Source organism: Burkholderia sp. Ac-20345, assembly GCF_017104825.1.
Lineage (GTDB): Bacteria > Pseudomonadota > Gammaproteobacteria > Burkholderiales > Burkholderiaceae > Burkholderia > Burkholderia lata_B.
Map to the genome: position 1 here is coordinate 1 of NZ_JAAGPO010000045.1, position 57,671 is coordinate 57,671.

Here is a 57,671-nt window from a genome sequence, read left to right on the forward strand (position 1 = left end):
TCGTTCCGCGCGGCGCTCGACGAGATCGGCGCGCGCGTCGACGTGGTCGACCAGGGCGCGCTCGCGGGCGTGCGCAAGCAGGGCGGCGTGTCGGTCGGCGCGTTGAAACAGCTCGTGCGGCTGGTGCGCGATGTCGCGCGCCGTGCTCGCCGTGCCGAAGTGATCTACGCGAACACGCAGCGCGCGATGGTGGTCGCCGCGCTCGCCGGGCGGCTCGCGCGCAAGCCGGTGGTGTGGCACCTGCGCGACATCGTCAGCACCGACCATTTCGGCAGCAAGCAGCTGCTGGCGATCAAATACTGCGCGCGGCTTGGCGTCACGCGCGTGATCGCGAATTCAGACGCGTCCGCGCAGGCGTTCCGTAAGCTGACGGGCTTCACGCCGCAGCACGTCGATGTCGTGTTCAACGGCATTTCGGCCGAGCCGTTCGATGCGCTGGAAGGCGTCAGCCAGGGCGCGCTGCGCGCGCGGCTGGGGTTGCCCGAGCACGCATGGCTCGTCGGTTCGTTCAGCCGCCTCGCGCACTGGAAGGGGCAGCACGTGCTGCTGGAGGCCGCTGCGCGGCATCCCGACATGCACGTGGTGCTGGTCGGTGCGCCGCTGTTCGGCGAGGACGAATATGCCGCGCAGTTGCACGAGTACGTCGCGCGGCACGGAATGGAAGGGCGCGCGCATTTCCTCGGGTTCCAGCGTGACGTGGCGGCATGCATGACGGCGGTCGATGTCGTCGCGCACACGTCGATCACGCCCGAGCCGTTCGGGCGCGTAATCGTCGAGGGCATGCTCGCGCGCCGGCCGGTCGTCGCGGCCCGCGCGGGCGGTGTCGTCGAGATCATCGAGGATGGCGACAACGGGCTGCTTTGCACGCCGGGCGATGCGACTGAGCTGGCCGACGCGCTGGATACGCTGAAGCGCGACGGCGCGCTGCGCGAGCGGCTCGTCGCGAGCGGGCGCGCGACGGCGGTGCGCCGGTTCGGCACCGAAACCTACGTCGAGCGGGTCGAGAAGATCCTCGCGGATACGGCGAAGGCCGCGAAGGCGAAGAAGCAGTAGCAGTCGCCGGCGCGCGCCGGCGGGAAACGAGCCCTCATGCGGCGGTGTGCTGCGTGGGGGCTTTGTTTTTCAGCGCGGGGCCGAGTCGGGTGACTGGCGAGCGGGTTGCTGTGCGCCACGTAGGGTGCGTGCTTGATCGGTCGTCGGTTGGAGGTGCGTGGCGGGCGACGCGAGCCTGCGGCGCGAGAAGGTTACGTGAGAGGTAGGCGTGAGAAGGCGAGGCGAGAAGGAGACGCCAGAAGGAGGCGCCAGAAGGAGACGCCAGAAGCTGACGCCAGAAGCTGACGCCAGAAGGAGACGCCAGAAGGAGACGCCAGAAGGAGACGCCAGAAGGAGACGCCAGAAGGAGACGCCAGAAGGAGACGCCAGAAGGAGACGCCAGAAGGAGACGCCAGAAGCTGACGCCAGAAGCTGACGCCAGAAGGCCGCGCCCAGGCAGCCTCGGTAGTGAAAGCCGGTCGAGGGCGGCCCATGCGGGCCGTAGCGCGGCCCGACGCCGGACGGCTACCCATCCACGTCAACCCTGCGTGCCGGCGCGCTCAAGCCATGAAAAAGCCCCCGCGCAGCGGGACGCCGCGCGGGGGCTCTGGACAGCGGGCCGGCCGGTTCAGACGGCCCGTTCGGGCGCCGGCGTGACGACCCGAGCGGGGCGCGCCGGCTTGAAGCTGGCCGACCAGGTCATCGCCGGCCGTTCGAACATCCGGTAGAACAGGTACGCAACCGGGATCGCGGCGGCCATGAACGCGAACGACGGCCAGATCGACAGCTGCAGCTCGGATTGGAACAGCACCGAGCCGAGGCAGACGAACAGCGGCAGGTGGATCAGGTACAGCGAGTAGCTGAAGTCACCGAACCAGCTCAGCACACGCAGCGGCGGCGTCGGGCGCGGCGGGCGGGCGAGCGCGCGGTACAGGAAGCATGCGAAGCCGGCCGACCAAAGCTGGAACGCGCCGTACTGGCCGAAGTGGAACGCGCCGCAACCGGCAGCCAGCAGCACGGCGGCCGCGCCGTACCACGCGCGCGACGGCACGGTGGCCGCGCCGCCGCCGCGCGCCTGCTGCGCACGCACGTCGGCGATCCACGCGCCGATCGTCCAGGACAGCCAGTACGACGTGAAGAACTGCAGGTCGTGCCGTTCGAGCAGCCACGCCGACGCGACGTTGACGAGCGCGACCGCGGCCACGACCGCCGGCATGCCGATGCGGCGGCGGATCGCGAACAGCAGCGGGTAGATCGCGTAGAACTGCACTTCGAGCGACAGCGTCCACAGCGCGCCGTTCGATCCGTACGTGTAGCCGGCGACGCCCTGCAGCGAGAACAGGTTCACGAGGAACGCGACGAGGCCGACGTCGCGGATCTTGTGGCTGACGGGCTCGATCTGCAGGCTGACCGAGTCGAGCGCGAGCGTGAACAGCAGTGCGGCGAGCAGCACCGGGTAGATGCGCGCGAACCGGCGCACCCAGAAGTTCGGCGCATCGAGCCGGTACGCGGGATCGGCCGCGAGCTTGAGCGCCGCGTTGCGGTGGATGCAGTAGCCGCTGATCACGAAGAAGATCGGCACGCCGGCGGAGCCCCACGCGAACGGGAAGGTCAGGTAGCCGGCGATCGCGCCTGGGGTGAGCGCATGGCCGTAAGCGTGATGGAAGCTCTGCATGCCGACCCAGACGACCTGGCGGCAGTGGAAATAGGCGACGAGCAGCGCCGCGAAGCCGCGCATCGCGTCGATCACGTGTTCCTTGTGATCGGCGACGGGCGGCGCGGTCAGAGACGATCCGCTGAAAGCTTGCATGCGATTCGATTCCTTGCGACGGATGGACGGGAAGTTTCATCCAATCGTAATGCGCAAGAATTCGATCAATGAATAAAAAAATCTCGCCGGGAAATACCGTTATTCCACATCATGGTTTTATCGCGTTCCGAAAGCGGCTCCGCGAGGCGGGTCAATTATTTACCGATTTTTTTCTGATAGTTTGAAGCTCCAGTTGATTGATGCAAGGAGCGGCAAGATGGACATGCATTGGATCGCGAGCGCTGCAGTACTGCTGGTCATGGCCGTGCTGTCGGCGTACCGCGAGGCGCTGAAGAACGAACCGATTCGCCCGGGTCTCGAACGGGGCGGCGTGCCCTATATCGAGGAATTCGAATCGTAAGAATTTGTATCTGGAAAATCGGTAATTTGTTTCTGCTTCGGCACTCGGTCCGGCAATATCGACCGGGTTGAAAGGATTATATTTTTTCCGGAATCATTGGGCAATCAGTCCATATCGAAAATGAGCGGAGTCGAATTGGCAGTACCGTCGATTCTCGATATGCCGTTCGGAACACAATCGCGCCGGGTCGCTGGTCGACGCGGCGCAGTCAACGCAATCAGGATGCGAACATGTTGAAAGTCACCAAGGCCGTGTTCCCCGTTGCCGGTCTCGGCACGCGGTTCCTCCCGGCAACGAAGGCGAGCCCGAAGGAAATGTTGCCCGTCGTCGACAAGCCGCTGATTCAGTACGCGGTCGAGGAAGCGATCAACGCCGGTATCACCGAGATGATCTTCGTCACCGGGCGCAGCAAGCGCGCGATCGAGGATCACTTCGACAAGTCCTACGAGATCGAGGCCGAGCTCGAGGCGCGCGGCAAGGAAAAGCTGCTGGAGCTCGTGCGCGGCATCAAGCCGAGCCATGTGAACTGCTTCTACGTGCGCCAGCCGGAAGCGCTCGGCCTCGGCCACGCGGTGCTGTGCGCGGAGAAGCTGGTGCACGGCGAGCCGTTCGCGGTGATCCTCGCCGACGACCTGCTGCACGGCGAACAGCCGGTGCTGAAGCAGCTCGTCGACGTGTTCGACCACTATCACAGCTCGGTGATCGGGGTCGAGACGATCCCGCGCGAGGACAGCCGTTCGTACGGCGTCGTCGAGGGCCGTGAATGGGAAGAGGACATCATCAAGCTGTCGGGCATCATCGAGAAGCCGGCGCCGGAAGACGCGCCATCGAATCTCGGCGTGGTCGGCCGCTACGTGTTCATGCCGACGATCTTCGATCACCTGCGCAAGCTCAAGCCGGGCGCCGGCGGCGAGCTGCAGCTGACCGATGCGGTCCAGTCGCTGCTCGCGAACGAGCAGGTGCTCGCGTATCGCTACTACGGTACGCGCTTCGACTGCGGCAGCAAGATCGGCTATCTCAAGGCCACCGTCGAACTCGCGCTCCAGCATCCGGAAGTGAGCCGCGAATTCGAGGCCTACCTGCGTACCTGCTTGCCCGCGCTGGCTGCTGTCGCCTAAGCAGCCGCGCGCTCCGTTGTTTCAGGTGGTGGTTGTTCCGTTGGCCCCGGCCGCTCGCGCGCCGGGGCTTTTTTGCGTGTACAGGTGCGCGGGTGCGCGATCGTGGTGCGCGCCGTCCGCGAGTTTGCCGTGGTGGATTCATTGCTTCGAGAGCGGTGCCGCGTGCGGAGCGGGGCGCACTGACGAGAACGGGCGTCACGCCTGAAACCGGTGCCGCGGCGGGCGACCGGGTGAGCGGATCGGCGGTTTGATTGCATGATGCGCATCGCCGGTCGTGACCGCACCGGTTCTTCCGGCGCCGGTCGATGACGCGACGTCTCGCTGGCCCGGCGTCAGTTCCGGGGTGTGAACCGAATCGCGGTTTTCCCGTTCGATCGTTGCCGCGTCCGTGCGGCGTTCAACGCGCCGACGTGCTCGGCCGCGCGACGAAATGCCGGGCCAGCATCGCGGTGACCGGTTTCTTGAAATCGAGCAGCCGCTTTTCGAGATAGCGCCAGGACAGGTGCGCGAGCAGCACGGCGAATGCGAACTGCAGCATCTCGGATAGCGTGTCGCGGACGATTTCCGGTATGGCCACGTGTGCGACGTGCGCGGGCAGCACGCCGAAACGCGCCGGAATCAGGTTGTGGAACAGGTAGAAGCCGTAGCTGATCGTGCCGAGATAGACGAGCGGCGCCCAGTCGAGCAGCGCCACGACCGGATGCTCGGGTTCGCTGATAATCCACAGCAGCAGCGCGCCGAGCGATGCGGACAGGCCGAGATCCGCGAGCCCCGCGAGCGTGTCGGGCAATGCCGTGCACGCGGGCAGCACGAGGAAGAACACGACGCCTGTCGCGCCGAGCCAGCCCGGCGGAACGCGGCGCACGGCGGCCGTGCCGCGATCGGCGAGCGCCATTGCGCCGACGCCGCCAAGCGCGATCAGCGCGAAATTCCACGGGGAGAACGCGTAGATCAGTACCGGCGATGCGTCGGACAGGTAGAGCGCGAGATGCGCGAGCGCACACAGCACGACGGCCGCGATGCCGAGCGCGACGTGTCGCGCGGCGGGCACCGCGAGCAGTGCGAGCGGTGCAATCAGATAGAACTGCTGTTCAACCGCGAGGCTCCAGAAGTGCGACGTGGAGCCCGGCCAGCCGTCCTTGACGACGCCGATCCAGTAATTCGACAGGAACACCGCATGCCACGCGAGCCCGAGATTGACGCCGCGCTGGTAGAACAGCGCGTGCGCGATCGCGAGCGCGGCGAGCAGCAGGTAATAGACGGGAAAGATCCGCAGCGCGCGTTTCGCGAGGAACAGCGCGAGCGCATGGCGGCGCGTCATGGTGCCGCACTCGACCGCCTGGCGGTTGCGATGCAGCTCGCCGACGATCAGGAATCCGCTGATGAGGAAAAACGTCCACACGCCCAGCTTGCCGACGTCGACGGCAAGGACGTGGCCCTTGTGGGACAGGAAAACGAGGATGACGGCGAGGGCTCGCAGGCCGTCGAGTCCTTTGACGTATCTGGCTTCGCGCATGGAGGCATCCGGGCATTGAGCGAGCCCAGTATAGGTGCGCAAATATCGAACGTAATTCGCAATCGGGTGCCTACGTGAAGGCGTTTTTTGATGCTGGAGCGTCGATGAAATCGGTCGCATGCAAAAAAACCTGCGGGAAACCCCGCGAAAACGCATAAAAGTACTGCACGAAGCGTCAAGGCGCTTGTAGAATCCGGCGTTGAAGCGCGCGCGTTGCACGCTTCGTGTATCCAACGACCACACCTGGTAGGAGAAACATGGCGACTTCCGCAAAAAAGGTGGCCAAGAAGGCTGCCGCACCGGTCACCAAGAAAGTGGCTGCTAAAAAGGCTGCGCCCGCGAAGAAAGTAGTGGCCAAGAAGGTTGTCGCGAAGGCGGCACCGGCTGCTCCGACGCCGCTGAAGGACAAGTTCACGAAGGCATCGCTCGCAACGCACATCGCTGAGCGCGCAGCTGTCGAAGTGAAGGCTGTCAAGGCAGTGCTCGTCGCACTCGAGAACGTCGTGCTGGGCTCGGTCCACAAGAAGGGCGCGGGCGAGTTCACGCTGCCGGGTCTGCTGAAGATCACGGCACAAGTCGTGCCGGCGAAGAAGAAGCGCTTCGGCAAGGATCCGTTCACGGGCGAAGAGCGTTGGTTCCCGGCGAAGCCGGCCAGCGTGCGCGTGAAGGCACGTGCGCTGAAGAAGCTGAAGGACGCGGCAGCGTAATGCTGCGCAGCGGTTGCCGAATGCATGTCGGCAGCCGCTGCGATGTCCGACGATCCCCGTACGCGAAAGCGTGCGGGGATTTTTATTGCGCTGCGCAAATCGCGCGGCAGCGAAGCAGCGAAATCGTGGAAGGTCCGGTTCGACGCGTGACGTACGCCGGATGACGTGCCGCACGTGCGCGATGACGAACGGTATCGTCACCCTTACTTGCGCTCGCTGCACTTGTTGCGTGCGCATCGCGAGACACACGCATCGTGACTGAATTCATTCCCGACGAAATCGCAGCCCAGGTCGCCGCCGCGTGCGACACGATCGAACGGCATCTCGGTGCGACGCTGAAGGCGATCCACCTGTTCGGATCGGCGCTCGATGGCGGACTGAAACCGCGCAGCGACATCGACCTGCTGGTGACGGTGTCGGCCCGGCCCGACGAGCCGGCGCGGCACGCGCTGATGCTCGACCTGCTCGCGGTGTCGGCACCGCCCGGCCGCGCCGACGGCATGCGCGCACTGGAAGTGACCGTCGTCGCGCACGATGAAGTCGTGCCGTGGCGTCATCCGGCACGGCGCGAATTGCAGTTTGGCGAATGGCTGCGTCGCGACCTCGAAGCCGGCATCGTCGAACCGGCGCTCGTCAATCACGATCTGGCGATCCTGTTGACGAAGGTGCGGCAGCACAGTGTCGTGCTGGCCGGTCTGCCGGCGGTCGTGCTGCTCGAGCCGGTGCCCGCGCAGGATTTTGTCGCCGCACTGCTCGCGACCGTCGCGCAGTGGAATGCCGAACCGGACTGGCGCGGCGACGAGTGCAATGTGGTGCTTGCGCTCGCGCGCATCTGGTACAGCGCCGCGACCGGCAGGATCGCGCCCAAGGACGTCGCCGCGACATGGGTGCTGGAGCGTCTGCCGGAAACTTACCGGCCGGTTGTAGCCGCGGCGCGCGCCGCCTATCTCGGCGGCGGGGAAGATGCGACGATCCTGTCGGGCGAACCCCTCGCCGCATTTATCGGCTACGCGCGGCGGACTATCGAATCGATGCTGTCGACGTAGCGGCAGATGCCGCGAACGTGACCGGCGTGCGGGCGATACCGATGCGGATCATGGGCATGTGCGCGGTAGCCGCACGCGCATGCGGTCGAGCCGGATGCCTGTCGGCGACCCGGCGCGTCATCGCGCACGCGCTGTGCGGCGTGCTGCGTCAGCCGGCCGTACCGGCATAGGCGGCCTTCAGCGCGGCGTCGTCGAGCTTGATCATCTGCATCATCGCGGCGGCCACGCGCGTGGCCTTGACCGTGTCCCGGTCGGACACCATCGGGATCAGCGTTTCCGGAACGATCTGCCACGAGACGCCGTAGCGGTCCCTCAGCCAGCCGCAGGCGTCGGCCGTGCCGCCGTTGTCGAGCAAGGCGTTCCAGTAGCGGTCGAGTTCCGCCTGGTCGGCGCAGCTGACCAGCAGCGAGATCGCGTGGTTGAACGTATCGGTGCGCGGGTGGCTCATCGCGAAGAACGGCTGCCCGAACAGCTCGAACTCGACCATCCGCGTGCCGTCGGTGCCGGGCACCGCGGTGACGCGCACGACGCGCGAATCCGGAAAGATGCGTGCATAGAAGGCTGCGGCTTCTTCGGCTTCCGCCGCGTACCAGAGGAAAGGCGTGATCTTCTGAATCGTCATGGCGTATCTCCTGTCTGTATTGGCCGGGGCGCAAATCGCGTGCCGACATCGATACGACGAATGAAGACCGCCGAAATCGACACGCCGGAGCGAACGACCGTCGCACCGGATCCATGGCACCGACAGTGCGGATGGTAGCCATCCGGCGCGCACACAGCGAGAGACCCCTGCGTCAGGAAATCGCGTTTCCGGCGCATTGCAGCCGCCAGGCGCCGCTGCCGGCAGGCCGACGTGCATCGGGTGCCGGGACATCGGCCGTCGGCCGGTGCGGGCCGTACCGGCCCGCCGGCGACGGACGAAAAAAAAGCCAGCCACGGCCGAAACCGATGACTGGCTTTCCAGTTCGGCGGCAAGGCGTCAGAGACGCCATGCACGCCGGGTACGTCGTTTTTAGAACTTGTGGCGCAGGCCGAGAGCGACCAGCTCTTGCGACTTCGTGCCGGCGTAGCCGTACGAGCCGATCGACGCTTGTGCTGCCGACGTCGTGCCGTCCGTGTTGAGTTGCGTGCCGCTTGCGTGCTGATAAGCGCCGACCAGGTAGACGTCCGTGCGCTTCGACAGCGAGTAGTCCGCACCCAGCGAAACCTGATGGTACTTGGCGTCCGTGTTGCCGCTAGCCTTCGTGTACGAATAGCCGAGGCCGAGCAGCAGCGGCGGCGTGATCTGGTACGTCGCGAACGCGCGGCCCGTGTTGTACTTCTGGGTCGAGCTGAAGCCCGAGGCTGCGTCCGGCTTGTACTGTGCGTTGCTGTAGCCGAGGCCGAGCGTCACCGGGCCGATCACGTACTGACCTGCAACTTGTGCGATCGCGATCGACTTAGCCGTCACGTAAGCCGCGTTGATCGGGCCGTCGACGATGTTGTCCGACGTCGTCGAACCCCAGCCCGAGCGCAGGCCGGCGGTCGTCGGCGACGGGTTGTTCGCGTAGAAGTAGCCTGCAGCAACGCCGACCGGGCCGTTGTTGTATGCAGCTGCGACCGACCACGTTTGGCCAGCGCCCGTCTTGCCTGCCACGCCGCCGAGGGCGTACATGCCTTCAGCCTGGAAGCCTGCGAACACCGGCGACGTGTACTTGATCGCGTTGCTCACGCGCAGGCTGTTGTCGTTGTTGTCGACGTCGCCCGGCGTTGCGAACGTGCTGCCGAAGTAGTTGTCTGCCGTGACTGCCTGGACCAGGTCGACCAGCGGGTCGTACTGGCGGCCGAGCGTCAGCGTACCGTACTGGGCGCTTTCCAGGCCGACGAATGCCTGACGGCCGAACATGCGACCGCCCTGGTTAAATTTGCCGGTGCCCGGATCAAAACCGTTTTCCAACTGGAAGATCGCCTTCAGGCCACCGCCGAGGTCTTCAGCGCCTTTCAGGCCGAAGCGGCTGCCTTGCAGGTTGCCCGACAGCATTTGCCACGCGTTGTTACCTTGGCCGTCATTGCCGTGGACGTAGGCGATCGACGTGTCGATCACGCCGTACAGCGTCACGCTCGATTGAGCGTGAGCAGCGCCAGCGGCGCCCAGCAGGGCGAGCGAGAGGGTCGAGAGAGCGAGTTTCTTCATCGTTGAGTATCTCCACGCAAGTGATTCATCATTATTTGTTGCGGATTGGAGAATAGCTCAGTGCCATAGACGCAAGAAAGCTTAAAAAATAAAGTGTCTCGAAAAGGTAACAGCGAGAAAAAGTCTATATATATCAAGCACATCAACGACTGTTTCTGTTTTTGAAAAAGTTGACAATTGCTGCGATGCGATTGTTTCACTAGTTGATGCACATCGCAGCAGACCGCCTGTTTCGGCCAGTTAGTGTACGGAAACGGAGGCTTGCAAACGTTTGCGGTTGCGGCGACGAATGCGCTGGCAAGCAAAGAACATGACAACGCCACGCGAATGCGCGGCGGACACCATGGTTGCCAAGCGTTGGACGGGTGTGCGGGCGCGTGCCGCGATGTCGTGAAAAGGGTGGGTCAGTCGTCGCGCATGCGATCGGCAGGCCGATCGGCTTGAGCAGACGCGGCCGGTGCGGTACCGGCGAGCCGATGCGCGTTGCCGCGGGCCGCTGCGAATTCCGCGCCGAGCAGCAGCACGATCGCGGAGAAGTACAGCCACATCAGCAGGACCGCGAACGATCCGGCCGCGCCGAATGCGCTAGCGGTGCCCGCGTGCGCGAGGTACAGCGCGAACAGCTTCTTGCCGCCTGAGAACAGGATCGCGGACACGATGCCGCCGATCGCGGCGTCGCGCCACGCGACGCGCGCATCGGGCAGGAACTTCATCAACGATGCAAACGCAGCCGCGAGCACCGCGATGCCGACGAAGAACTGCACGAGGTTCGTGACGATCACGTACGGCGAATTGCCGAGCAGCCAGGTGCCGACGAACGTGATCGCGGTGTCGAGCACGAGCGACACGATCAGCAGGAACGCGACGCCGAGCACGAGCCCGAACGAGATCAGCCGCACGCGCACGAGCCCGAGCATGCTCGACCAGCGGCTTTCGGTGGCCGGCCAGATCACGCTGAGCGCGGCACTGAGCGACGCGAAGGTGGCCGACGCGCCGATCGCGAGCGCGGCGAACGAGATCAAGGTTGCGAGGCCGCCGCGCTCGCCCGCGCGGTGCGCGTTCTGCACGATCGTCTGGATGCTGGCCGCCGCGTCGTCGCCGATCAGCTGGTGCGCCTGTTCGAACACCTGGCCGCGCGCGGCGTCGTCGCCGTAGAACCAGCCGGCCACGGCAATCACCATCACGAGCATCGGTGCGAGCGAGAACGCGGAGAAAAATGCGATGCCCGCGGCCATTGCGGAGCAGCGGTCGGCCGAGAAACGCTTGAACGCGGTGAGGGCCCAGTTGGCCTGTTGTTGCGCGAGACGGGTGGCTTCGGAGGTGATCTGTCGTTTCATGACGGTTCGGTTGCGCGCGGAACGCGGATCATCGTTGGTAATCAGACAATTCAGTATTGATCCGAGGAATCGAACATAGTTGCGCGAACTGTCTATAATTCCTTTCAGTTTCCCCACCCCCACAATAACGCCGAGACCAGCCATGCTACAAATGTCCCGGCGCCAGTTCCTGAAGGTGACGGCTACGTCGCTTGCCGGATCGAGTCTAGCCCTGATGGGCTTCTCTCCATCCGAAGCGCTCGCCGAAGTCCGACAGTACAAGCTGGCGCGCACAGTCGAAACGCGCAACACCTGTCCTTACTGTTCAGTGGGTTGCGGCATCCTGATGTACAGCCTCGGAGACGGCGCGAAAAACGCCCAGCCGAGCATCATCCACATCGAAGGCGATCCCGACCATCCCGTCAATCGCGGCACGCTGTGCCCGAAGGGCGCGAGCCTGATCGACTTCATCCACAGCCCGAGCCGCCTGACGCACCCCGAGTATCGTGCGCCCGGCTCGGACAAGTGGGAACCGATCTCGTGGAATGACGCGCTCGACCGCATCGCGAAGCTGATGAAGGCCGATCGCGACGCGAACTTCGTCGAGACGGCGGAAGACGGTGCGAAGGTCAACCGCTGGCTGACCACCGGCATGCTGGCCGCGTCGGCGGGCAGCAACGAGGTCGGCTACCTGACGCACAAGACCATCCGCAGTCTCGGGATGCTCGCATTCGACAATCAGGCGCGTGTCTGACATGGCCCGACGGTGGCAGGTCTTGCCCCGACGTTTGGCCGTGGAGCGATGACGAACCATTGGGTCGACATCAAGAACGCGGACGTGATTCTCGTGATGGGCGGCAATGCAGCCGAGGCCCATCCGTGCGGTTTCAAGTGGGTAACGGAGGCGAAGGCGCACCGCAAGGCGCGGCTGATCGTCGTCGACCCGCGCTTTACGCGTACGGCCTCGGTGGCCGACTACTACGCGCCGATCCGCACCGGCACCGACATCGTCTTCCTGGGCGGCGTCATCAACTATCTGCTGACGAACGACAAGATCCAGCATGAGTACGTGAAGAACTACACGGACTTCTCGTTCATCGTGCGCGAGGATTTCGCGTTCAACGACGGCATCTATTCCGGCTACGACGCGGAGAAGCACGCGTACCCGGACAAATCGAGCTGGGACTACGAGCGCGGCGACGACGGCTTCGTGAAGGTCGACCCGACGCTGCAGCATCCGCGTTGCGTGTACAACCTGCTGAAGCAGCACTACGCGCGCTATACGCCGGACATGGTCCAGCAGACCTGCGGCACGCCGAAGGAGAAGTTCCTGAAGGTGTGCGAGATGCTCTCGACCACCGCCGTTCCCGGCCGCGCCGGCACGATCCTGTACGCACTCGGCTGGACGCACCACTCGATCGGCGCGCAGATGATCCGCACCGGCGCGATGGTGCAGCTGCTGCTCGGCAACATCGGCATCGCCGGCGGCGGGATGAACGCGCTGCGCGGCCACTCGAACATCCAGGGGTTGACCGACCTCGGGCTGATGTCGAACCTGCTGCCGGGCTACATGACGCTGCCGATGCAGTCCGAGCAGGATTTCGACGGCTACATCAAGAAGCGCGTGCAGCTGCCGCTGCGGCCGAACCAGTTGAGCTACTGGAAGAACTACAAGGCCTTCCACGTCAGCTTCATGAAGTCCTGGTGGGGCGATTCGGCGACCGCCGAGAACAACTGGGGCTACGACTACCTGCCGAAGCTGGACAAGCAGTACGACCTGCTGCAGGTGATCGAGCTGATGAATGCCGGCAAGATGAACGGCTACATCTGCCAGGGCTTCAACCCGCTTGCGGCGTCGCCTTCGAAGGTGAAGACGGCAGCCGGCCTCGCGAAGCTGAAGTGGCTCGTGATCATGGATCCGCTCGCGACCGAGACGTCCGAGTTCTGGAAGCATCATGGCGACTACAACGACGTCGATTCATCGAAGATCCAGACCGAGGTGTTCCGCCTGCCGACCACGTGCTTTGCGGAGGAAAACGGTTCGCTCGTGAGTTCGAGCCGCGTGCTGCAATGGCACTGGAAGGGTGCGGAGCCGCCGGGTGAGGCGCGTAGCGACCTCGAGATCATGTCGGGGCTGTTCCTGCGCATGCGCAAGATGTATCAGACCGACGGCGGCAAGTATCCGGATCCGATCGTCAACCTGACCTGGCCGTACGCGAACCCGGAAAGCCCGACGCCCGAAGAGCTCGCGATGGAGTTCAACGGGAAGGCGCTCGCCGATCTGCCCGATCCGAAGGATCCGGCCAAGACGCTCGTGAAGAAGGGCGAGCAGCTGGCCGCGTTCGCGCAGTTGAAGGACGACGGCACGACCGCGAGCGGCTGCTGGATCTTCTGCGGTGCGTGGACGCAGGCCGGCAACCAGATGGGGCGGCGCGACAACTCCGACCCGACCGGCATCGGCCAGACGCTGAACTGGGCGTGGGCGTGGCCGGCGAACCGGCGGATCCTGTACAACCGCGCGTCGTGCGACGTCGCCGGCAAGCCGTTCGACCCGACCCGCAAGCTGATCGGCTGGAACGGCAGCGCGTGGAAGGGGGCCGACATTCCCGACTTCAAGGCGGACGAATCGCCCGAAAACGGGATGGGGCCGTTCATCATGAACCCGGAAGGCGTCGCTCGCTTCTTCGCCCGGGCGGGGATGAACGAAGGTCCGTTCCCCGAGCACTACGAGCCGTTCGAGACGCCGCTCGACGCGAACCCGCTGCACCCGAACAACCCGCAGGCGCTGAACAACCCGGCTGCCCGCGTGTTCCCGGACGACCGCGCGTCGTTCGGCAAGGTGGCGGATTTCCCGCACGTGGCGACGACGTACCGGCTGACCGAGCATTTCCACTACTGGACCAAGCATGCGCGGCTGAACTCGATCATCCAGCCCGAGCAATTCGTCGAGATCGGCGAAGACCTCGCGAAGGAAGTCGGCGTCGCGCATGGCGAGCGCGTGAAGGTGTCGTCCAAGCGCGGCTACATCATCGCGGTCGCCCTCGTCACGAAGCGGATCAAGCCGCTGACGGTCGACGGCAAGAAGGTCCAGACGGTCGGCGTCCCGTTGCACTGGGGCTTCAAGGGTCTGACGAAGCCCGGCTATCTCGCCAATACCCTGACTCCGTCCGTGGGCGACGGCAACTCCTATACACCGGAATTCAAGTCGTTCCTGGTGAAGGTCGAAAAGGCGTAAGGGGAAAGAGATGGCATTGCAATCGCTGGATATCAAGCGCGTCTCGGCCACCACGACGCCACCGCCCACGGTGCGCGAACCGGTGACCGGGAGCGTCGCGAAGCTGATCGACGTATCGAAGTGCATCGGCTGCAAGGCATGCCAGACGGCATGCATGGAGTGGAACGACCTGCGTGACGAGGTCGGCACCAACGTCGGTGTGTACGACAACCCGGCCGACCTGACCGAGCATTCGTGGACGGTCATGCGGTTCTCCGAATACGAGAACCCGGCGGGCGACCTCGAGTGGCTGATCCGCAAGGACGGCTGCATGCATTGCGAGGATCCGGGCTGCCTGAAGGCGTGTCCGTCGCCGGGCGCGATCGTGCAGTACAACAACGGGATCGTCGATTTCCACGAGGAGAACTGCATCGGTTGCGGCTATTGCGTGACCGGCTGCCCGTTCAACGTTCCGCGGATCTCGAAGAAGGATCATCGCGCGTACAAGTGCACGCTCTGTTCCGACCGCGTCGCGGTCGGCCAGGAACCGGCCTGCGTGAAGACCTGCCCGACGGGCGCGATCGTGTTCGGCACCAAGGAGGACATGAAGCAGCACGCGGCCGAGCGGATCGAGGACCTGAAGGAGCGCGGCTTCGAGCATGCGGGGCTGTACGACCCGCAAGGCGTCGGCGGTACGCACGTGATGTACGTGCTGCACCACGCGGACAAGCCGTCGCTGTACCACGGGCTGCCCGACAACCCGTCGATCAGCCCGATGGTGAAGCTGTGGAAGGGCATCGCGAAGCCGCTCGCGGTTGCCGGCATCGCGCTGACGGCGCTCGCCGGGTTCTTCCACTACGTCCGGGTCGGTCCGAACGAGGTGAGCGACGAAGAGGAATCGGCCGCGCGCAACGAGGCGCGACGCATCAAGGAGGACGCGAAATGAATCACGACGACCCCAACCTGATCGTCCGCTACTCGGCGAACGAGCGCACGAACCACTGGATCACCGCGATCACGTTCGTGCTGCTCGCGCTGTCCGGGCTCGCGCTGTTTCATCCGTCGATGTTCTGGCTGACCGCGCTGTTCGGCGGCGGCCAGTGGACGCGGATCCTGCATCCGTTCGTCGGCCTCGTGATGTTCGTGTCGTTCGCGATCCTAGTGGTGCGCTTCTGGCACCACAACGCGCTCGACGCGGACGACCGGCAGTGGCTCAAGCAGATCGGCGACGTGCTGACCAACCAGGAAGACAAGCTGCCGCCTGTCGGGCGCTATAACGCCGGGCAGAAGCTGCTATTCTTTACGCTGGTGGCGTGCCTGCTGCTGCTCCTGCTGTCGGGAGTCGTGATCTGGCGGCGCTACTTCTCGTTCTACTTCCCGATCGGGGTGATCCGCGCGGCCGCTGTCGTGCATGCCGTGGCGGCATTCGTGCTGATCGCGAGCATCATCGTGCACATTTACGCGGCGTTGTGGGTGAAGGGCTCGATCGGCGCGATGGTGCGCGGCACCGTCACGCTGGGCTGGGCTCGCAAGCATCACCCGAAGTGGTTCCGTGAAAGCGTGAAATAACGCACCGGAGCGGGGCGGCTCGCCGATCGCGGCGGGTTGCTCCGGTCCTTCACCGGAACCGCCCGAAAGCGCCGATGCGTCGGCGCTTGTTTATTTGGAAGACATTTTTGTGACACAACGCATTCTCGAACCGACCGAGATCTCGGCACTCGATCATTCGGCCATCCCGCGCTTTCGCCTGCCGGAGCGCGCCACCGCGTTCTCGGCGCGCGCCGCGCGGCTGCGCAAGCTGGCCGACCTGAACCCGATCAGCGGCTACCTGCGGCTGATGGCCACCGTCGCCGATGCGCAGCACGCGACGCTGCAAACGCTGGAGCTACCGCTGCCGTCGAAGGAAGCGATCGCGCGTGCGCAGCAGCATTCGATGCCGCTCGTGCCGGCGCTCGACGGCGAGCGCGATCCGCGTTGGCGTGCCGTGCTGTACGAACTGCTCGACCGCGTCGAAGGCGCCGGGCTCGTCAACCCGCAGCTCGCGAAGCTGCTCGACCGGCTGCGCCTGATGTCGCCCGCCGAACTCGACGCGCAGGCCGACGCGATCCTCGCGCTGCGCTTCGCCGAAGTCGACCCGGCCACCGCGCCGTTCCTGATGGCCGCGCTGCAGGTCGTCTGGACCGATCTCGCCAGCCGCGTTTCACCGGTCGACGTCCCGTATCTCGACCAGCCGGGGCTGTGCCCTGTGTGCGGCACGCATCCGGTCGCGAGCGTCGTGCGGGTCGGCGGCCAGTACCAGGGCTACCGTTTCCTGCAATGCGGGCTGTGCACGACCGAGTGGCACATGGTGCGCACGAAGTGCTCGCACTGCGATTCGACGAAGGGCATCGCGTATCACGGGATCGAGGGCGGCAGCGAAGCCGTCAAGGCCGAATCGTGCGACGAGTGCAAGACCTATCGCAAGATCGGCTATCAGGACAAGGACTACGAGTTCGAGCCGCTGGCGGACGATCTCGCGAGCCTCACGCTCGACCTGCTGATGAACGAAGCCGGCTACCAGCGCAGTTCGCCGAACCCGCTGCTGTGGCCGGATGTCTCGCGGGAAGCGGAATGAAGGCCGGGGCCGGGGCCGCGCGCGAGCGCAGGCGCCGGCCCACTGCGAAGCATGAGACTGGAGCCACCACGACGTGACCGAACCCGGTGTAAATGAATTGAATGCCGTGCTGGCGCGCGTGCCGTCGGTCGAGCGCGTGTTGACGTCGGCACCGCTGCAACCGCTGCTCGCCGACTACGGTCGCACGCGCGTGCTGAACGCGGTGCGCGCCGAGCTCGACCGCTGGCGTACCGCCGCGCAGCACGATCCGACGTCGGCCGAACCGCTCGACGAGCCGCGCATCGCCGCGGCCGTCGCGCGCACGCTGGCCGCGCAGAGCACGGGCGCGGTGCGCGCCGTGTTCAACCTGACCGGCACCGTGCTGCACACGAACCTCGGGCGCGCGCTGTTGCCTGACGACGCGGTGCGCGCGGTGGTCGACGCACTCACGCGCCCGGTTAACCTCGAATTCGACCTCGCCACGGGCCGTCGCGGCGATCGCGACGACCTGATCGACGATCTGCTGTGCGAACTGACGGGCGCGGAAGCCGCGACCGTCGTCAACAACAACGCGGCGGCCGTGCTGCTGGCGCTGTCGGCGCTTGCGACGAAGCGGGAAGTCGTCGTGTCGCGCGGCGAACTGGTCGAGATCGGCGGCGCATTCCGCATTCCCGACATCATGAGTCGCGCGGGCGCCAAGCTGCGCGAGATCGGCACGACCAACCGCACCCATCTGCGCGATTACGCGGACGCAATCGGCCCGCGCACCGCGCTGCTGATGAAGGTGCACTGCAGCAACTACGCGATCAGCGGCTTCACGAAGGAGGCGACGCTCGCCGAACTCGCGCCGCTCGCGCGCGAGCACGGGCTGCCGGTTGCCGTCGATCTCGGCAGCGGCACGCTCGCCGACCTGTCGCAATGGGGCCTGCCGCACGAGACGACCGTGCAGGAAACCATTGCCGCCGGCGCAAACGTTGTCACGTTCAGCGGAGACAAGCTGCTCGGCGGGCCGCAGGCCGGCCTGATCGTCGGGGATCGCGCGCTGATCGCGAAGATCAAGAAACATCCGCTCAAGCGCGCGCTGCGCGTCGGCAAGCTGACGCTCGCGGCGCTCGAACCCGTGCTGCGTCTTTACCAGTCACCCGAGTTCCTGCGTGACCGGCTCACGACGCTGCGCCTGCTGACGCGCCCGCAGCGCGAGATCGCCGAGGCCGCCGAACGCGTGCGTCCGGCGCTGCAGGCCGCGCTCGGCAGCGGTTTCGACGTGACGGTCGAGCCGATGTTCAGCCAGATCGGCAGTGGCGCGCTGCCGGTCGACCAGTTGCCGAGTGCCGGGCTCGTCGTGCGCACGGCGGACGGCAAACGCGGCGGCCGCGCGCTTGCGCAACTCGAGAAACGGCTGCGCGAATGGCCGCGCCCGGTGATCGGCCGCGTGGCCGACAATGCACTGCGGCTCGACCTGCGCTGCCTCGAAGCCGCCGACGAGGCGGTGCTCGTCGCACAGTGCGTGCCGCCCGCAGGGACCGCTGCATGATCGTCGGTACCGCCGGACACATCGACCACGGCAAGACGACGCTGGCGCGCGCGCTGACGGGCGTCGATACCGATCGCCTGAAGGAAGAGAAGGCGCGCGGTATCTCGATCGAACTCGGTTACGCGTATACGCCGCTCGACAACGGCGACGTGCTCGGCCTGATCGACGTGCCGGGCCACGAGAAGCTGATTCATACGATGGCGGCCGGCGCGTGCGGGATCGACTTCGCGCTGCTCGTGATTGCCGCCGACGACGGTGTGATGCCGCAGACGCGCGAGCATCTCGCGATCCTGCAACTGCTCGGCGTCACGCATGGCGCCGTCGCGCTGACGAAGTGCGATCGCGTCGACGCCGCGCGCGTGGCGGAAGTGCGCGACGAGATCGTCACGTGGCTGAGCGATTCGACGCTGGCCGGCGTGCCGATCTTCGAAACGCGTGCGACGGCCGTGGACGATCCGGGCGTCGCCGCGTTGAAGCGTCACCTGGCCGACGCGGCGATCGCGTGGCGTGCCCGCCGCGACGACGGGCTGTTCCGGCTCGCGGTCGATCGCGTGTTTACGCTCGCGGGGCAGGGCACGGTCGTGACGGGCACCGCGTTCGCGGGCCGCGTAGCGACCGGCGACACGCTCGCGATCGTGCGTACGGGCGGCGCTGCGCGCGTGCGCAGCATCCATGCGCAGAACCGGCCGGTCGAGGCCGGCCGCGCGGGCGAGCGTTGCGCACTGAATCTGGCCGGGGTCGACAAGGCCGATGTCGAGCGGGGAGACACCGTCGCCGATGCGCGGCTCGTCGCGACGTCGCCGCGTCTCGACGTCGAGCTGACGCTGCTCGAGGATGCGGGGCTCACGCTGACGCACTGGGCGCCGCTGCACGTGCATCTCGGCACGCTGCATCGCGTTGCGCATGTCGCGCTGCTCGATGGCGATACGCTCGCGCCTGGCCAGCGGATGCGCGTGCAACTGATATTCGATGAGCCGGTGTTTGCGTTACCGGGCGACCGGTTCATCGTCCGCAATCCGCAGGCGACGCGCACGGTCGGCGGCGGCCGCGTGCTCGACCCGTTCGGGCCGGCGCGCAAGCGTCGGACGCCCGAGCGCCGCGCGTGGCTCGACGCGCTTGCCGAATGGCTCGACGAAGGGCGCCTCGATGCGCTGCTCGCGCAGGCGCCGCACGGCATCCCGCGCGCGATGCTCACGCATCTGACGGGTTTCGCGCCGAACGTGCTGGCGTTGCCGGATGACGCGCTGGCGATCGGGCAGCGCGACGTCGCGTCGAACGACGGTGCGGTGATTGCGCATGCGCACTGGCGTGCGTTGCAGATGCGGGCGATCGAGACGCTGCACACGTATCACGAGCGCATGCCCGACGAGCAGGGGCTCGACGCCGCGCGCTTGCGGCGGATGGCCGCGCCGCTCGCCGGCGATGCGCTGTGGCGCGCACTCGTCGATGCGCTGGTGGCCGGCGGCGAAGTTGCGCGAAGCGGGCCGTGGCTGCACCTGCCGTCGCATTCGGTGAGCCTCGAGCCGCGTGAGGAAGCGCTGGCGCGGCAACTGCTGCCGCTGATTCATGCAGGGCGCTTCGATCCGCCGTGGGTGCGCGACCTGGCCCGCGACGCGGGCGCGGCCGAGGACGCGGTGCGTACCTTGCTGCGCAAGCTCGCGCGGCGCGGCGACGTGCACCAGGTCGTGCGCGACCTGTTCTATCACGCGGACGTCGTGCGCGAGCTTGCGGAGCTGGTCGCGCATCTCGCGCCGTCGCGCGACGACGGGCTCGATGCCGCGGCTTTTCGCGACGCGACGGGGCTCGGCCGCAAGCGCGCGATCCAGATTCTCGAGTTCTTCGATCGGGTTGGGTATACTCGCTTCCACCGCGATCTTCACTTCCTGCGGCCTGACAGCGGTTGGGCGGGTATTCAGGCGTAGGCGCTCGTTGTTCTTTTGGTTCTTTTCCCACGGAAGGCATTCGTATCCGGTGGTACGGCCGGGCTTCAAACTCGGTTGGGGGTGTCAGACACTCCCGGGTAGGTTCGACTCCTGCTGCCTTCCGCCAGTCGCCATTCCAGATGGGGGAGTAAAATGGCCCGCATTGGTCGAGATTGGTGATTTCATGGATTCGTCCGTACCGCTTCTGCTGGAAGCCGTTGATGCCGACAAGGCCAGGCTGGATGCGGCGCGCCCGCTTCCGCCGCATACGCTGGCGTCATTGCGCGAAAAGCTGATGCTGGAGTGGACATATCATTCGAATGCGATCGAGGGCAACACGCTGACGTTGCGGGAAACGAAGGTCGTGCTGGAAGGCATTACGGTTGGCGGCAAGTCGCTGCGCGAGCATTTCGAAGCCACGAATCATCGCGACGCGATTCTCTATGTCGAAGAAATCGTCGGCAAGCAGGAGACGCTTTCCGAATGGCAGATCCGGAATATTCACGGGCTGGTACTGAAGGGTATCGACGACGGCGAGGCGGGCAGGTATCGCCGGGAGAACGTCGTGATCGCTGGCGCAAGCACGACGCCACCGGATTTCCTGCATGTGCCGGCTGAAATGGCCGCGCTCATCGATTGGGACACGCAGGCGGGGGCGATGCATCCCGTGGCACGTGCCGCCGAACTGCATACGCGGTTCGTCAAGATCCATCCGTTTGTCGACGGCAATGGAAGAACAGGGCGGTTGCTGCTGAATTTCGAACTGATGAAGTCCGGCTATCCGCCTGCCGTCATTCGCAAGGAAGATCGGCTGGCTTACTACGATACGCTGGACGAGGCGTGCACAACTGACGACTACAGCGGCATTGCGCGCCTGGTGGCCGAGTCCGTCCAGCGCTCGCTCGATGTCTACCTCGGCGTGCTTGGATTGCGCACGTAGGCGAGCAATCCAGAACGCCTACCGGGACGGCCCGATCACTGGGGCGTCCCGTCTCGGCCGGTTACTTCGACTCCTGCTGCCTTCCGCCAGTCGCCGTGAACGCGGCAACCCCGTCCACCGCATCACAACCAGATAAACCTGCACGAACCCGTTCGTCGAAGCGGCGCTTCGTGCGCGACCGCATGTCGTGGCGCCTGCGCGGGCGGTCGTCGACGCTCGTCTGCAGCCCGGCGCGGTGCATCCTGCCTGACGCGTGAGCGTCGAAAGATGCTGGAAGGCCAGGGCGTCGGCACGTCCGGCTACACCGGCGCCGTGCTGTCCGGCGCGCGGCCGCGTTCCGCGCGCGCGCGTGGCGCATGCAACGTGACGCTGCAGCCGACGTCGACGTCGTTGAAGCGCAGCGTCATCCCGTGCATCGTCGCGATCGCGGCAGCGAGACTGAGCCCGAGGCCGCTGCCGGCCGTATGGCGGCTCGTCTCCGCACGATAAAAGCGCCGCAGTACCGCCTGCCGCTCGTCCGGCGCGATGCCCGGGCCGTTGTCTGCGATCGTGATACCAACCCCCGCCGAATCGCGAAACGGCTGGATCGACACGTGGCCGCCATCCGGCGCGAACTTGATCGCGTTGTCGACGAGATTGGCCAATGCCTCGAACAGCAGGTTGCGGTCGCCCTGCAATTCGAACGAAACATCCGGCACGCGCCGATAGTCGAGCGTAATGTGCTTGTTCTCGGCGGTTGGTTCGTAGTACTCGACGACGTCGTCGGTGACGGTGGCGAGATCCACGATGGAAAAATTCTGCTGGCGCGCGTGCGATTCGATTTCGGAGATGCGCAACAGTGCATTGAACGTGTGCAGGATGCTGCCGGCCTCGGCGATCGTGTCGTCGATTGCGGCGCGATAATCGGCCTCGCTGCGCGCGCGCCGCTGCGCGCGTTCGAGCCCCGCGAGCAGGCGCGTGAGCGGCGTACGCAGGTCGTGCGCGATTGCGTCGCACACGCCCTTGACCTCGTGCATCAGCCGCTCGATCTCGTCCAGCATGCCGTTGACGACATGCACGAGCCGCCCCATGTCGTCGTGTTTCGTATGGACCGGCAGCCGCAGGCTCAGGTTGCCGGACACGATCTCCTCGATCGAGCGCGTGACGGCGTCGAGCCGCCGCACCGCGCCGACGCCGACGAACGCGGCGCCGACGAGCCCCGTCAGCAGCATCAGCAGCCCGGCCGTCGCGAGCACGTGCAGCAGTTCCTCGTCGAAGTGATCGAGCTCGCGCGTGTTCTGGCATTGGAGCGCGGTGCGGCCGTCCGGCAACTGCGCGGCGATGCAGCGGCCCGGAACGCGGCGCTCCCCGCTCACGGTCAGTCGCATCGAAAAAGGCTTGTCGAAAACCGGGATCGGCGGGCGCTCGCCCATGTAGCCGCCCGCGACGTGCCTGCCCTGCGCGTCGAACAGGCCGAACGGCCGCTGCTGGCGCGGATCGAACTGGCTCTGGTGCGTGAAGCGCGCGGCGAGGTCGGCGTTGGCGTCGCGCACGGTGGCGGCGTGTTCGCGCACCAGCCAGTCGTCGATGCGTTCCGTCTCGAAGCCGGTGATCTCGACGTACAGATACGCGAACAGCACGAGCGACACGATGCCGAACATCGCGAGGAACAGCGTCGCGAGCCGGAAGCTGGTGGTGCGATGGAGGTCAGTCAGTTGCACGGAGCGTATATCCCGAGCCGCGTACCGTCCGGATCAGCGACAGCGCGCCGGTCGGATCGAGCTTCTTGCGCAGGCGGCTGACATGCACGTCGATCACGTTGGTGCGCTCGTCGAGCCGATAGCCCCAGACGGCCTCGAACAGCATCGTGCGGCTCACGGTCTGGTCGGCATGCCGCATCAGGAATTCGAGCAGCAGGTATTCGCGCGGCAGCAGCGCGACCGGCCGCCCGGCGCAGGTGACTTCGCGCGTCAGCAGGTCGAGCGACAGCGGCCCGACCTGGTAGGCGTGCTCGGCGCTCGCGGGCGCATCGCGCCGGCGCATCAGCGCGTCGAGGCGGGCCGTGAGCTCGATGAAGTCGAACGGCTTCGTCAGGTAGTCGTCGCCGCCCGCGCGCAGGCCGCGCACGCGCTCGTCGACCGCGGACAGCGCGCTCAGGATCAGCACGGGCGTGGTCACGCCGGCGCTGCGGATCGCCGCGAGCATGCCGAGCCCCTCGAGGCCGCCGGGCAGCATCCGGTCCAGCACGATCGCGTCGTACTGCTTCGCGACCGCGAGCATGAGGCCGTCGCGGCCCGTTCGCGCGGATTCGACCGTCCAGCCGTAGTCGGTGAGCGCGGAGACGATTTCGTCGAGGGTCTGATGATCGTCTTCGACGACCAGGAGTGTGGGCATCAGGGATCCGCCAGGGAAGGTGCATCGGCTCGCCGGTCGCGCGCGAAGCGTAAACTAGGCGCTGGCAGTATGCGCCGGCTTGTCCGACATCCGGTTCGCGCCAACATGAAATAAATTTAACCTAAATCGTTCCAGCATGCGGATCCTGATCGTCGAAGACGACGCGCGCGGCGCGCAGTTCATCGCGCGCGGCCTGACCGAGAGTGGCCACGTCGTGGATACGGCGGGCGACGGCGCGCTCGGCCTCGCGCTTGCGCGTGAGGGCATCTACGACGTGATCGTCACCGATCGGAAGCTGCCGGGGCTCGACGGCATCGAGCTGGTGCAGCGCCTGCGCGAGCACGATCGCGCGACGCCGGTGCTGATGCTGTCCGCGATCGCGGGCCTGGGCGACCGCGTCGCCGGGATCCGCGCCGGCTGCGACGACTATCTCGCCAAGCCGTATGCGTTCGCGGAGTTGCTGGCGCGCGTCGAGGCGCTGGCGCGCCGAGCCGACCGCTCGCGGCTGCAAGACGAATTGCGCGTGGCCGACCTGTCGCTCGACCGCCGCACGCGCCGTGCGAGCCGAGGCGGCCGCGACCTGCAGCTGCAGCATCGCGAATACCTGCTGCTCGAGTGCCTGATGCGCCATGCGGGGCAGGTCGTCACGCGCAGCATGCTGCTCGAGGCGGCCTGGGACTACCAGTTCGAGCCGCGCGGCAATGTGATCGACATGCACATGCACCGGCTGCGCGGCAAGGTCGACCGCGATTTCGCGCAGCCGCTGATTCATACCGTCGTCGGCGCCGGCTACATGGTGCGCGCGGGCGACTGAGCCGGCACGCGGCGCACGCCGCCGCGCATGAAATATAGTTCATCTTCGAGCGAAAGGCCGGACAGGAACGCGTCGCTATCCTCGTCGCATCATAGTTGCGAGGGAGTCGCTCCATGCTTCGGTCGAACGGTTCGCCGCCTTGGCGCGCCGCAACCCGCATGTCGGTTCGTTGCCGGGCCGCCGCCACGTTGCTGGCGGCTTCGCTTGCGCTGGCAGGCTGTTCGTTCGTGCCCGCCTACCAGCGGCCGGCCCAGGCCGCGCCCGCCGCGTGGAACGACGCCGCGCAGGCGTCGCTCGCCGGTACCGTGCCGGTGGCGAGCGGCTGGTGGCGCGCGTATGGCGACACCGCGCTCGATGCGCTTGTCGAGCGCGGCCTGCAGCACAACTATTCGCTCGCGTCGGCGCTTGCCAGTGTCGACGAGGCACGCGCCAACGCGGAAAAGGCCGGCGCGCCGCTCTATCCGTCGCTATCGCTGAACGGTACGTTCGACCGTAGTCATCACCGCAGCGGCAGCAGCGGTTCGTCGGGCTCGGGAAGTTCGAGCCGCAGCCAGAGCCTGTTCGCCGAGGCGAGCTATGAGATCGATTTCTGGGGCCGCAACGCGGCCAACGCAAACGCGGCGGGCATGCTCGCGCAAGCCGCGGGCTTCGACCGCGACACGGTCGCGCTGACCCTGACCGCATCGATCGTCGATACCTATTTCCAGGTGCAGAGCCTGCGGCAGCGCGTGGCGCTCGCGCAGTCGATCTCGGCGAATGCCGCGCGCATCCTCGCGTTGCTGCAGGCCCAGCGGGCGGCGGGCGTCGCGACCGAGCTGCAGGTGCAACAGCAGCGCAACGTGCTCGCGAGCTTCGACGCGACGATCCCGGCGCTGCGCCAGCAGCTCGGGCAGAACCTCCATCTGCTCGCGACCCTCGTCGGTGCTGTGCCCGAGGGCTTCGACGTCGCGGCGGTGCCGCTCGCGGGTATCGCGGTGCCGCAACCGCGCCCGAACCTGCCGGCCAGTCTGCTCGACACGCGCCCGGACATTCGCGCGTCCGAAGCGCGCTTGCAGGCGGCCAACTACGACGTCGGGGCGGCGCGCGCCGCGTTCTTTCCGAACCTCGTGCTGACGGCTGACGGCGGGCTGAGCAGCAGTGCGCTGTCGCATTTCCTGTCGAGCCCGTTCGCGAGCGTGGCCGCCGCGCTGACCGCGCCGATCTTCGACGGTGGTGCGCTGCGTGGGCAACTGCACGCGACCGAGGCGGCGTCCGCGAAGAGCGTCGCCGACTACCGGCAGACGATCGTCACCGCGCTGCAGGACGTCGAGGACATGCTGAGCGCTGCGTCGCAGCAGCAGCAGGTCGAGACGGCCGACCAGGAGGCCGCCGATGCAGCGGGCAAGGCCGCGCAGCTCGCCGAGGCGCAGTACCGCAGCGGCACCGTCGATTTCCTCACCGTGCTCGATACGCAGCGTACGCGCTACCAGTCCGACGACGCGCTCGTGCAGACGCGCCTGGCGCGGCTGCAGGCCTCCGTCGGATTGTTCCGTGCGTTCGGCGGCGGCTTCGGCGTGACGGAACGCGCGCCGGCCGTGGCCAGCGCGATCGCTCCCGCCGCGTTGCCCGACACTTCATCCCATTCCCTCGTGCCATGAATCACGCTGCCGATCTTCCTCCGCAACAACCGCCGCGGCGCGGCCGCCGCCTTTCGCCCGGGTTCGCCGTCGGCGCCGCCGCCGCGCTCGCACTCATCGTCTGGTGGCAGTGGCCGAGACAAGCGGCACATGCCGCCGTGCCGGCCGTGCCCGTCGTCGCCGGCCATCCGGTGCTGGCCGATTTCCCGATCCGTGCCGTCGCGGTCGGCACCGTGCAGGCGCGCAACGCTGTTGACGTGAAGGTCCGCGTCGATGGCCAGTTGCAGCGTGTGCTGTTCGCAGAAGGACAGGACGTCAAGGCCGGCCAGGTGCTCGCGCAGCTCGACCAGGGGCCGCTCACTGCCCAGTTGCACCAGGCGGAGGCGACGCAAGGCAAGGATCAGGCAAGTCTCGAGAACGCAAAGCTCGATTTCGACCGCTATTCGAAGCTCGTCGGCATCGGCGCGGCGACGACGCAGAGCGTCGATACGGCGCGCGCGCAGGTCGAGGCGCTTGCGGCGACGGTCGCGGCCGATGCGGCGATCGTGCAGAACGATCGCCTGCAACTGGGCTTCACGACGCTGACGGCGCCGTTCGCCGGGCGCGTCGGCGCGCGCGAGGCCGATCTCGGCGCGATCGTGCATCCGGGCGACGCGACGGGCATCGTGACCGTTACGCAGATGGAGCCGATCGACGTGCAGTTCTCGGTGCCGCAGGACGTGCTGCCCGACGTGCTGGCCGGCCAGCAGAGCGCGCCGTTGCCCGTGACCGTCACGGCACGCACGGGCGGCGCGCCGCTCGCGCAGGGCACGTTGAGCTTCATCGACAGCCAGGTCGACCGCACCACCGGCCAGATCAAGCTGAAGGGCGCGTTTGCCAACACCGATCGCAAGCTGTGGCCGGGCGAGCTCGTCAATGCGCAGGTGCTGCTGCGCACCGACCGCCAGCGGCTCGCGGTGCCGAGCCGCGCGATCGTCAACACGCAGGCGGGCCCACAGCTCTTTGCGATCGATGCGTCGGGCAAGGCGCAACTGCGCGCGGTGCGCACGGGTGCCGCGGTCGACGGGATGATGGAGATCGTGAGCGGCGTCGCTGCCGGCGATCTCGTCGTGTTCGAAGGACAGAGCCGCCTCAATCCGGGGACGCCGGTTGCGGCGAAGCGCGTCGACGCGCGCGATGAAGCCGCGGCACCCGCGCCGGCTGCCACGCTGGACGCATCGTCATGAGCCTGCTCGAACTGTTCATCCGCCGGCGCATCGCGACGTCGTTCCTCGCGCTCGCGGTGCTGCTCGTCGGGCTCGTCGCGTACTTCATGCTGCCCGTCGCGCCGCTGCCGCAGGTCGATTTCCCGACCATCCAGGTCGTCGCGAAGCTGCCGGGCGCGAGCGCGGACACGATGGCGACTTCGGTCGCGACGCCGCTCGAGCGGCAGCTGTCGAACATCTCCGGTATCACGCAGATGACATCGTCGAGCTCGCTCGGCACGACCTCGATCGCGATCCAGTTCGATTTGTCGCGCGACATCAACAGCGCGGCGCAGGACGTGCAGACGGCGATCAACGCGGCCGGCGGCACGCTGCCGAAGAACCTGCCGAACCCGCCGACCTACGAGAAGGTCAACCCGGCGGACTTCACGATGTTGTCGCTGGCGCTGACCTCGCCGTCGCTGACGCTCACGCAGCTCGACAGCTATGCGGAGAACTTTCTCGCACAGCAGATCTCGCAGATGCCCGGCGTCGGCCTCGTCGATTTCCACGGGCAGCAGCGGCCGTCGGTGCGGATTCGCATCGACCCGGACAAGCTCGCGGCCCGCGGGCTCACGCTGGAGGACGTGCGCTCGATCGTCGGCGTGCAGACCGTCAACGCGCCGAAGGGCAACCTCAACGGCCCGGACCGCTCGGTCGTGCTCAATGCGACCGACCAGCTCACGTCGGCGGCGAGCTACCGCAATCTGGTCGTGGCCTGCAAGAACGGCGCACCGGTGCGGCTCGACGATCTCGGTACCGTGGTCGAGGCGGCGGAGGACACGCAGCAGGCCGCCTGGCTGCAGCACGAGCGCGCGATCATCATCGACGTGCACAAGCAGCCGGGCTACAACGTTGTCCAGACGATCCGCAACATCACGTCGCGCCTGCCGCAGCTCGAGGCGTCGTTGCCCGCGGCCGCGCACGTGCACGTGGTCGGCGACCGCACGCAGACGATCGACGCGTCGGTGCACGACGTGCAGTTCACGCTGATGCTGACGATCGCGCTCGTCGTGATGGTGATCTTTTCGTTCCTGCGCAACGTGTGGGCCACCGTGATTCCGAGCCTCACCATCCCGCTGTCGCTGGTCGCGACGTTCGGCGTGATGTATCTGCTCGACTACAGCCTCGACAACCTGTCGCTGATGGGGCTCACGATCGCGGTGGGCTTCGTTGTCGACGATGCGATCGTCGTGATCGAGAACGTGATGCGCCACATCGAGGAGGGCGTGCCGAAGATGCGTGCCGCGCTGCTTGGCGCGCGCGAGGTGCGCTTCACGATCGTGTCGATGACGATCTCGTTGATCGCCGTGTTCATCCCGATCCTGATGATGGGCGGCATCGTCGGCCGTTTGTTCCGCGAATTCGCGGTGACGGTGAGCGTCGCGATCGTAATGTCGGCGCTGGTGTCGCTGACCGTCACGCCGATGCTGTGCGGCTGGCTGATTCGCCCGCCGGGCTCGGACGGCGGCCGGCTGCGCACGCTCGAACGCTGGCTCGAAGTCGCGTTCGTCGCGGTCGAACGCCGTTACGAGCGCGGCCTCGACTGGGCGCTCGCGCATCGCAAGACGATGCTCGCGGTGACCGTCGCGACCGTCGCGCTGACGGCCGCGCTGTTCGTCCATATGCCGAAGGGCTTCTTCCCGCAGGAGGATTCGGGGCTGATCATGGGAGTCGCGCAGGCCGCGCCCGACATCTCGCCGCAGGCGATGGCGCAGAAGATGCAGCAGCTCGGCCGCATCGTCGAGGCCGATCCGGCCGTCGACAACACCTATTACTGGATCGGCCCGAATCCCACCGTGAGCCAGGGGCGCGTGATGATCAACCTGAAGCCGTTCGGCGTGCGCACGGCGAGTGCGACGCAGGTGCTCGCGCGGTTGCGGCCGAAGCTGGCGAAGGTGACGGGCATTACGCTGTCGATGCAGGTCAGGCAGGACATCCAGGTCGGCGGACGGATCAGCGCCGCGCAATACCAGTACACGCTGCAGGACGCGGACGTGCAGGAGCTGAACCTGTGGGCGCAGCGCCTGACGAAGCGTTTTGCCACGCTGCCGCAACTGACCGACGTGACGTCCGACCAGCAGGCGTCGGCGACGAGCGCGACGATCGTGATCGACCGCAACACCGCGTCGCGCTTCGGCATCACCGCGCAGGCGATCGACGACACGCTGTACGACGCGTTCGGCCAGCGCCAGATCGCGACGCTCTTCACGTCGCTGAACCAGTATCACGTCGTGGAGGAGGTCGATCCGGCCTTCCAGTTGACGACCGACGCGCTCGCGCACCTGTACGTGCGTTCTCCGCTGACAAACGAACTCGTGCCGATGAACGTGCTGGTGAGCATCGAGAACAACGTGTCGCCGATCTCGGTCAACCACCAGGGGCTGTTCCCGGCCGTGACGATCTCGTTCAATCTCGCACCGGGGCAATCGCTCGGCAACGCGGTCGCGGCCATTCGCGCGGCGGAGGCGGCTGCGTCCAAGCCCGATACGCTCTCGGGCACGTTCCAGGGCACGGCCCAGGCGTTCCAGGCTTCGCTCGCGAGTGAGCCGTACCTGATTCTCGCCGCGCTCGTCGTCGTGTACCTCGTGCTCGGGATGCTGTATGAGAACCCGATCCATCCGCTGACGATCATCTCGACGCTGCCGTCGGCGGGCGTCGGGGCGTTGCTTGCGTTGCAGCTCTTCGGGCAGGATCTGTCGATCATGGGCATGATCGGCATCATCCTGCTGATCGGCATCGTCAAGAAGAACGCGATCATGATGATCGACTTCGCGCTGGTGGCCGAGCGCGAGCAGGGCCTCGCGCCGGCCGCGGCGATCCGCCAGGCCTGCGTGCTGCGCTTCCGGCCGATCATGATGACGACGCTTGCCGCGCTGTTCGGCGCGCTGCCGCTCGCGATCGGGCATGGCGCGGGCGCCGAGTTGCGCGTGCCGCTGGGCATTGCGATCGTCGGCGGGCTGATCCTGTCGCAACTGCTGACGCTGTTCACGACGCCCGTCGTCTACCTGTATTTCGACCGGCTGGCGCGGCGTTTTGAACGCGGTGCGGAAGACGACGATTCGTTGCTCGAGCCGGTGACGGTGACGGAGACGGAGCGGTTGCCGTGACGGCAAAGTGTCGCCGCGGTTCCGATTGATCCTCGGATTTTTTCCCGCGACGCTGCATGGTCCGCTTTTTGCGCGGGAGTGCGGGCGATGGGCCAAGGTACAGCCAGCTCATGCGCAACGGCTACAACACGAGCCGTCTGCCCGCCGCAGGCGTCGCGCGGATCGCCAGTTATACCCACCGCTGGTGTTCAGGAACCGCGTGATGTGCCGTGGAGGCGGACCGGAGCTCCACCGGACCCTGGATCCGTTTGCTTCGACAAGGCGCCGCGGAGTCTCACGAGATCCAGGCAGGAGATTTCGAAGTTCGTAAATGCGAATAATGTTGCGAATCATTATCGTTACATGTATCTTTCCGAACAATTTCAAGACACATGCTGTGCATCCGCACAGCGCTCGGAGAGCAGGTGGGGGAGGTCATGTCGTTACGGCAACAAGTCGAATCCGGCCGGGTGTTGAGGTCGTCCGGCTCCGCGTCCGGTTTTCGCCGGTCAATTTATTTCGCAGTCCATTCGATGTTCGCGATGACGGTCGCATCGACGTGCGCCGGCCAGGCCCATGCGCAGACGTCGGCCGGCTTCCCGTCAGGCGCGTCCGGCACCGACGCGACGGTGCTGCCGGCGCTCGACGTGCGCGCGTCATCGCTCGATCCGACCGCCGCATACGCGGGCGGCCAGGTGACGCGCGGCGCGCGGGCCGGGCTGCTCGGCGACAGGCGTAACACCGACCTGCCGTTCAGCGTATCGAGCTATACGGCGCGACACATCGCCGACGTGCAGGCCGCGACCCTCGCCGACGTGCTGAACCGCGATGCGTCGACGCGCTTCACCGGCCAGACCGGCGGCGTGACCGATTCGTTCTTCATTCGTGGCTTTCCGATCAATGAAGGCAACGTGAGCGAAGTCGCGTTCGACGGCGTCTATGGCGTGTCGCCGAACTATCACCTGTTCAAGGAATACATCGAGCGCGTCGAGGTGTTGAAGGGCCCGGCCGCGCTGCTATACGGCATGTCGCCGAACGGCGGTGTCGGCGGTGTTGTCAATGTCGTGCCGAAGCGGCCGCTCGGCCAGGATCTCACCCGCTTGACCGCCGACTATACGTCCGACGCGCAGGTCGGCGGCGCGATCGACGTGAGCCGCCGCTTCGGCAGCGACCGGCAGTTCGGCGTGCGCTTCAACGGCCTGCACCGCCAAGGGTCGACGCCACTCGACAACCAGCGTTCGCGTGCGGAGGTCGGCGCGCTGTCGCTCGACTACCAGGGCGAGCGCTTGCGCGCGTCGCTCGACGTGATCGAGCAGTATCAGTGGATCGACTCGCCGACGCGGCCGTTCGTCGTCGCGTCGGGTATCCCGGTGCCGGCCGCGTCGGAAGGGCGTCGCAACGTCACCCAGCCTTGGGCCTGGTACAAGTCGAACGACACGTCGGTGCTGCTGCATGCCGAGTACGACATCAACGATCGCGTGACTGCGTTCGCCGACGTCGGTGCCGCCAAATCCGACGTGTCGCGGCTGTCCGACCAGACGCCGACGATCCTGAACGCACAGGGCGATACGTCCGCCGTCGTGCAGAACTGGAAGTTCCAGGTCAACCGGTCGAGCGCGGATACCGGTGTGCGCGCGCGCTTCAATACTGGCGCGCTCAGTCATGCGGTCGTCCTGCAGGCGAACGTCTATCGCGACCGGATTGCGAGCGCGAGCGTCAGCGGCGCGACGGTACGGTCGAATCTCTATGCTCCGGTCGTGAGTCCCCCGCAGGATATCGCTTCGCCGGCGGCGGTGCCGAAGGTGTCGGATTCGACACTGTATGGCGTCGCGGTGGCCGACACGATCGGCGCATTCGACGAGCGCGTGCAGCTCACGCTGGGTGTGCGGCAGCAATACGTGAAGTCGAACAACTTCAACGCGACGACCGGTGCGAAGTCCGCGTCGTACAACGACAGCGCCGTGACGCCACTCGTCGGGCTCGTCGTGAAACCGTGGCGCGGCGTGTCGTTTTACGCAAACTACATCGAAGGGTTGAGCAAAGGTGACGTCGCGCCGTCCGTCGCGTCAAACGCAGGACAGGTCTTTGCGCCGTACAAGACGAAGCAGCAGGAAGTCGGTGTGAAGATCGATTCAGGCAGCGTGGCCGCTACGCTGGCCGCGTTCCGGATCACCAAGCCGAGCGGCCAGCTGTTCGGTACCGTGTACGCGGTCGACAGCGAACAGCGCAACCAGGGGCTCGAACTGTCCGTGTCCGGCGAGCCAATGCGCGGCGTGCGCGCACTGGCCGGCGTCACGCTGCTCGACGCGACGCTGACGAAGACGAATAGCGCGGCGACACAAGGCAATCGTCCGGTCGGCGTACCGAACGTGATGGCAAATGTCGGCCTCGAGTGGGATGTGCCGCGTGCGACGGGATTCACGCTGACAGGCGGCGTCAACTACACCGGCCGCGAATACGTGAACCAGGCGAACACGCAGTCCGTGGCGTCGTGGACCACCGTCGATCTTGGCGCACGCTATCGCACCCGGCTGTACGGCAAGCAAACCGTGTTTCGGGCCGGTATCGCCAATGTGTTCGATCGCAAGTACTGGTCGGGCGTCGCGTCGTACGGCACGATCTCGCTTGGCGCGCCGCGTACGCTCTATTTGTCCGCGTCGGCCGATTTTTGACGCACTCGATATAGCACGCGTGAGCGCTAGCCTTCAAGTGTGGAGGCTACCGAACATGGCTAACGGAATTGCATCATCTCCGTAGCGGCCTTTTGCTTGCCGCCCGGGTCGTCTGCGGCTGTGAGCTCTCACGCGCCAGCACCGTTCGCAAAGCCGTGGCGGCTTGTGGGGAGACTCCCGAGGGTAGCAGGGGCCATGGGAAATCTTGTCGGGAATATGCTCGGAGACCCTTGCCGGCATTGCATTGGCGTCGAGATTGGATTGCTGCCGGGGTAAATATGGGTAGGGTCGCGGATAGGAAGCCATCTGCGATCGAGGGAGTCTTGCCGAGTGCGCCTGTGCACGCGGCAGTTGGCGTCTGCGGCCTTCCACCACTCAAGGCTTACCGGGTATTCCGATAGCTTCTGCAACGCCCTTGATATCCTTGATCTCAAGGTTGTCCATGGGTAGCGATGTGGGTTTGTGGAAGGGGAAGGCGACACAGCTGGACGACAGTTGCTCGCCATATCGCCGGATACCAACGTGACGCTTCGTGAAGCAACGGCAGCGATGATCCGCGCACCCTTGCACACTGCCTCGCACTAGGCGCATTGTTAATGCTCGCGAGACGGTAAGGGCAACGTCGTGACAATGCGCCCGGGTGGACTCGCTATCGAATGTCGTCAGACGGATCGCTTCTGATCCCGGAAGCGCCTGGACCCGTCCCCACGGGGTTCAGTGGCTTCGTCCCGGTTGCCGCGGTGTTTGATTTGGGGTTGCATCATGAAACAACCGCTCGTATCGACGAATCGCTCTTGTCCGGAAATCGAAGCTGACGTCGAGCGGCGTTTCAGGTCGTTTGCAGATGCGATACCCCATATCGTATGGACGGCCGGTCCCGATGGCTCGGTCGACTACGTCAACCGGCGGATCGAGAAGTATACGGAGCTGGGGTTTGCTCAAGTGGAGGGGTGGAACTGGATGTCGACGATACATCCGGATGACGTGCAATCCGAAGTCGCGCACTGGGAGCGCGCGATTGAAAGCGGTACTGAATATGAAATCGAAGTGCGCATATGGCGAATGTCCGATTGCACCTATCGATGGCACCTGGAACGTGCATCGCCGTTGAAGGATGCGAACGGCAATATCGTGAAGTGGGTGGGAACCGTCACCGACATCGATGATCGCAAGCAAGCCCTGGCCGCGGCCGAGCGAGCCAACCGTGCGAAATCGGACTTCCTGTCCAGCATGAGCCACGAGTTGCGCAGCCCGCTCAATGCGATTCTCGGGTTCGCCCAACTGATGGCGACCGATTCTCCATCGCCGACCTCGTCGCAACAGGCGAGCATCGACCAGATTCTGCGGGCAGGATGGCATCTGCTCGAACTGATCAACGACGTGCTCGATCTCGCGAAGATCGACGCCGGGCAAGTGGCAATCTCGCCTGAATCCGTATCGCTGGACGACGTCCTGCGAGAGTGCGAATCGATGATCGTGACGCAGGCGCTGCAACGGGGTATCACGATGACCTTTCCGCAGGTCGGGACGTCATGTCATGTCCGCGCCGACCGCACGCGCGTCAAGCAGGTCCTGATCAATCTGCTGTCGAACGCGGTCAAGTACAACTGCCCGTCGGGCGCGGTCGACGTTACCTGCAGCGTGCCCGTGCCGGGTCGGGTTCGCGTGAGTGTCAGCGACACGGGCCCGGGCCTGTCTCTGGAGCAGGTGGGCGGGCTCTTCCAGGCGTTCAACCGCCTGGGACAGGAAGCCGGCGCAGAAGAGGGTACGGGCATCGGCCTGGTGGTCGCAAAGCGGCTGATGGAGTTGATGGGTGGCGGCATCGGTGTCGACAGTACGCCCGGCAAGGGGAGTGTCTTCTGGATCGAACTGGATTCGGCGCCTGCGCCAGACATGGCGCCGACACTCGCCGCACAGCCCGACACGCCGGCCTCGGGCGCGACCGGCAACGATGCAGCCGGGGCGTCCGTGCATACCGTGCTCTACGTCGAGGACAATCCGGCCAACCTGAAGCTCGTCGAGCAACTGATCGCGCGGCGCGCGGACCTGCGCATGCTCGGTGCCCCGACTGGCCGGCTCGGTGTGGAACTGGCGCGCAGCGTGCAGCCGCGGGTGATCGTGATGGACATCAACCTGCCCGACATCAGCGGGATCGAAGCACTCGACCTGTTGCGCAAGTATCCCGAGACGGCGGACATTCCCGTCATCGCGCTCAGTTCGAATGCGATGCCGCATGACGTGGAGCAAGGCCTGGAGGCGGGTTTCTTCCGCTATCTGATCAAGCCGATCAAGATCGCCCCCTTCATGCGTGCACTTGTTGAAGCCATTGCGCTGGCGACGGCGCGGAAATAGTGTGGACAGGTCATCAGGGCTGGAACCATGATCGATTCGTCAGCGATTCTCGACGCCCGGATCCTGGTCGTCGATGATCTGGAGGCCAATATCCTGCTGCTCGAGCAGATCCTGCGCCGGGCTGGGTATGCACGCGTCGAATCGACAGCGGATGCCTCCGCCGTCCATGAACTTCATCGCCGGCACCACTACGATCTGATCCTGCTCGATCTGCAGATGCCCGGCACTGACGGTTTCCAGGTGATGGAAAACCTGAAGTCGCTCGAGGCGGACAGCTATCTCCCGGTCATCGTGATCACCGCCCAGCCGGCCCACAAGCTGCGCGCGTTGCAGGTCGGCGCGAAGGACTTCATCAGCAAGCCATTCGATCTGGCGGAAGTGCTGATGCGGGTTCGCAACATGCTGGAAGTGCGGTTGCTGCACCGGGAGTTGCGCAAGCGCGGTGACGCGCTCGAGCAGAAGGTGCGGGAGGTGGAGGCGAGCCATGCGCTGATTCACCGCCAGAGTAGCGAGTTGCAGAGCCTGTATGCGAAGGTCGTGGCCGAGCAGAAGGTGTCGGAGCGGCTGCTGCTCAATATGCTGCCCTATCCGATCGCCGAGCGGCTGAAGGTGCATCTCGACGACATCGCCGGGAGTTTTCCGGAAGTGATCGCGGACCGCTTCGCCGACGTGTCGGTATTGTTCGCGGATATCGTGGACTTCACCGGCTTCTCGGCCGGCATGCGTCCCGAGCAGCTCGTCGAAATGCTCAACGAGATCTTTACCAGCTTCGACACCATTGCCGACCATCGCGGCCTCGAGAAGATCAAGACGATTGGCGACGCGTACATGGCGGCTGCGGGGCTGCCCGTTCCCGCTGCGGATCACGCGACGCGGGCCGCGCACATGGCGCTCGACATGATCGATGCGCTGGCCCGGTTCAACGCGGTCAGACGCTGCAACCTGAAATTGCGAATTGGCATCAACAGCGGCGAGGTCGTGGCCGGCGTGATCGGCAAGCGCAAGTTCATCTACGACCTGTGGGGAGCAGCCGTCAATCTCGCGAGCAGGATGGAATCGCAGGGCGTTGCCGGGCGCGTGCAGGTGACGGAGGCGACGCGAGCCATGCTGGGTGAATCGTTCGTCTTCGAGGAGCGTGGCTTGATCGCGGCGAAAGGCATGGGCGAATTCCGCACGTGGTTCCTGGTCGGCAGAGCCGGCTTGTCGCCAATTTGAGGCTGCGCATTCGATCCGGGATTTGAACCCGTGTGGTCGATTGCCTCATCTCGAATTTACGAATGAAAGTTTCTATTTTGTTTTTAATTTGAAAAATAATAAACAAAAACGTGAATTCACTAATAAAATCTAATTCCGATGCATGTCCGGTCGACCGATTCAATCAGTGATATCAATCATCATGCGAAATCGAGCGGGGGGCGTATGATGCATCGTCCCGATCGCCCTGAATTCAAATAGCCGGCACACGGCTGCCCCGACCATCTCGCAGCCGAGAATAATCAGAAAAAGTCGTTTTATAACGGGCGACCCGGAAACAACAAAGCAGTCTCAAGCGCATCCGCCTTGGCATGTCGCGTGCACCAGGAGAGATGTCCGGTCGCCGGTGAGGTTGTCGTGAATATTCGAAGGAGACCGCTGCTCCCGTGACAAAAAAGGGGATGCCCTTTCAATTGTCGACGGGGATCCATCTTGAAACTCACTGCACGCGAGACAGTCGTGTTGGGCTTGATCGCGCAAGGCCTGACCGATCGTGAAATCGCGGTCGAACTGGCCGTTTCCGTATATACCGCGCGTAAGCATCGCGAAAATCTCCTCGATAAATTCGGCTTCAGGAAATCGGCGCAACTGACCATGCGCTATTTCATTCTTTTTCCTGACGTGCTCAAAAAAACGGTATCCAGCGTCGTCCTGACCCGTTCTCGGCGCGCGAACGCGAGATCCTGAACCTGCTTGCGGCCGGCATGAGCGACAAGCAGGTCGCCCGCGCGCTCGGCATCAGCGACCAGACCGCCCGCAAGCATCGCGCGCATCTTCTCCGCAAGACCGCCTCGCCCAACATCTGCGCGCTCCTCCATACGGCCGTGTGTTCCGGCTGGCTAACCGACCCATTTCCCGTTGCGAAGCCCGGCTCGCCGTAGCGAGACGCATACCGCATTTGCCGTATGGAACCGGCTGGGCCCGACTTGCAGAATCGACTTGCCGATTCGTCCGATGTTTCCTTTGACCCATGCGTAGCGGGCCAATGGAGGCGTCGCCGGCCGGCATGTCGACGGTGCACGCGACGCAGGGCCTGCGGCTCGTGTGCCGACAGTTTCCTCTTCATCAAGGACTCGAAAATGACTCATGTACACCATGCATTGCCGGGGGTACCGCTCGCTGTTTCGGGACACGTTCCGGCTTACGCGACGACGGTTGCACAAGGGGAGTTCGCGCCGCAGGGCATTGGCGGCGCGGTCATCGGCACCGCTGCGCCGGTGCTCGGCGAATTGCTCGGCCGGCTCGGCGGGCTGCTGCCGTTCGCGGCGCAACCGCAGGCGGCATTCGCCCCGCAAGGCGTGTTCGGCGACATCCTGAAGTCGGTCGCGCCCACTGTCGGGACGGTCGCGGGCCAACTGGGCGGGCTGCTGCCGTTCTCGGCCCAGCCGCAGGTGGCGTTTGCCCCGCAAGGCGTGTTCGGCGACATCCTGAAGTCGGTCGCGCCCACTGTCGGGACGGTCGCTGGCCAACTGGGCGGGCTGCTGCCGTTCTCGGCCCAGCCGCAGGTGGCGTTTGCCCCGCAAGGCGTGTTCGGCGACATCCTGAAGTCGGTCGCGCCCACGGTCGGGACGGTCGCGGGCCAACTGGGCGGGCTGCTGCCGTTCTCGGCCCAGCCGCAGGCGACGTTCGCGCCGCAAGGCATCGGCGGCGCGGTCATCGGTACGGCTGCCCCGGTGCTCGGTGAGCTGCTTGGCCGGCTCGGCGGGCTGCTGCCGTTCGCCGCGCAACCGCAAGCGGCGTTCGCCCCGCAAGGCGTGTTCGGCGACATCCTGAAGTCGGTTGCGCCCACCGTCGGCACGGTCGCCGGGCAACTGGGTGGCCTGCTGCCGTTCTCGGCCCAGCCGCAAGCCGCGTTCGCACCGCAAGGCATCGGCGGCGCGGTCATCGGTACGGCTGCCCCGGTGCTCGGTGAGCTGCTTGGCCGGCTCGGCGGGCTGCTGCCGTTCGCCGCGCAACCGCAGGCGGCGTTCGCCCCGCAAGGCGTGTTCGGCGACATCCTGAAGTCGGTTGCGCCCACCGTCGGCACCGTCGCCGGCCAACTGGGCGGGCTGCTGCCGTTCTCGGCCCAGCCCCAGGCGGTGTTCGCGCCGCAGGGTATCGGCGGCACCGTCATCGGTACCGCCGCGCCGGTGCTGGGCGAACTGCTCGGCCGGCTCGGCGGGCTGCTGCCGTTCTCCGTGATGCCCGCCCAGCCGGTATTCCACTGACCTGTCGCAACGATAGACCTGCGCCACCCTGCGGCCCCCGCGGGGGCGCACTCGACGGACGCGCGTCGCGCAACGATCCGATCGCTTCGGGATGCGCGTCCGTCGCTTGCGACCGACTGACCCATGGCGTGCCTCGAGTGTCGCGCCGCGAAGGAGATTGCGATGGACAAGGACAAGAAGCCAACCGCCGCGAAGGCGGCCGACGTGCCGGCGGACGATGTCGCCGCCGCACCGAATGTGATGCCACCCGATTCGGCCGACGAAGCGGTTCATGTGACGAGCGGCAAGCGCCAGTATCTGATTGCGCCTCGGCGCGGCGCGCTCGCTCGCCAGGCCGCGGTGACGCCGATGTCGGCACATGACCTCAACAATGCGGTCGGCCGGCTGCCCGGCGTCGAAGTCGTGCGTGTGATCAACAGCCACAAGAACGCGCAGATGATGTCCGCGCGGCCGGACGAAGCGACCGACACGTACATCGTCAAGATGGACCCCGCGCACGCGCAGCTGCTGCAGGCGACGGCGCCGCCGGAAATGATCGTCGAGGAGGACCATCCGCTCGGCTACGGGAAAAAGCCGGAACAGGATTCCGGCGCCGAGCTTCGTCCGCAGGCGGCAGTCGCGTCGACGATCCTGCGTCCGGTGACGATCCGCGTGCTGGGTGCGGACGATCAACCCCAGCCCGGCGTTCCGGTGACGCTCGCGGGCGACGGCTTCCCGGTGAGCGGCACCACCGACGCGCGAGGCGAAACGACGCTGGCCGTCGCGCAGATGGCGCCCGGTCCGCTCCAGTCGCTGGCGGTGCGGCCGTCCCATACGTACTGGAATGTCTACCTGTCGGCGCCGCTGCTGTCGAGCGATCAGGCGAACGTGGTGCGGCTCACGCCATTGTCCCAGCCGAACCCGAACGTTCCGCCGCGTGCTCCGCTCGGGTGGGGGCAGCGCCTGATGGGCCTCGATGAGCTTCCCGCCACGACGACGGGGCGGGGTGTTCGCGTCGCGATCGTGGATTCGGGGGCGGACGCGTCGCATCCGCTGCTGAACCATATCGTGCGCGGCGCCGATCTGACCAACGATCAGAATCCGGATACCTGGAAGGACGACGTGATCGGCCACGGATCGCATTGCGCGGGCGTGATCGCCGCGCGCATCAGTCCGCAGGCTGCCGACGCGCAGATGGCGATGCGAGGCTTCGCGCCCGACGCGGAGATCCATGTGCTGAAGATCTTCCCCGGCGGTCAGTTCAGTACGCTGATCCAGGCGCTCGACTATTGCATCGACCACGACATCGACGTCGTGAATCTGAGCCTCGGCGCGCCACAGGCGTCGCTCGCCGTCGAGCAGAAGCTGATGGAGGCCGTGCAATCCGGCGTCGCATGCATCGTCGCGGCCGGCAATTCGGGCGGCCCGGTCCAGTACCCGGCGTCGTCGCCGTACGTGCTCGCGGTGTCGGCGCTGGGGCTGCATCGGGAGTTGCCCGTCAACACGTGGGAGCAAACGCAAATCGTCGCGCAGGCTGCGACGGCTGACGGTCTCTTTTCGCCGACGTTCTCGTGCCACGGCCCGCAGATCGGCGTGTGCGGGCCGGGCGTGGGCGTCGTATCGACGGTGCCGGGCGCGGCGTTCAATGCCGAATCCGGCACGTCGATGGCGGCGCCGCACATCACGGGGCTCGCGGCGCTGCTGGTGAGCGATCCGCAGATCGCCGGCCATCTCGGGCCGCGCCGGCCGGAACGCGTCGCCGCGTTGTTTCAGCTGATCCGGATGATCTGCACGCCGATCGTGCAGTACGACGTCACGAACCGCTTCGGCGCGGGCCTGCCGCGCTTCCAGAACCTTCGCCAGCTGTTGCAGCAAGCGGGCCGCTGACGGCGCGCGGGCCGCGCCGGCCGCCGGGCGATTCCGCCGGCCGGCGCACGTCGCCACACACAAGGAGAAACGCATCATGTCGATCCTGTTGCGCATTACCCGGGCTGCGTGCGCCGCCAGCCTGATTCTGACCTGCGCCGGCGCGCACGCGCAGGACTGGACGCTGGCGCTGTCCTGGAAGCTCGGCGAGTGCGCCGGCGGCGATGGCGCCCAGACGTGCACGGCGGGCAAGCTGCCAGCCGCGCGCCAGGCCGCGGACGGCGCGCCGATCCGGATCACGGCGATCGGCCTGTACACGCCGCGGCGCGACTGCGACACGACGCCGGTGCCGGACGGCACGCTGTCCGGCGATGCCGCGCCGTATATCGCGCCGGCGAGCGCCGACGCCTTCCAGCAGCACTGGAATCGCTACGGGAGCTGCACGGGATACGCGCCGGCCGGTTATGCCGCCGAGCTCGCCGCAATGGCGCGTGCGGTCGGCCTCACGAATCTCGGCCGCTACCTGCGGGAGAACGACAACAAGGTGGTGCGGCTCGACGAGTTGAAGAACGCGCAACTGCACGATTTCTTCGTCGGCGCGGACAAGTCCGTGCAGTTTCTGTGCACGCCCGAAGGACGGCTCGCGGAGGTGCGCTACCGGCTGCGCGACTGGTCCGACGTGTTCGTGTATCGCGACAAGGGCGGCATGCTCGTCGTGGCACCGGGCGGCAATTGCGGCGACGAAGTGCGGCTGTAGCGCACGTTGCCGGCCGACACGTTGGAGAATCGCCATGCAAACGCATCGCTCGTGGTTCCGGACAGCGGCGGACGCACCGCCCGAAGCGGACGGCGCGAACGCGGCCCCGTCGAAGCGCGATCTGGTCGGGCAGTTGCAGACCGAATGCAATGCGATGGCGCGCTACGCGCTGCAGCACGGGATTGCCGTGGCCCCCGATCTGATCGCGCAATTGTCGATGCTGATGGCCGCGGTGTCGCATGCCGCGGCCGACACCGCGGCAGCGGATGCGTCGTCGGTACACGGCGCATCGTACGCGCTTGCCGCGATTCATCGCCGGCTTGCAGTCGCGATTGCGCCGGCCACGCCGCAGGCCATCACGCTGCTCGACCGCGAGCTGCGCGTCCGCTCGCGCTTCGCGTGGCTCGGACCTGTGCCGCTGATTCGCGCGCTGACGCTGTCCGCCGCGACGTTCCTGGTCGCCGTGATCGCGACGTCGCTGTCGCCGGAAGTGTCGGTCGCGAACATCGATCAGGGGTTTCTCGATTCGCACGGCACCCGGCTGTTGTGGAACGCGCTGTTCCTGCTGTTCTGCGCGGGGCTCGGCGCGTCGTTTGCAACGCTGTTCCAGGCTCACCGCTACGTCGCGAATTCGACCTACGACCCGAAGTACGACGCGTCGTACGGCGCGCGGCTGATTCTCGGCGTGATCGCGGGCGTGATCCTCGTCGAGTTGCTGCCGCCTCACCTGTACGACGGCGGCAGCATGCGCAGCTTCGGCAAGCCGGCGCTTGCGATGCTCGGCGGGTTTTCGGCGACGGCCGTGCATCGGCTGCTGCACCGGCTCGTCGAGACGCTCGAGACGCTCGTGCGCGGCGATACGGCGGCCGCCGCGCAGGCGACGTTCGAAGCGCATCGCGCCCATGCGGCGACCGAGCGTGTGCAATGGCAAAGCGAACTTGCGGCGGACCTGTTGCGGCTTCAGCAATCGCTTGAAACCGGGATGCCGGCCGATGCGGTCAGGCAGCGGCTTGCCGAATTCACGCGCGCGATGCTGTCGGCGGATATGCCGCAGGCAGGGCGTCGCGACGGCGCAAACGCAAGCGCAAGCGGGGAATGACCATGCTCTTTCTCTACAACTGGCCATCATGGCTGATGGGGGGCTTCGTCGTGATCGCGACCGTCGCGGCCGCGCTCGGCGGCTATGCGCTGTTCCGTCGCATCCTGCCCGTCGACCTGCTGCCGGAGCAGCGGGCGATGGCGATCACGATGGTATCGGTCATCACGACGATCAACTCGCTGCTCGTCGCGTTTTCGGCGATCAGCGTGTGGGACGCATACAACGGCGCGGAGCGGACGGTCGACGCCGAAGCGACCGCGGCCGGCGAACTGTCGCGCGATCTCGCCGCGTTCGGCGACCCGGTCGCGGATGCCGCATCGGGTGCGCTGCGTGCGTATCTCGACGGGGTCGTCCGTTACGAGTGGCCGAAGATGCAGCAGCAGGCAAGTGCCGATGCGCAGGCGGCGGCCCGCTTCGATCACCTGTTCGACATGACCAACCAGATCGAGCCGCGCAGCGAGCGGCAGCGCGTGCTGCTCGGCGAGGTGCTCGCGCGCGTGAACGAGATGGCGAAGCATCGCGAACAGCGCCTGCTGACGCTCGACGTCGCGATGCCGGCCACGCTGTGGGGCGTGGTGGTGCTCGCGAGCGTCGTGTCGTTTCTGCTTCTCTACATCCTGCCGGGCACGCGCTTCAACATCGCGCTCGTCACGAGCTGGGCGCTCACGCTCGGGCTCGCGTTCTTCTTCGTGCTCGCCGTCGACCGTCCGTTCGCGGGTGAGGTCAGCGTCAAGCCGGAGCCGCTGCGCGTGATTGTTGCTGCGATGGACGCGCAATCGCGGCGCAGCCAGTCGGATGCATCGCACGACACGCCGCCGTCGCCGCGCAATCCGCTTGGGACGCTCATCGACGGTGGCGCCGCGGCGACTGTCTCGACCGATTCATCACCGCCGGGCGCACTTGCTACCGGCCCGTCCCCCCATGCGTCGCAAGGAGAACACGATGACACTCGATGAATTCCGGGCCGCTGCCGCGATATCCGGCGCGCTCGCGCAACGCTGGCATCCGGCGCTTGCCGCCGCGATGGCCGAGTTCGGCATTTCGACCAACGCGCGCATGGCGGCGTTCGTCGCGCAAACGGGCCACGAGACGCTCGGCTTCACGCTCACGCGCGAGCTGTGGGGGCCGACGCCCGTGCAGCGCGCCTATGAACCGCCTTCGCGCAAGGCTGCGGCGCTCGGCAACGTTCAGCCGGGCGACGGCCGGCGCTTCCTCGGACGCGGGCTCATTCAGATCACGGGGCGTGCGAACTATCGCGAATGCGGCCACGCACTCGGCGCCGATCTCGAGCGCGAGCCGGAACGCCTCGAACACGAACTGCTGGCCGCGCGCTCGGCGGCCTGGTGGTGGGAGCGGCACGGCTGCAACGCGCTCGCCGATTCTGGCGATTTCGCATTGCTGACGAGACGCATCAACGGCGGTGTCAATGGACTCGAAGACCGGATGCGCCGATGGGCGATCGCGAAGAAGGTGATGTGCCTGTGAGCGCGCGGCATGCAGCGAAGACTGACCAACCAACGGAGGGCAATATCATGAACACGCGAATCTGGGGTGAATTCGTTTCGAAACGGGGTGCGCTGATTGCGGTCGCGATTGCGGTCGGCACCCTGCCAGGGTACGCATCGGCGGAAATCGAATGCCAGCCTGTCGCCGTGAAAGAGGGGCGCGAGTTGAACTCGACGTGGGGGAAACAGCTGCATCATCTGCAAAGCGCCGGCGATGTCGACAATACGGTCAACTCGTTGTGCAGACCCGACTGGGCTCGTGCCGACGATTACTGGCTGTATGGCAACTATTACCCGCTCCACGACAACCCGCTCACGCGGCAGCGAGACGGCGCCGATCTCTTCGTCAAATCGAGGCCGAATCAGCCCGAACTGACCCGATACCTTTGCAAGGACACCGGCCCGAACGGCGCGACACCGTACGAGAAGGCGAAGCCGGTCGGGGTATTCGCTTACGAAAGCGTCAGTACGAAGGAATCAGGGAAGAAGGGAAGCGACATCGCCAGGCAAGTTGAATTGCACGTGCTGTGCGTAGCCGAGAACGCGCGAGGACAGGGGTTGGGAATCCGGGTCCTCGATGAGGCCGTGCGGCACATGACCAAGGGCGTCGGTGATGACAAGAAGGTTCGCCTGCAACTCACCTCGCACGCGAAGGCGCACGACTTTTACGACAGGCTCGACATGACGTGCCGCGACGAAGGAGAGGGCGGAGCCGTCGCTCGTGTCTACGAGCGCACGCTAAAGCAAGGTGAACATATCGACAGGCGTAGCTCGATCTATTACATGGATCTGAATGACAACGGGCAATGCAAACGGGTGACGTTCGGCTGCGGCAATCGACACGAGTATGGCGAGCTGCGAAAACTGGCGTTCGACTCACAAGCGAGTTACGACGACGCGGTCGATCATGGGCACAAAGGCGGGGTGTTTTTCATTGGAAACTGGGCGGACGAATACGGATGCGACGCCGAATCGCAGCCGATCAGTTATGACGAGGTGATCCCGCACGTGGGCGGGCGCGGCCAATGACGCTCCGGATGCGGCTGCATTGCCGAGCGACATGCTGCATCCGGCAAGCAGCCGCACGCATCGAGTACCGTCGCGCAACCGCCGGCATCGTGTTGCGCGATCCGAACTGTACCTCGCGGTCGAGATCGGAAAATCTTGATCGGGAAAAGCACTAAAAGTTTGCGAATTTTTTCCGGGCTATAGTGGAATCACTGAAGGTAGACGCGGCGTCCCTTGCCGATACCGTTCAGGTAATGACTGTAGACGGGTGCTGTATGAAAAATAAAATCGAAAGGACCGCCGGACCGATCTGGGGCGTGGCTGCAGGATTGCTTCTTGCTGCCGCAGGATTGAGTCTCGGTATTTTCCCGAAGTCCCTGTACAGCTCGGGAAGCGCGAACGACTTCATGGCGTCCGGCGTTGCGATGCTGGGTATCTTCCTGGTCGTCTATTCCACGCACGAGTTGCGAAGAAGGCGTTCGCACTGAGCGCTCGCGCGCCGCTGATCCATGCAGGATGATCCGGGCCGGCCCGCCGGCCCATGAGTGCGCTCGTCGGTAGCGCGCTACGCCTTGCTGATTTCGTGTTGATAGACGAGTTCGACGATGCGCTTCGTCGGAATGCTGGCGCGCAACCCGTCGACGCTGTCGATCGGAAACCACTTGCATTTCTCGATCTCGTTGTTCGCTTGCGGCGTCTGGTCCGGGCCGACTTCCGCGAAGAACACGTGATGGATCTTGGCGAGCCCGGTGAACTGCATCGAGTAGACGAGATGCTGGCCGGTGATGCCGGTTTCTTCGGATAACTCGCGATGTGCGGCTTCGAGCGGCGTTTCCCCGCGCTTGATCGTGCCGCCGGGAAGGGCCCAGCGCGACGCCGCGCGGGCGACGAGCAAGACTTGCTCGCCGCGGTAGCAGACGATGGTCGCGCGTTCCTTGACCGGGACGGCGCTCGTTTCGGGGGCGTTGGTGGGGGCGGGGGCTTGGGGCATGGCGTGATTCTAACCAGCACAAATCGATCGGCCAAGGCGGCCTGACCGGGTTTGACCTTTGCCGCCGTCGACACGGTGTCGTTTGCCCCAGGACCCGTCGAAAGCGCAGGGCGGGTCACGTGACCTGTACCGGCCGGACGCCCTTGCGAGGGTGGGGATATGCCGCGCCGCATCGCCGCGATGCGCTACGATCGCCGGACTATCCGTCCGCGCCTGTTCCACGAGCAAGCCTCGCATGGAGGCCGATACGGCGCGCTCAAACGCGGCCGCCAGTAACGTGGCTCGCGATCACCATCGGGAAACACGCCATGAGGATCATGATTGTCGGCGCCAGCAGAGGGCTGGGCCGTGCGCTTGTCGAAGGCGTCTGCCGTGCCGGCGACACCGTCATCGGCGTATCGCGCATGCGGCCGGATGCGCTGACGTTGCCGCCGGGCGTCGAGCTTCAGTGGATCGAGGCCGACATGGCGTCACCTGCCGAAGCGGCCGCGCACGTTGCGCAGGCCGCGCCGTCCGCGTTCGACGTGCTGATCTGCAACGTGGGTATCTGGGAAGCGGCTGCCTTCACGGACGACTACGCATTCCTGAACGAGCCGGACGATGCGGTCGTCAATCTGGTGAACGTCAACATCACGGCTACGCTGCTGCTGCTCAAGCGCCTGGTTCCGCGCTTGCTGCAATCAGGCAAGCCTCAAGTCATCCTGACCGGTTCCACGTCCGCGCTTCGGCAAAGCGGACGGCCGGAAGTCGCATTCGGCGCGTCGAAGTTCGCGCTGAACGGCGTGGCCGATGCGTTGCGTGAAGGATTCAGGGGCAGCCGGCTGGCCGTCACGTGCCTGCAACTCGGCAACCTGAACACCGACGATGCGTTGTCCGTTCCGGTCGAAGAGGCCGCGGCGCGCGGCGAGGGCGGGCTGGTGCCGGTTCACGACGTGGTGGCTGTCGTGCGTACGCTGCTGCATTTGTCCGATGCCGCGTTCGTACGGGAACTGGTGATGCCGGCGATCGCGGACGAGCGGTTTTGAGCGTTGCGCGGCGCGCAGTCGGGGAAACGGGTAGCGTGACCGGAATCGGCCGGTTGGCGAGGCGCCGGTTGCGCTGCCTGCAGCGGGAGCCGCGGGTGCCGGCTGGCACGACGCGCGGTGCGGCCCGTCAGGCGCACCGCGCGTCGCGCGGTTGATCCGGTTACTTCTTTTCCGGCAGGAACCAGTTCATCACGAGCGCGCAGATGCCGCCCGTTGCCACGCCCGATTCGAGCACGTTCTTCAGCGCGTGCGGCAGGCTGTTGAGGATGTCCGGCACCTGCGACACACCCAGGCCGAGCGCGAGCGACACCGCGATGATCAGCAGCGCGCGACGATCGAGATGGACGCCCGCGAGAATGTTGATGCCCGATGCGGCCACCGCGCCGAACATCACCATTGCCGCACCGCCGAGCACGGGCTCCGGCACGGCCTGCAGCACGCCGGCGACGACCGGGAACAGCCCGAGCACCACGAGCATCCCCGCGATCCAGACGCCGACATAGCGGCTGGCGACGCCGGTGATCTGGATCACGCCGTTGTTCTGCGCGAACACCGAACTCGGGAACGTGTTGAACACGCCTGCCAGCAGCGAGTTCGCGCCGTTGACGAGCACGCCGCCCTTGATCCGTTGCATCCACACCGGGCCTTCGACCGGCTCGTTCGAGATCTTGCTGGTGGCTGTGACGTCGCCGATCGCTTCGAGCGACGTGACGAGGTAGATGATCAGCATCGGCACGAACAGCGACCACGAGAAGCCGATGCCGAAGTGCAGCGGCGTCGGGACCTGGAACAGCGCGGCCTGGTGCATGCCGGTGAAGTCGAGGCGGCCGAGGAACGTGGCCGCGAGATAGCCGATGATGAGCGCGATGACGAGTGCGGTGCTGCGCACCCACACCACCGGCACGCGGTTCAGCAGGATGATCGTGCCGAGCACGAGGCCCGACAGCGTCAGGTTCTCCGCGCTCGCGAACGTGCCCTTGGCCATCGCGCCATAGCCGCCGCCCATGCTGATGAGGCCGACCTTGATCAGCGTGAGGCCGATCAGCAGCACGACGATGCCGGTGACGAGCGGCGTGATCAGTCGCTTCACGAACGGCAGGATGCGCGACACGGCCATCTCGACGAACGACCCGGCGATCACGACGCCGAAGATCGCGGCCATCACGGTCTCGACCGGCGTGCCTTGCTTGACCATCAGGCTGCCGCCGGCGATCAGCGGGCCGACGAAGTTGAAGCTCGTGCCCTGGACGATCAGCAGGCCGGCGCCCAGCGGGCCGAAGCGCTTGCACTGGACGAAGGTGGCGATACCGGAAATCACCAGCGACATCGACACGATAAGGGTCGTATCGCGGCTGGACACGCCGAGCGCCTGGCAGATCAGCAGGCCGGGCGTGACGATCGGCACGATGATCGCCAGCAGGTGCTGTAGCGCGGCGACGAAGGCGACCATCGGCGCCGGCCGGTTGTTCGGGCCGTAGACGAGGTCGCGGGCCGAATCTGCGGCGTCGGCGCCGTGGACGGCGGGTTGGGCGGGGGAGGCGGGTTGCATGGCGAGCGGGCCGGACAAGGTGGAAAGTGCGGCATTTTAGCCGAACGGCCCGCCGGCGCCGCTGCAATAGCAGGGATTCGGCGGATCGGGAAAACCGTGGCGGATCGGTGCTCGGGCCGGCCGTGACCGCGGCGCGCGTCGGTCAGCGGCTCTGTCGCGGTGCGGGCGCGGTCGGGGTGGCGGCCGGAACGGTGGTCGCACGGAACCCGGGCAGTTCGGGAATCCGCCGCTCCATGAACTGCAGGAACGTGCGGGTCCGGAGCGGCAGATACCGGCGCGACGCGTACACGAGGTGCAGCTCGTGCGGCGGCACCATGTCCCACTTCGGCAGCAATCGCACGAGTTGCCCGCTGTCGATCAGGTCCTGAACGAGCCACGCCGGCCCGCTGCCCACCGCGTTCCCGGCCAGAAAGCATTCCCGCAGCGCCATCGAGCTGTTCACGCGATACCGGCCGCGCACCGGAACGACGACCTGCTCGTCGCCGCGGGCGAAGGCCAGTTCGTTGCCGATGTCCGCGCGCGCGTAGCCGACGTACTCGTGCTTCGCCAGGTCTTCCGGCCGGCGGAGCCTCGGTGCCCGCGACACGTACTCCGGCGTGGCGACCAGCAGGCGCGGCGACGACGCGATGTGGCGCGCGACGGCATCCGGCGGCAGCAGGTGGCCGAGGCGAATGGCGACATCGACGCCTTCTTCGACCAGGTCGATCACGCGGTCGGTCAATTGCAGCTCGACCTCGATCTCCGGCCACGCGGCGAGGAATTCGAGCACGAGCGCGTTCAGCCTCAGCTCGCCCAGCCCCAACGGTGCATTGACGACCAGCTTGCCGACCGGCCGCACCGTTTGCCCGCGCACCTCGGCCACCGCGCTCGCGTATTCGTCGATCACGCGCTTGCAGCGATCGTAGAACCGGCGGCCCTCGTCGGTGGGCGCGAGGCTCGTGGTCGAGCGTTCGAGCAGGCGAACGCCCAGTTCCTTTTCGAACGCGGCGACGATCTTGCTGATCGTCGGCTGGCCGGTGCTTTCCTCGCGCGCGACCGCCGAGAAATTGCCGAGCTCGATCGCGCGGACGAACACGCGCATGGATCGCAGCGAATCCATCTTATTCCTTTATGGCATGAACCTTATTCAAGTCTGGCACGTTCCTGCGCAATAGAGAATGACCTAACGTTCGCGAACCTTCAAACCCTGATGAGGAGTCGACATGAACGAGGCAACGCAATCTTCGGCACTGGACGGTGCGCACGTCGTGGTATTCGGCGGAAGCTCCGGAATCGGCCTTGCGGCCGCGGCCGCCGCGAAGGCGAAAGGCGCCAGCGTCACGCTGGTCGGCCGGACCCGCGAGAAGCTCGAGTCTGCCGCGCAGGCGATCGGCGGCGCGCGCATCGCGGTGGCCGACATCGCCGACCGGCATGCGGTGCAGGCCGTCTTCGACGGGATCACGCGCGTCGACCATCTGGTCGTCACGGCCGGCCGGTTCATTGCCGGCAAGCTGAACGAGACCGATCCCGATCAGCTGCTCGGCGCGCTGCAGGAGCGTATCGCCGGGCCGGTCTACGCGATCCGGGCCGCGTTGCCGCGGATGCCCGCGACCGGCTCGATCGTGCTGACCGGCGGGCAACTGTCGGATCGTCCGGCCGCGCAGGGCGTGTCCGTCATTGCCGCCGCGGTGCGTGGCATCGAGGCGCTGGCGCAGTCGCTCGCGCTGGAGCTGAAGCCGATTCGCGTGAACGTCGTCGCGCCCGGCTTCGTCGAGACGCCGCTGTACGACGCGTTCGGCCCGGAAGCGCGCGACACGATCCTTGCGGGCGCCGCGTCGGCATTGCCCGGCGGCCGTGTCGGGCGCGCGGATGAAGTGGGGGACGCGATCGCGTTCCTGCTGGGCAACGGCTTCATGAACGGCGAGATCCTGCACATCGACGGCGGCGGCCGGCTGGTCTGAGCCGTGTGTCAGCCTGCGATGCGCGTGCCGGTGCGGCGCGCCGGCGGGCGTGGCGCGCGGGCATCCGGATACGCGCGCTGGCAGACGGCGATGACCGCGTCGCGCAGGCGGCGATGCACGGGGTCGCCGTGCATGCGCGGATGCCACAGCGCGGAAACGAGAATCCCGGGCAGGCGCACCGGGATCTCGAAGCTGCATAGCCCGAGGGCCTCCGTGAGCCCCGGCGAGAACGCGTTGCCGAGGCTCGAGCGCGGCACGAGTGCGATCAGGTCGGTGCCGGCCGCGACCCGCATTGCATCGGGGTAGCCCGGTACGACGACGCACACGGTGTGGTCCGGGCCGGCCCCGTCGGTCGAATCGCCGGCCGGGCCGCCGAAATCGCCGAGCTGCGACGCGATCACGTGACGGCAGGCCGCGTAGCGCGCGGGCGTGATCCTGCCCGATGCGAACAGCGGATGACCGGCGCGTGCCACCGCGACGTGCCAGTCGTGAAACAGCATGCGGGTGTGCAGTTCGGGCGCATCGTCGCCGCGTTTGCCGATTTCCAGGTCGACGGTGCCGTCGCGCAGCGCCTGCGGATCGCGGTCGGGCTTCGGGACAAAGCGGATGCGCACCTGCGGCGCGATTTCGCCGAGTGCGGCGACCACCGGGCCGGACAGCATTTCCATGAACGATGCGGCCGCGCGGAGGGTGAACGTGGACGTGTGCGTCGCCATGTCCACGTCCGCTGTCGCCGGTCGCAGCACCGCGCGCGCATCGCTTGCGATCGCGTGCACGCGGTCGCGCAACGCGGCGGCGTGCGGCGTCGGCACGAGCTTGCGCCCGGCGCGCACGAGCAACTGATCGCCGGTGGACAGCCGCAGCCGCGTGAGCGTGCGGCTCATTGCGGAGGTGCTCAGGCCAAGCCGACGCGCGGCGCCGGTCACGCTGCCTTCCGACAGCAGCACGTCGAGCGCGGTGACGAGGTTCAGGTCGATGTCTTCCATGGCGACAGGATACGCCTCTGCGCGGTTTGATATGGCGTTCGATGCAACTATGAGTTGAATCCAGTGCGTCTGGCGCCTGTCGTGATGCGCACCTATAGTGGCTGCATGACGAAACCCGGCAAAGGAGGAAACCATGCAATCAACTGTATCGAACCGGAACGTACCCGCGATCCTGCTTGTCGCGGCGTCGCGCGGCCTCGGGCTCGCGATGGCGGAGGCGTTCCTGGGCAAAGGCTGGCACGTAACGGGCACCGTGCGCGCCGGGTCGGGGCGCACGAAGCTGCACGACCTGGCCGACCGGTTCGACGGTCGGCTCGACATCGAGACGCTCGACATCTGCGAGCCGGCGCAACTGGCCGCATTGCGCGAGCGGCTGTCGGGCCGGCGTTTCGACATGCTGTTCGTGAATGCGGGAACGACGAACGAGCCAACCGAAACGATCGGCGAAGTGGCGACCGACGAATTCGTGCGCGTGATGATCACGAATGCGCTGGCGCCGATGCGCGTGATCGAGACGCTGCAGGATCTTGTGACCGCGGACGGCCTGATCGGCGCGATGTCGTCGGGGCAGGGCAGCGTCGCGAACAACGTCAGCGGGATGCGTGAGGTCTATCGCGGCAGCAAGGCCGCGCTGAACCAGTTCATGCGCAGCTTCGCGGTGCGCCAGGCCGATACGCGGCGTGCGATGGTGCTGATGGCGCCCGGCTGGGTCCGCACGGAGCTGGGCGGGCCCGATGCGCGCCTGACGATCGAGGAAAGCGTGCCGAGTCTCGTCGATGTGCTGATCGCAAAGCGTGTGCGCCCGGGGCTCGAATATCTCGACTATCTGGGGAGGACGGTGCCGTGGTAGTCGGCGCATCGGCGCATCGCGCGGTAGCGGTCAAATGCGATCCGCCGTGCGGTGAAAGCGGCGCGGGATTCGCCGGGTTCGCGGCACGGTGGCGGTACTGCGAAGGCCGTGCCGATTCAATACAATGGACGGCCAGCCAGTGACACGGCGTTGCGCCGTCGCGCTCGAATCCCTCCGGTTCGCCGCGCATTGCGTGCGTCCCCGTCGTGACGGCCCCCAGTCGAACACGGAGCGCAACATGAACGAACCCTACCTGCAGGTCATCGCCCATTTCTACGCAAAACCCGGCAACGGCGATCGCGTGATCGAACTGCTCGGCGAACTCGCCCCGCCCACGCGCGCCGAGCCGAAGAATCTCGACTACGCGTATTTCCGGTCGCCGGAGAACCCCGACCACGTCGTGATCCTCGAACGCTACCGCGACGCGGACGGCCTCGACGTGCATCGGGAAACGCCGCATTTCCAGCGGATCGGGTTCGGCGCGATCATTCCGTTGCTCGATCGCCGCGAAGTGTCGAGCTACATGGTGCAGCCGGACACCGGCACGGCGACGCCACCGGGAGGCACCCGATGAACCCGTTTCAATTCCGTACTGTTCCGACGCAGGTCGTCGAGTTCGGCGCCGCGCGCCGGCTCGGCGCGTTGTTGCGTGAACGCTTTCCGGCGCTCGTGCGGCTGTGTGTCGTCACCGATGCGTTCCTGCATCGCAGCGGCGTGCTCGCGCCCGCGCTGGAGAGCCTCGGCGCGCACGGCTGGCAAGTCACCGTGATCGACGACGTGATCGCCGATCCGCCCGAGCACGTGGTGCTCGAAGCGACCGAACGGGCCGTCGCGGCCGATGCCGAGATCGTGCTCGGCCTGGGCGGCGGATCGTCGATGGACGTCGCGAAGCTGATCGCGGTGCTCGCGCCGGGGCAGCAGGCGCTGGCCGACATGTATGGCGTCGACAAGGTCACGAGCGCGCGGCTGCCGCTCGTGCAGATGCCGACGACGGCCGGCACGGGTTCCGAAGTGACGGCCGTGTCGATCGTCACGGTCGGCGAGGCGCGCAAGATGGGCGTCGTGTCGCCGCACCTGTTCGCGGACGTCGCGATCCTCGATGCCGAACTGACACTCGGCCTGCCGCGCGCGGCCACGGCCGCGACGGGCATCGACGCGATGGTGCATGCGATCGAGGCCTATACGTCCGCGCGGCTGAAGAACCCGGTGTCCGACATGCTGGCCGTGCACGCGCTGACGCTGCTGTCGCGCAACCTGCTCGCGGCATGCGACGACGGCAGCAACCGTGACGCGCGCGAGGCGATGCTGGTCGGCGCGATGTTCGCGGGGCAGGCGTTCGCGAATGCACCGGTCGCGGCCGTGCATGCGCTCGCCTATCCGGTCGGCGGGATCTTCCATGTGCCGCACGGGCTGTCGAATGCGCTCGTGCTGCCGCACGTGCTGCGTTTCAACGCACCCGCCGCCGCGCCGCTGTATGTGGAGCTCGCGTCGATCGTCGCACCGTCGGCGACGGGCAGCGATGAAGCGCGCACGTACGCGCTGATCGCCGAGATCGACCGGCTGATCGTCGCGACGGGCATCCCGCGCACGCTGCGCGAGGTCGGCATCGGGGAAGGCGACCTGCCGAGGATGGCGTCGGATGCGATGCTGCAGACGCGCCTGCTCGTGAACAATCCGCGCGAGGTGACGGAGGCCGACGCGCTGGAGATCTACCGGCAGGCGTGGTGACGCGGCGGGCGTGCGCGTCGCGCCGCCCGTCATGTCTCGCGATGCGCTCAGCATCGCGAGCGGCGCGTGGCCGCCCGCCAGGCCGCCGTTACGCGCGTGATGCGTCGGCGCCGGCTGCCACCACGTATGCCGAAGCCTGCTTCGTGCCGTCCGGCTGCGTTTGCAGATAGACACCCTGGATTTCCGGTTCGAAACCCGGCAGCGCGTTGATCCCGGCTTCGAGCGCGCGGAAGTAGTCGAGCGCCGGGCCGCCCCATGCTTCGCCGGGCACCACGCAGAAGATGCCGGGCGGATAGGGCAGCGCGCCTTCCGTCGCGATCCGGCCTTCGATGCGATCGAGCGTGACGAGCTCGACGTTGTTGCGGATCAGCTCGGCATTCGCGGCCTGCGGCAGCATCGCCTGCTTCGGGAACTGCGTGCGACGGAACATCAGCTTCTGCAGACGCTTCATGTCGTGGCTACGGTAGAAGTCGTGCATCCGCTGGCACAGCTGCCGCAGGCGCATGTTGCCGTATAGCTCGGGATACGCTTCGCACAGCGACGGAATCGCGTCGCGCAGCGGCGTGTCCTGGTCGAGATGGCGCTCGAACTGCGCGAGGTGCGCGACCAGGTGCTGCAGCTTGCCGAAGCTCTCCGACGGCGTGAGCAGGAACAGGATCGTGTACAGGTCGGCCTTCTCGGGCACGACGCCGTGCTCGCGCAGATAGCGCGCCAGGATCGGCGCCGGCGCGCCGAACGGCGCGTATTCATGCGTGTCCCGATCGATGCCGGGCGTCGTCAGCAGCAGCTTGCACGGGTCGACGAAGTACTGGTCGTCCGCATAGCCTTCGAAGCCGTGCCACGTGTCGGCCGGGTGGAAGCGGAAGAAGCGCAGGTCGTCGACGATCTGCTCGGTCGGGTAGTCGGCCCACGGGCGACCGTCGACGTGCTGCGGAACGAACGGCCGGATCTGCCGGCAGGTCTTCAGCAGCAGCTTGCGCGCATCGACGCCGTGCGCGACGCAATCGCGCCACAGGCGCTTGCCGGCCGGGCCCGCATGCATCTGCGCGTTGACGTCGAGTGCCGCGAACATCGGGTAGAACGGGCTCGTCGACGCATGGATCATGTACGCGTTGTTGAAGCGCCGGTGATCGCAGAAGCGTTTCTGGCCTTCGATGTGGCTGTCCTTCTTGTGGATCTGCGACGTCTGCGAGAAGCCGGCCTGCTGCTTGTGCACCGACTGCGTGACGAAGATGCCGGGATCGTCGGGGCCGAGCGTGAGCATCAACGGCGAGCAGTCCTGCATCATCGGGATGAACTGCTCGTAGCCGACCCACGCCGAATCGAACAGGATGTAGTCGCACAGATGCCCGATCCGGTCGACGATCTCGCGCGCGTTGTAGATCGTGCCGTCGTAGGTGCCGAGCTGGATCACCGCGAGCCGGAACGGGCGCGGCCGGTCGGCGCGTTCCGGCGCGACGTCGCGGATCGCGTCGCGAATGCGCGCCTCGTCGAGCGCCGCGCTGTCGACGCCGCCGATGAGGCCCCACGCGTTGCGCGCGGTCTCGAGGTAGACCGGTCGCGCGCCTGACAGCACGAGCGCGCCGAGGTGCACCGACTTGTGGTTGTTGCGGTCGAACAGCACGAGATCGTCGGGGGCGAGCAGCGCGCTCGTGACGACCTTGTTCGACGTCGACGTGCCGTTCAGCACGAACCAGGTCTTGTCCGCGTTGTAGATCCGCGCGGCATTGCGCTGCGCTTCCAGCGCGGGGCCTTCGTGGATCAGCAGGTCGCCGAGCCGCACGTCGGCGTTGCAGAGATCGGCCCGAAAGATCGTCTCGCCGAAGAAGTCGAAGAACATCCGGCCGAGCGGGTGGTTCGAGAAGAACTGGCCGCCCTGGTGGCCGGGGCAGTCGAACTCGACGTAGCCGCGCTGCACGTATTCGCGCATCACCTTGAAGAACGGCGGCAGCAGGTTCTCGCTGTAGATGTCGGCGGCGGCGGAAATCTGCCGGCCGTAGTAGTGGCGGCCGCCATGGCGGAGCTGGATCACGCCGCTCGCGCTCGGCAGGACCGACGGCGGCACTTCCTGGTTGGGCTCGACCGCGACGAAGAACGGAATCGCGAACCCGGTTCGTTCGACGGATTCAAGTACCTGTTGCGCCGAATCGATTCCGACGACGATTGCCGCGATATTCGTGAAATCGGTCTGAAATACGTCGACCTGTTCGTGCGTGGTGAGGAAGGCGCCAATCAGCGCCGGCTCGACTGCGATTTTCAACAGGCTCACACGACTCTCCCGTAAATGTGCGGAAAACGAGAGCCGCATTCGCACGGGCGCATAATCCGCGTAATCCCACACGCGCTGCAGCCGATTGAAACGCTCCCGCGAATGCTGAATGCCGAACGGCGCGCCGCACGAAGAAGCCTTGCGCGGCGAGGCGCAGCCGCCATCGGTCAATGCACGGCGCAGCCGATCGTAGCAACAAAACCGGGCGAATTCAATCGACCGGAATCGCCAATCCGATTGGTAGGCGAAACCGATCTAATAATCGGAAATCGGCGTGCTGCAATGCACATCAAAATGAACCGGTCGTGAAATGCGATTTGAAAACGGCCGACCGTTTCACCGAATCGTCTGCTTTTCATCAAAAGGCATCTATGGCATAGTCGGCACCGAATTGGATGGCGAATCAAACCGGATTTGCGCGCGTCTCACGCCGCCGCCCGTGGCCTGCTGTCCGCGTGCTCGTGAGACGCATCACCCCAACGAAGCATCGGAACAACGAGGGCAACAACATGAATACGTCCGTCGGTGGTATTCGTCGTCTCGGCATGCGCGCACTGTTGGTCGACGACGAAATCGCGCAGGAAACCGCGACCGGGCGTGCGGTTCGCATGCTGAGCGCGGAACTCGCGCAGCGCGACATCGACGTGCTCACGGCAACCTCGGCCGACGATGCGATCATGCTGATCCGTTCCGATCCGTCGATCCAGTGCGTGCTGCTCGACTGGGATCTCGGCGTGGACGGCCACGGGCCGTCCGAGGCCGTGGTCGACGCGATCCGGCATCGCAACGGCAACGTGCCGATCTTCCTGCTGGCCGACCGCAGCGTCGCATCGACGGTGCCGTCCGCGGTGATGGGCCAGGTCGACGATTTCGTGTGGCTGCTCGAAGATACGGCCGACTTCATCGGCGGGCGCATCCATGCGGCGATCGAACGCTATCGCGCCACCGTGCTGCCGCCGATGTTCGGCGCACTCGCGAAATTCTCGCGCGTCTACGAATACTCATGGCATACGCCCGGCCACACGGGCGGCACGGGCTTCCTGAAATCGCCGGTCGGCCGCGCGTTCTTCGAATACTTCGGCGAAGCGCTGTTCCGTTCCGACCTGTCGATCTCGGTCGGTGAGCTCGGTTCGCTGCTCGACCACTCGGGCCCGATCGGCGAAAGCGAGCGCTACGCGGCGCGCGTGTTCGGCGCGCATCGCACGTATCACGTGAC

Annotated in this window: 47 protein-coding genes and 1 tRNA gene (1 of these 48 running past the window's edge); 36 read left to right on the forward strand and 12 right to left on the reverse strand. The window is 66.2% G+C overall.

Features of this window, described 5'->3' with window-relative positions; translation table 11 throughout:
- Nucleotides 1–1,053, forward strand: a 1,053-nt coding sequence (locus G3O06_RS17995) for a glycosyltransferase family 4 protein (RefSeq protein ID WP_205816986.1), incomplete at its 5' end; no start/stop codon positions are given.
- A gap of 607 nt (nucleotides 1,054–1,660) precedes the next feature.
- Here the strand turns inward: G3O06_RS17995 and G3O06_RS18000 are convergent.
- Nucleotides 1,661–2,842, reverse strand: coding sequence for an acyltransferase (locus G3O06_RS18000; protein WP_205816987.1), 1,182 nt, complete (start codon nucleotides 2,840–2,842; stop codon nucleotides 1,661–1,663).
- A gap of 217 nt (nucleotides 2,843–3,059) precedes the next feature.
- Between G3O06_RS18000 and G3O06_RS18005 the strand changes: the two genes are divergently transcribed.
- Nucleotides 3,060–3,203 carry a hypothetical protein gene (locus G3O06_RS18005; RefSeq protein ID WP_006479318.1) on the forward strand — a complete coding sequence of 48 codons (144 nt, stop codon included), beginning with the start codon at nucleotides 3,060–3,062 and terminating at the stop codon, nucleotides 3,201–3,203.
- Between the two features lie 230 nt (nucleotides 3,204–3,433).
- Nucleotides 3,434–4,321: a UTP--glucose-1-phosphate uridylyltransferase GalU gene (gene galU / locus G3O06_RS18010; protein ID WP_011548079.1), complete on the forward strand. Its 888-nt coding sequence runs from the start codon at nucleotides 3,434–3,436 to the stop codon at nucleotides 4,319–4,321.
- A 397-nt stretch (nucleotides 4,322–4,718) separates the two neighbouring features.
- On the opposite strand, the gene G3O06_RS18015 is transcribed toward galU, so the two are convergent.
- On the reverse strand, nucleotides 4,719–5,837 hold the full coding sequence (locus G3O06_RS18015) for an acyltransferase (protein WP_205816988.1): 1,119 nt from the start codon (nucleotides 5,835–5,837) through the stop codon (nucleotides 4,719–4,721).
- Nucleotides 5,838–6,094: 257 nt separating this feature from the next.
- On the opposite strand from G3O06_RS18015, the gene G3O06_RS18020 reads away from it, so the two are divergent.
- Nucleotides 6,095–6,544, forward strand: a complete 450-nt coding sequence (locus G3O06_RS18020; protein ID WP_122949246.1) for an HU family DNA-binding protein — start codon at nucleotides 6,095–6,097, stop codon at nucleotides 6,542–6,544.
- 254 nt (nucleotides 6,545–6,798) lie between these two features.
- Nucleotides 6,799–7,590 (forward strand): AadA family aminoglycoside 3''-O-nucleotidyltransferase, encoded by a 792-nt coding sequence (locus G3O06_RS18025; protein WP_205816989.1) that lies wholly within the window; start codon nucleotides 6,799–6,801, stop codon nucleotides 7,588–7,590.
- Nucleotides 7,591–7,738: 148 nt separating this feature from the next.
- Here the strand turns inward: G3O06_RS18025 and G3O06_RS18030 are convergent, their stop codons facing one another.
- From G3O06_RS18030 to G3O06_RS18040, 3 genes are all read right to left on the reverse strand, one after another.
- A complete protein-coding gene (locus G3O06_RS18030; protein ID WP_174970867.1) occupies nucleotides 7,739–8,212 on the reverse strand; it encodes a VOC family protein in 474 nt (157 codons plus the stop codon).
- A 390-nt stretch (nucleotides 8,213–8,602) separates the two neighbouring features.
- Complete coding sequence (locus tag G3O06_RS18035; RefSeq protein ID WP_205816990.1) at nucleotides 8,603–9,763, reverse strand: porin; 1,161 nt, start codon at nucleotides 9,761–9,763, stop codon at nucleotides 8,603–8,605.
- Between the two features lie 404 nt (nucleotides 9,764–10,167).
- Nucleotides 10,168–11,100, reverse strand: coding sequence for a YihY/virulence factor BrkB family protein (locus tag G3O06_RS18040; RefSeq protein ID WP_174970873.1), 933 nt, complete (start codon nucleotides 11,098–11,100; stop codon nucleotides 10,168–10,170).
- 142 nt (nucleotides 11,101–11,242) lie between these two features.
- Here G3O06_RS18040 and fdnG point away from each other — a divergent pair, with 142 nt between their 5' ends.
- The 8 genes from fdnG (at nucleotide 11,243) to G3O06_RS18080 (ending at nucleotide 21,282) form a co-directional block, all read left to right on the forward strand.
- On the forward strand, nucleotides 11,243–14,314 hold the full coding sequence (fdnG, locus tag G3O06_RS18045; RefSeq protein WP_174978862.1) for a formate dehydrogenase-N subunit alpha: 3,072 nt from the start codon (nucleotides 11,243–11,245) through the stop codon (nucleotides 14,312–14,314).
- A gap of 10 nt (nucleotides 14,315–14,324) precedes the next feature.
- The gene (gene fdxH, locus G3O06_RS18050; RefSeq protein ID WP_205816991.1) at nucleotides 14,325–15,239 is read left to right on the forward strand and encodes a formate dehydrogenase subunit beta; all 915 of its coding nucleotides are present in this window, start codon (nucleotides 14,325–14,327) and stop codon (nucleotides 15,237–15,239) included.
- The gene (locus G3O06_RS18055) at nucleotides 15,236–15,862 is read left to right on the forward strand and encodes a formate dehydrogenase subunit gamma (protein WP_011355693.1); all 627 of its coding nucleotides are present in this window, start codon (nucleotides 15,236–15,238) and stop codon (nucleotides 15,860–15,862) included. The genes fdxH and G3O06_RS18055 overlap by 4 nt, the downstream gene beginning before the upstream one ends.
- 109 nt (nucleotides 15,863–15,971) lie before the next feature.
- Nucleotides 15,972–16,907, forward strand: a complete 936-nt coding sequence (gene fdhE / locus G3O06_RS18060) for a formate dehydrogenase accessory protein FdhE (protein ID WP_205816992.1) — start codon at nucleotides 15,972–15,974, stop codon at nucleotides 16,905–16,907.
- A gap of 73 nt (nucleotides 16,908–16,980) precedes the next feature.
- Entirely contained in the window at nucleotides 16,981–18,420 is a 1,440-nt protein-coding gene (gene selA / locus G3O06_RS18065; RefSeq protein ID WP_205816993.1) for an L-seryl-tRNA(Sec) selenium transferase, read from the forward strand.
- The gene (selB, locus tag G3O06_RS18070) at nucleotides 18,417–20,342 is read left to right on the forward strand and encodes a selenocysteine-specific translation elongation factor (RefSeq protein ID WP_205816994.1); all 1,926 of its coding nucleotides are present in this window, start codon (nucleotides 18,417–18,419) and stop codon (nucleotides 20,340–20,342) included. The genes selA and selB overlap by 4 nt, the downstream gene beginning before the upstream one ends.
- Before the next feature lie 31 nt (nucleotides 20,343–20,373).
- A tRNA-Sec gene (locus G3O06_RS18075) sits at nucleotides 20,374–20,469 on the forward strand.
- 78 nt (nucleotides 20,470–20,547) lie between these two features.
- Nucleotides 20,548–21,282, forward strand: a complete 735-nt coding sequence (locus G3O06_RS18080) for a Fic family protein (RefSeq protein ID WP_346779536.1) — start codon at nucleotides 20,548–20,550, stop codon at nucleotides 21,280–21,282.
- A gap of 299 nt (nucleotides 21,283–21,581) precedes the next feature.
- Here G3O06_RS18080 and G3O06_RS18085 read toward each other — a convergent pair whose 3' ends face one another.
- Complete coding sequence (locus G3O06_RS18085; RefSeq protein ID WP_205816995.1) at nucleotides 21,582–22,982, reverse strand: ATP-binding protein; 1,401 nt, start codon at nucleotides 22,980–22,982, stop codon at nucleotides 21,582–21,584.
- Nucleotides 22,969–23,655, reverse strand: a complete 687-nt coding sequence (locus tag G3O06_RS18090) for a response regulator transcription factor (RefSeq protein WP_205816996.1) — start codon at nucleotides 23,653–23,655, stop codon at nucleotides 22,969–22,971. The genes G3O06_RS18085 and G3O06_RS18090 overlap by 14 nt, the downstream gene beginning before the upstream one ends.
- 136 nt (nucleotides 23,656–23,791) lie before the next feature.
- Between G3O06_RS18090 and G3O06_RS18095 the strand changes: the two genes are divergently transcribed.
- The 17 genes from G3O06_RS18095 to G3O06_RS18175 all read left to right on the forward strand — a co-directional run bounded on the left by G3O06_RS18095 (nucleotide 23,792) and on the right by G3O06_RS18175 (nucleotide 45,605).
- The gene (locus G3O06_RS18095; RefSeq protein ID WP_205816997.1) at nucleotides 23,792–24,469 is read left to right on the forward strand and encodes a response regulator transcription factor; all 678 of its coding nucleotides are present in this window, start codon (nucleotides 23,792–23,794) and stop codon (nucleotides 24,467–24,469) included.
- Nucleotides 24,470–24,627: 158 nt separating this feature from the next.
- Nucleotides 24,628–26,106, forward strand: a complete 1,479-nt coding sequence (locus tag G3O06_RS18100; protein ID WP_205816998.1) for an efflux transporter outer membrane subunit — start codon at nucleotides 24,628–24,630, stop codon at nucleotides 26,104–26,106.
- Nucleotides 26,103–27,311, forward strand: a complete 1,209-nt coding sequence (locus G3O06_RS18105; RefSeq protein WP_205816999.1) for an efflux RND transporter periplasmic adaptor subunit — start codon at nucleotides 26,103–26,105, stop codon at nucleotides 27,309–27,311. The genes G3O06_RS18100 and G3O06_RS18105 overlap by 4 nt, the downstream gene beginning before the upstream one ends.
- Nucleotides 27,308–30,439, forward strand: a complete 3,132-nt coding sequence (locus G3O06_RS18110; protein ID WP_205817000.1) for an efflux RND transporter permease subunit — start codon at nucleotides 27,308–27,310, stop codon at nucleotides 30,437–30,439. The genes G3O06_RS18105 and G3O06_RS18110 overlap by 4 nt, the downstream gene beginning before the upstream one ends.
- 512 nt (nucleotides 30,440–30,951) lie before the next feature.
- Nucleotides 30,952–33,090 carry a TonB-dependent siderophore receptor gene (locus G3O06_RS18115; RefSeq protein WP_241020109.1) on the forward strand — a complete coding sequence of 713 codons (2,139 nt, stop codon included), beginning with the start codon at nucleotides 30,952–30,954 and terminating at the stop codon, nucleotides 33,088–33,090.
- A gap of 762 nt (nucleotides 33,091–33,852) precedes the next feature.
- Nucleotides 33,853–35,442, forward strand: coding sequence for a PAS domain-containing hybrid sensor histidine kinase/response regulator (locus G3O06_RS18120; RefSeq protein WP_205817002.1), 1,590 nt, complete (start codon nucleotides 33,853–33,855; stop codon nucleotides 35,440–35,442).
- A 27-nt stretch (nucleotides 35,443–35,469) separates the two neighbouring features.
- Entirely contained in the window at nucleotides 35,470–36,657 is a 1,188-nt protein-coding gene (locus G3O06_RS18125; protein ID WP_174911205.1) for an adenylate/guanylate cyclase domain-containing protein, read from the forward strand.
- 471 nt (nucleotides 36,658–37,128) lie between these two features.
- Nucleotides 37,129–37,383 carry a LuxR C-terminal-related transcriptional regulator gene (locus G3O06_RS18130; protein ID WP_205817003.1) on the forward strand — a complete coding sequence of 85 codons (255 nt, stop codon included), beginning with the start codon at nucleotides 37,129–37,131 and terminating at the stop codon, nucleotides 37,381–37,383.
- 17 nt (nucleotides 37,384–37,400) lie between these two features.
- Nucleotides 37,401–37,577: a hypothetical protein gene (locus G3O06_RS18135; protein ID WP_241020110.1), complete on the forward strand. Its 177-nt coding sequence runs from the start codon at nucleotides 37,401–37,403 to the stop codon at nucleotides 37,575–37,577.
- A gap of 198 nt (nucleotides 37,578–37,775) precedes the next feature.
- Nucleotides 37,776–38,903: a hypothetical protein gene (locus tag G3O06_RS49110; RefSeq protein ID WP_241020111.1), complete on the forward strand. Its 1,128-nt coding sequence runs from the start codon at nucleotides 37,776–37,778 to the stop codon at nucleotides 38,901–38,903.
- A 162-nt stretch (nucleotides 38,904–39,065) separates the two neighbouring features.
- Complete coding sequence (locus G3O06_RS18145) at nucleotides 39,066–40,769, forward strand: S8 family serine peptidase (protein ID WP_174970890.1); 1,704 nt, start codon at nucleotides 39,066–39,068, stop codon at nucleotides 40,767–40,769.
- Nucleotides 40,770–40,845: 76 nt separating this feature from the next.
- Nucleotides 40,846–41,505 (forward strand): hypothetical protein, encoded by a 660-nt coding sequence (locus G3O06_RS18150; RefSeq protein ID WP_205817004.1) that lies wholly within the window; start codon nucleotides 40,846–40,848, stop codon nucleotides 41,503–41,505.
- A gap of 34 nt (nucleotides 41,506–41,539) precedes the next feature.
- Nucleotides 41,540–42,604, forward strand: a complete 1,065-nt coding sequence (locus tag G3O06_RS18155) for a hypothetical protein (RefSeq protein WP_241020112.1) — start codon at nucleotides 41,540–41,542, stop codon at nucleotides 42,602–42,604.
- Nucleotides 42,601–43,560, forward strand: a complete 960-nt coding sequence (locus tag G3O06_RS18160) for a DUF4239 domain-containing protein (protein ID WP_241020113.1) — start codon at nucleotides 42,601–42,603, stop codon at nucleotides 43,558–43,560. The genes G3O06_RS18155 and G3O06_RS18160 overlap by 4 nt, the downstream gene beginning before the upstream one ends.
- Complete coding sequence (locus G3O06_RS18165; RefSeq protein WP_205817005.1) at nucleotides 43,547–44,089, forward strand: glycoside hydrolase family 19 protein; 543 nt, start codon at nucleotides 43,547–43,549, stop codon at nucleotides 44,087–44,089. The genes G3O06_RS18160 and G3O06_RS18165 overlap by 14 nt, the downstream gene beginning before the upstream one ends.
- Nucleotides 44,056–45,138, forward strand: a complete 1,083-nt coding sequence (locus G3O06_RS18170; RefSeq protein WP_205817006.1) for a GNAT family N-acetyltransferase — start codon at nucleotides 44,056–44,058, stop codon at nucleotides 45,136–45,138. Before G3O06_RS18165 ends, G3O06_RS18170 begins: the two co-directional genes overlap by 34 nt.
- A gap of 254 nt (nucleotides 45,139–45,392) precedes the next feature.
- Nucleotides 45,393–45,605 (forward strand): hypothetical protein, encoded by a 213-nt coding sequence (locus G3O06_RS18175; RefSeq protein ID WP_174911390.1) that lies wholly within the window; start codon nucleotides 45,393–45,395, stop codon nucleotides 45,603–45,605.
- Between the two features lie 77 nt (nucleotides 45,606–45,682).
- Here G3O06_RS18175 and G3O06_RS18180 read toward each other — a convergent pair whose 3' ends face one another.
- Nucleotides 45,683–46,108 carry an NUDIX hydrolase gene (locus tag G3O06_RS18180; RefSeq protein ID WP_205817007.1) on the reverse strand — a complete coding sequence of 142 codons (426 nt, stop codon included), beginning with the start codon at nucleotides 46,106–46,108 and terminating at the stop codon, nucleotides 45,683–45,685.
- Between the two features lie 308 nt (nucleotides 46,109–46,416).
- Between G3O06_RS18180 and G3O06_RS18185 the strand changes: the two genes are divergently transcribed.
- Nucleotides 46,417–47,133, forward strand: a complete 717-nt coding sequence (locus tag G3O06_RS18185) for an SDR family oxidoreductase (protein WP_174970901.1) — start codon at nucleotides 46,417–46,419, stop codon at nucleotides 47,131–47,133.
- 160 nt (nucleotides 47,134–47,293) lie between these two features.
- Here the strand turns inward: G3O06_RS18185 and G3O06_RS18190 are convergent, their stop codons facing one another.
- Both G3O06_RS18190 and G3O06_RS18195 read right to left on the reverse strand, forming a co-directional pair.
- A complete protein-coding gene (locus G3O06_RS18190) occupies nucleotides 47,294–48,682 on the reverse strand; it encodes a nucleobase:cation symporter-2 family protein (protein ID WP_205817008.1) in 1,389 nt (462 codons plus the stop codon).
- Between the two features lie 142 nt (nucleotides 48,683–48,824).
- Complete coding sequence (locus tag G3O06_RS18195) at nucleotides 48,825–49,781, reverse strand: LysR family transcriptional regulator (RefSeq protein WP_205817009.1); 957 nt, start codon at nucleotides 49,779–49,781, stop codon at nucleotides 48,825–48,827.
- A 103-nt stretch (nucleotides 49,782–49,884) separates the two neighbouring features.
- On the opposite strand from G3O06_RS18195, the gene G3O06_RS18200 reads away from it, so the two are divergent.
- Nucleotides 49,885–50,622, forward strand: coding sequence for an SDR family oxidoreductase (locus G3O06_RS18200; protein ID WP_205817010.1), 738 nt, complete (start codon nucleotides 49,885–49,887; stop codon nucleotides 50,620–50,622).
- Between the two features lie 8 nt (nucleotides 50,623–50,630).
- On the opposite strand, the gene G3O06_RS18205 is transcribed toward G3O06_RS18200, so the two are convergent.
- Entirely contained in the window at nucleotides 50,631–51,608 is a 978-nt protein-coding gene (locus G3O06_RS18205; protein WP_205817011.1) for a LysR family transcriptional regulator, read from the reverse strand.
- Between the two features lie 133 nt (nucleotides 51,609–51,741).
- Between G3O06_RS18205 and G3O06_RS18210 the strand changes: the two genes are divergently transcribed.
- The 3 genes from G3O06_RS18210 to G3O06_RS18220 all read left to right on the forward strand — a co-directional run bounded on the left by G3O06_RS18210 (nucleotide 51,742) and on the right by G3O06_RS18220 (nucleotide 54,186).
- A complete protein-coding gene (locus G3O06_RS18210) occupies nucleotides 51,742–52,458 on the forward strand; it encodes an SDR family oxidoreductase (RefSeq protein WP_205817012.1) in 717 nt (238 codons plus the stop codon).
- Between the two features lie 238 nt (nucleotides 52,459–52,696).
- Nucleotides 52,697–53,032, forward strand: a complete 336-nt coding sequence (locus G3O06_RS18215) for a putative quinol monooxygenase (RefSeq protein WP_174970915.1) — start codon at nucleotides 52,697–52,699, stop codon at nucleotides 53,030–53,032.
- Complete coding sequence (locus tag G3O06_RS18220; protein ID WP_205817013.1) at nucleotides 53,029–54,186, forward strand: iron-containing alcohol dehydrogenase; 1,158 nt, start codon at nucleotides 53,029–53,031, stop codon at nucleotides 54,184–54,186. Before G3O06_RS18215 ends, G3O06_RS18220 begins: the two co-directional genes overlap by 4 nt.
- Before the next feature lie 88 nt (nucleotides 54,187–54,274).
- Here the strand turns inward: G3O06_RS18220 and G3O06_RS18225 are convergent, their stop codons facing one another.
- The gene (locus G3O06_RS18225; protein ID WP_205817014.1) at nucleotides 54,275–56,455 is read right to left on the reverse strand and encodes an ornithine decarboxylase; all 2,181 of its coding nucleotides are present in this window, start codon (nucleotides 56,453–56,455) and stop codon (nucleotides 54,275–54,277) included.
- A gap of 509 nt (nucleotides 56,456–56,964) precedes the next feature.
- Here G3O06_RS18225 and G3O06_RS18230 point away from each other — a divergent pair.
- Nucleotides 56,965–57,671, forward strand: partial view of an Orn/Lys/Arg decarboxylase N-terminal domain-containing protein gene (locus tag G3O06_RS18230; protein WP_205817015.1) — the 5' portion only. It continues 1,594 nt past the right edge of the window; 707 of the gene's 2,301 nt are visible here — the first part of the coding sequence; it begins with the start codon at nucleotides 56,965–56,967; its stop codon lies off the right edge, out of view.

Excerpts from the sequence above, each read along its gene's own strand:
- G3O06_RS18000 (WP_205816987.1), bottom strand. The coding sequence starts at position 2,842 with ATGCAAGCTTTCAGCGGATCGTCTCTGACCGCGCCGCCCGTCGCCGAT.
- G3O06_RS18005 (WP_006479318.1), top strand. The coding sequence starts at position 3,060 with ATGGACATGCATTGGATCGCGAGCGCTGCAGTACTGCTGGTCATGGCC.
- galU (WP_011548079.1), top strand. The coding sequence starts at position 3,434 with ATGTTGAAAGTCACCAAGGCCGTGTTCCCCGTTGCCGGTCTCGGCACG.
- G3O06_RS18015 (WP_205816988.1), bottom strand. The coding sequence starts at position 5,837 with ATGCGCGAAGCCAGATACGTCAAAGGACTCGACGGCCTGCGAGCCCTC.
- G3O06_RS18020 (WP_122949246.1), top strand. The coding sequence starts at position 6,095 with ATGGCGACTTCCGCAAAAAAGGTGGCCAAGAAGGCTGCCGCACCGGTC.
- G3O06_RS18030 (WP_174970867.1), bottom strand. The coding sequence starts at position 8,212 with ATGACGATTCAGAAGATCACGCCTTTCCTCTGGTACGCGGCGGAAGCC.
- G3O06_RS18035 (WP_205816990.1), bottom strand. The coding sequence starts at position 9,763 with ATGAAGAAACTCGCTCTCTCGACCCTCTCGCTCGCCCTGCTGGGCGCC.
- G3O06_RS18040 (WP_174970873.1), bottom strand. The coding sequence starts at position 11,100 with ATGAAACGACAGATCACCTCCGAAGCCACCCGTCTCGCGCAACAACAG.
- fdxH (WP_205816991.1), top strand. The coding sequence starts at position 14,325 with ATGGCATTGCAATCGCTGGATATCAAGCGCGTCTCGGCCACCACGACG.
- G3O06_RS18055 (WP_011355693.1), top strand. The coding sequence starts at position 15,236 with ATGAATCACGACGACCCCAACCTGATCGTCCGCTACTCGGCGAACGAG.
- selB (WP_205816994.1), top strand. The coding sequence starts at position 18,417 with ATGATCGTCGGTACCGCCGGACACATCGACCACGGCAAGACGACGCTG.
- G3O06_RS18090 (WP_205816996.1), bottom strand. The coding sequence starts at position 23,655 with ATGCCCACACTCCTGGTCGTCGAAGACGATCATCAGACCCTCGACGAA.
- G3O06_RS18095 (WP_205816997.1), top strand. The coding sequence starts at position 23,792 with ATGCGGATCCTGATCGTCGAAGACGACGCGCGCGGCGCGCAGTTCATC.
- G3O06_RS18100 (WP_205816998.1), top strand. The coding sequence starts at position 24,628 with ATGTCGGTTCGTTGCCGGGCCGCCGCCACGTTGCTGGCGGCTTCGCTT.
- G3O06_RS18105 (WP_205816999.1), top strand. The coding sequence starts at position 26,103 with ATGAATCACGCTGCCGATCTTCCTCCGCAACAACCGCCGCGGCGCGGC.
- G3O06_RS18110 (WP_205817000.1), top strand. The coding sequence starts at position 27,308 with ATGAGCCTGCTCGAACTGTTCATCCGCCGGCGCATCGCGACGTCGTTC.
- G3O06_RS18115 (WP_241020109.1), top strand. The coding sequence starts at position 30,952 with ATGTTCGCGATGACGGTCGCATCGACGTGCGCCGGCCAGGCCCATGCG.
- G3O06_RS18120 (WP_205817002.1), top strand. The coding sequence starts at position 33,853 with ATGAAACAACCGCTCGTATCGACGAATCGCTCTTGTCCGGAAATCGAA.
- G3O06_RS18125 (WP_174911205.1), top strand. The coding sequence starts at position 35,470 with ATGATCGATTCGTCAGCGATTCTCGACGCCCGGATCCTGGTCGTCGAT.
- G3O06_RS18135 (WP_241020110.1), top strand. The coding sequence starts at position 37,401 with ATGAGCGACAAGCAGGTCGCCCGCGCGCTCGGCATCAGCGACCAGACC.
- G3O06_RS49110 (WP_241020111.1), top strand. The coding sequence starts at position 37,776 with ATGACTCATGTACACCATGCATTGCCGGGGGTACCGCTCGCTGTTTCG.
- G3O06_RS18145 (WP_174970890.1), top strand. The coding sequence starts at position 39,066 with ATGGACAAGGACAAGAAGCCAACCGCCGCGAAGGCGGCCGACGTGCCG.
- G3O06_RS18150 (WP_205817004.1), top strand. The coding sequence starts at position 40,846 with ATGTCGATCCTGTTGCGCATTACCCGGGCTGCGTGCGCCGCCAGCCTG.
- G3O06_RS18155 (WP_241020112.1), top strand. The coding sequence starts at position 41,540 with ATGCAAACGCATCGCTCGTGGTTCCGGACAGCGGCGGACGCACCGCCC.
- G3O06_RS18160 (WP_241020113.1), top strand. The coding sequence starts at position 42,601 with ATGACCATGCTCTTTCTCTACAACTGGCCATCATGGCTGATGGGGGGC.
- G3O06_RS18165 (WP_205817005.1), top strand. The coding sequence starts at position 43,547 with ATGACACTCGATGAATTCCGGGCCGCTGCCGCGATATCCGGCGCGCTC.
- G3O06_RS18170 (WP_205817006.1), top strand. The coding sequence starts at position 44,056 with ATGGGCGATCGCGAAGAAGGTGATGTGCCTGTGAGCGCGCGGCATGCA.
- G3O06_RS18175 (WP_174911390.1), top strand. The coding sequence starts at position 45,393 with ATGAAAAATAAAATCGAAAGGACCGCCGGACCGATCTGGGGCGTGGCT.
- G3O06_RS18180 (WP_205817007.1), bottom strand. The coding sequence starts at position 46,108 with ATGCCCCAAGCCCCCGCCCCCACCAACGCCCCCGAAACGAGCGCCGTC.
- G3O06_RS18185 (WP_174970901.1), top strand. The coding sequence starts at position 46,417 with ATGAGGATCATGATTGTCGGCGCCAGCAGAGGGCTGGGCCGTGCGCTT.
- G3O06_RS18190 (WP_205817008.1), bottom strand. The coding sequence starts at position 48,682 with ATGCAACCCGCCTCCCCCGCCCAACCCGCCGTCCACGGCGCCGACGCC.
- G3O06_RS18195 (WP_205817009.1), bottom strand. The coding sequence starts at position 49,781 with ATGGATTCGCTGCGATCCATGCGCGTGTTCGTCCGCGCGATCGAGCTC.
- G3O06_RS18200 (WP_205817010.1), top strand. The coding sequence starts at position 49,885 with ATGAACGAGGCAACGCAATCTTCGGCACTGGACGGTGCGCACGTCGTG.
- G3O06_RS18205 (WP_205817011.1), bottom strand. The coding sequence starts at position 51,608 with ATGGAAGACATCGACCTGAACCTCGTCACCGCGCTCGACGTGCTGCTG.
- G3O06_RS18210 (WP_205817012.1), top strand. The coding sequence starts at position 51,742 with ATGCAATCAACTGTATCGAACCGGAACGTACCCGCGATCCTGCTTGTC.
- G3O06_RS18215 (WP_174970915.1), top strand. The coding sequence starts at position 52,697 with ATGAACGAACCCTACCTGCAGGTCATCGCCCATTTCTACGCAAAACCC.
- G3O06_RS18220 (WP_205817013.1), top strand. The coding sequence starts at position 53,029 with ATGAACCCGTTTCAATTCCGTACTGTTCCGACGCAGGTCGTCGAGTTC.